A 54912-nucleotide genomic window follows, 5' to 3' on the forward strand; every position below is an offset into this window, starting at 1 on the left:
CGCGGCCCCCTGAAGGACAAGCGCGTCTCCACCATCGACCGCATCGCCATCGCCATCGGCCGCAAGGGCACCAAGCCGGCCGGTCTCGACGCACTGGCGCCGTGCGCCCTGAACGCGGGCGGGGGCGCGGCGGCGGGCGGCGGCCAGGGGCAGGCCACGGCCACCCCGGGCGCCGGGGCGGACCAGCAGGCCGGCGGCGCCGCGGCCGGCGGCAGCGCCGCCGTGGGCACGATCGGCTGCCCGGACGTCGCCTCCAGACTGCCCGCGGTGCCCGCGTCCGCGAAGGCCGAGGTCGACCGCAACCTCGCCCTGCTCCAGACCCAGATCCAGGAAGCCAACACCCGGCTGAAGAACACCGTGGGCCAGGGCGGACCGAACTTCGTCAACAACGCCATCCTCGGCCCCCTGAAGGACAAGCGCGTCTCCACCATCGACCGCATCGCCATCGCCATCGGCCGCAAGGGCACCAAGCCGGCCGGTCTCGACGCACTGGCGGCCTGCACGCTCACCAAGTGAGCTGACAGGAGGCCGCGGCCGCCCCGTGGGAAGCGCCGGCCGGGGCGGCCGCGGTGGTCCGCGAGGCTTCGCAGGACCCGTCAATTCGTCAGACGGTCGAAGGAGTCACGCCGATAATCGTCGGACATGGGAAAGATTTACGAGCGCATAGACGGCAGGCTCCGCACGTTCATCGAGGAGCAGCCCCTCTTCTTCACCGCGACCGCTCCCCTCGCCGGTGACGGCACGGTCAACCTCTCCCCCAAGGGGCTCCGCGGCTCCTTCGCCGTGCTCGACGAACTCACCGTCGCCTACCTCGACTTCGCCGGGTCCAACGCCGAGACCATCGCGCACCTGCGGGAGAACGGCCGGATCACCCTCATGTGGTGCGCCTTCCAGGGCCCGCCGAACATCGTGCGCGTCCACGGCCGGGGCGAGCCGGTCTTCCGCGACGACCCGCGTTTCCCCGGACTGCTCGCCCGCTTCCCCGACATCGACCCGGGCACCCACGGGCTGCGCGCGGTCATCGTCGTCCGCGCCGAACTGGTCCGCGACACCTGCGGCTACGCCGTCCCCTTCATGGCGTACGAGGAGGACCGTGATCTGCACGGCAAGCGCTTCGCCCGCGAGGACGACGCCTCGCTGAGCGCGTACTTCACCAAGAAGGAGCACATCGCGACGAGCCTGGACGGACTACCCGGGCTGCCGCTGCCGCTCCCGCCGTCTAGCGTCTGAGCCATGCGCCCCGCCGCCGTCGCCGCCGTCGTGTCCGTGTCCGCCCTCGCCCTGCTCGGTCTCGCGCCGGGCGCCGGGTCCGAGCCGCTGCCCGCGCGGATGGCGGACACCGGTGGCGGCAGCCAGCTCATCACCGCCGAGGCCCCGGCAGCCGACTCGACATCCGGGACGGTCACCTGGTGGGACCTGCGCGACGGTCGGTGGGTCCGGGCCGGTTCGGCGCCGGCCCGGTTCGGCGCCAAGGGGCTGGTGGAGGGTGACACCCGCAAGCAGGGCACGAACACCACGCCGACGGGGCTGTACGGCCTTCCGTTCGGCTTCGGGATCAAGGCGGCCCCGGTGGGCACCCGCGTCACCTACCGCCCGGTCGGGCAGAGTTCCTGGTGGTGCGAGGACACCGCGTCCACGGCGTACAACCGGTGGGTCGACCCGCTGCCGGCCGACTGCCGGGCCGCCGAGTCCGAGCAGCTCATCACCTACACCACGCAGTACGCCCACGGGCTCGTCGTCGGCTTCAACTACGACCGACCCGTGCGGGGGCGCGGGGCCGGGATCTTCCTGCACGTCAACGGGCGCGCGGCGACCGCCGGGTGCGTGTCCGTGCCGGAGGACGCGATGCGGCAGATCCTGACCTGGGCGGACCCCGCCCGGAAGCCGCACATCGCGATCGGCACCACGGACGGCACCACGGCGATCACCCGCTACTGACGTCGCCCAGGGGCAGCAGCACGGTGAACGTCGTCGCCCCCGGCAGGCTGTCCAGGGCCACCCGGCCGCCGTGCGCCTCCACCACGGCCGCCACGATCGACAGGCCCAGGCCCGCCCCGCCGCCGGAGGCGTCCGGACGGCGGCGGTGCTCGGCCCGGGTGAAGCGCTCGAAGACACCCGGCCGCAGGTCCTCGGGCACGCCCGGGCCGTCGTCGTGGACGGACAGGCGTGCCGTGCCGGTTGCGGCTGCGGTTGCGGTTGCGGTTGCGGTTGCGGCAACCTCCCCGGCCGCCGCGGACCTGTCGCCGTCCGCGGTCCCGCCGGCTCCCCCGGCCGCCCCAGCCGCCTCGGTCTCCAGGGTGACCGTGACCTTCGTGCCCGCGGGCGTGTGCAGCCGTGCGTTGGCCAGCAGGTTGGCCAGCACCTGGTGCAGCCGGTGGGTGTCGCCCGGCACCGTCACCGGTTCCGCCGGGAGGTCCAGGGTCCAGCGGTGGTCGGGGCCCGCCGCCCGGGCGTCCGTCACGGCGTCCAGGACCAGCCGGGTCAGGTCGACCGGCTCGCGCTCCAGCGGGCGGCCTGCGTCGAGGCGGGCCAGGAGCAGCAGATCGTCCACCATCTCGCCCATGCGGGAGGACTCGGCGGCGATGCGCTCCAGGGCCCGGGTCACCTCGGCGGGGACCGGACCCGGGTGCAGCAGGGCCAGTTCCGCGTGGCCGCGCACCGAGGCGACAGGGGTGCGCAGCTCGTGACTGGCGTCGGCGGCGAAGCTGCGCAGCCGCTCCTCACTCGCGTGCCGTTTGGTCAGGGCGTCCTCGACGTGGCCCAGCATGCGGTTGAAGGCGCCGGCCACCCGGCCGACCTCGCCGCGCGGGTCGGTCTCCGGGGCCCGGGCCGGCAGCGCGACCACGCCGCTGGCCAGCGGCAGCTCACTGACCCGGGTGGCGGTGTCCGCGACCCGGCTGAGCGGGCGCAGCGACCAGCGGACCCACAGTGCCCCGGCCACGCCGGTCACCACGAGCGCCAGGCCGAAGACGATCCCGGCCACCAGTTCCAGACGGCGGACGGTGGCCTGGACGGGCTCCAGCGGCAGGCCGGCGATCAGGACGTCCCGGTCCCGGCCGGCCGAGGCGACCACCCGGTAGTCGCCGAGGGCCGACAGGCCCACGGTGTGGGGCCTGCCGTCGGCCGGCACCCCGGCGAGCCGCGCCCGGTCGGCGGCGCTCAGGCCGACGTCCAGGTCGGCGGACGGGTCGCCGGAGCGGATCAGGCCCTTGTGGGTCACCCGGCCGTCCAGCAGCCGGGCGCCGAAGGTGCCGGTGGCCAGGCGGCGGGTGTCGCCGTGCTCGTCGCCGTCGTGGTCGTCCGGCAGCGCGCCCTTGTGCTCCAGGCTCTCCGGGAACCGGGTGCCGACCTGGGCGAGCTGTTCGTCCAGGCGCTGGGTCAGGAAGCCGTTCAGTTCGACGACCGCGGCGAGTCCCACGGCCGCGCAGCTCACGGCGAGCAGGACCACCAGGCCGAAGGTGAGCCGGGCGCGCAGGGTGCGGGGGCGGGGCAGTCGCCGTACCGGCCTCACCGTGCCACCGGCTTCAGGACGTAGCCGGACCCGCGCACCGTGTGGATCATGGGTTCGCGCCCCGCGTCCACCTTCTTGCGCAGGTAGGAGATGTACAGCTCGACCACGTGGGCCCGGCCGCCGAAGTCGTAGGACCAGACCCGGTCGAGGATCTGCGCCTTGCTGAGGACGCGGCGCGGGTTGCGCATGAGGAAGCGCAGCAGCTCGAACTCGGTCGGTGAGAGCTCGATCAGTTCGCCGCCCCGGGTCACCTCGCGGGCCTCCTCGTCCATGACGAGGTCGCCGACGGCAAGCCGGGGGCCCTCCTCCTGCTGCCGGGCCATGCCCGCCCGGCGCAGCAGGCCGCGCAGCCGGGCGACCACCTCCTCCAGGCTGAACGGCTTGGTGACGTAGTCGTCGCCGCCCGCGGTGATCCCGGCTATCCGGTCCTCGACCGCGTCCCGTGCGGTCAGGAACAGGACGCAGACCTCGGGGCTCACCTCGTGCAGCCGGCGCAGCACGGCGAAGCCGTCGGTGTCCGGGAGCATCACGTCGAGGACGACGGCGTCGGGCAGCAGCTCGCGCGCCGCGGTGACCGCCGAGGAGCCGTCACCGGCCGCGCGCACCTCCCAGCCCTCGTAGCGCAGGGCGCCGGTGAGCACCTCGGCGAGGTCGGGGTCGTCGTCGACGACGAGGACGCGCAGGGGCGTGCCGTCGGGGCGGGTGAAGGCGGGGCGGCCGGAGCGGGTCGTGTTCATCGCGCCTCCCAGCATCCCTCGCCGGCCGGGCGGCCGGCCGCCCGGCCTCCTCTGAGTTTCCTCTGAGTGACCGGGCAGCTCTCTGAGATCTGTCTGAGAAAGCCGCCGGGAACCGCCCGTCGGGGACTTTTTCAGAGGTCCCTCAGAACTTCGGCCCGCACAGTGACAGGGCTGACGGACGAAGGGAACGGCACTGATGACCACCGTGGAGACGAGGCGGACGGCACCGCCCCTGCCGGGGACCGCGCGGCGCTCCCCCGCGGGAGCGGTGCCGGCCGTGCTGTGGGCGGGGGCGGCGGCCGTGGTCGCGCTCTGGTGGGCGGACACCGGGTCCGTGGTCGGCACGGCCGGCTGGCTGACCGGGGCCGGGCGGATCGCCGGGCTGCTGTGCGGGTACGCCTGCGCGGTGCTGGTGGGTCTGATGGCCCGGGTACCGCTGCTGGAGAACCGGGTGGGCTCGGACCGGGTGGCGCGCTGGCACGCGATGGCCGGCCGGTACACGATCTGCCTGCTCGTCGCGCACGTCGTCCTGGTCCTCACCGGGTACGCCGCCCAGGACCGGGCCTCGCTGTGGCACGAGACGGTCACCGTGGTGCTGGACTACCCGGACATGCTGAAGGCCACCGCCGGCACGGTGATCCTGTTCGCCGTCGGCGTCACCTCCGCGCGGGCCGCCCGCCGCCGCACCAGCCACGAGTTCTGGTACTACGTCCACCTGCTCACCTACGCGGCCGTGTTCCTGGCGTTCTTCCACCAGCTCGCGCTGGGCGAGCAGTTCAACGGCGCTCCGGTCGCCACCGCCGCCTGGTACGTGCTGTACCTGGGGGTCGCCGCGCTGGTGGTGTGGTTCCGGATCCTCGCCCCCGTCCGGCTCAACCGCCGCCACCGGCTGCGCGTGGAGTCGGTGCGGCAGGAGGCGCCGGGTGTGTACTCGGTCGTCGTGCGCGGCCGGCACCTGGACGAACTGGGCACGCGCCCGGGGCAGTTCTTCCGCTGGCGGTTCCTCGGCGAGGGCATGGGCTGGACGTCGACGCCGTACTCCCTGTCGGCGCCGCCGCGCCCTGACCTGATGCGCATCACGGTGAAGGCGCTCGGCGACCACAGCGCGGCCGTGCCCCTGCTCCGGCCGGGCACCAGGGTGTGGGCGGAGGGCCCGTACGGCTCCCTGACCGCCGACCGGGCCACCTCCCGGCAGTCCCTGCTGATCGCGGCCGGGGTCGGCGTCACCCCGCTGCGGGCGCTGTTCGAGACGCTGCCCGGCGAGGTCACCCTGCTGTACCGGGCGCGCTCCGCCGAGGACCTGGCGCTGGGCGGCGAACTGGAGGCGATCGCCCGCCGGCGCGGCGGCCGGGTGCTGTACGCGCTGAACGGGCCGCGGGGCGAGCGCCCGGACCTGACGGCCGACTCCCTGCGGGCCACCTTCCCCGGGCTGGCCGGCCACGACGTCTACCTGTGCGGGCCGCACGGTTTCGCGCGGGACGTGTACGAGGCGCTGCGGGCCGCCGGGGTCCCGGACCGCCGCATCCACCACGAGTCGTTCGAGCTGTGAGGGCGTGGAAGTGCACGCGTTGAGGAAGAACCGACCGCTCCGCCGGATCGTGCTGGCCAGTGCCGCCACCGTCTCCGGGATGGTGCTGCTGCTGTCGCTGAAGCCGCACACGAGTCCCGGGCTCGCCGTGGGCTCCGCCGCCGCGGCCCCGGGGGCGAGCGCGAGCGCGCCGGCCGCGTCCGGCGGCTCGGCCGGGAGTTCGTCCGGCTCGTCCGGCAACTTGGATGGCGGCTCGGGGAGTACCGGCTCCAGCGTCTCGAAGTCCGTCACCGGGGACACCGTGCAGACCCGCTGGGGGCCGGTCCAGGTGCGGGTGACGATCAAGAGCGGCAGGCTCACCGAGGTGACGGCGGTCCAGTACCCGCAGGACAACCCGCGCGACCAGGAGATCAACGGCTACGCGCTGCCCCGGCTGCGGCGCGAGGCGTTGGCCGCGCAGAGCGCGGACATCGACATGGTCTCGGGCGCCACGTACACCAGCACCGGATACCAGCAGTCACTGCAGTCCGCGCTGGACTCCGCGACCGGCTGAACACTCCGCGCATGCGGCACGTATCTGTGGGCCGACGGTCAAGTCCCCCCGGAGGAACCGTGACCACCACGCTCGCAGGCGGACGTGCCGCCCGCCGCCAGACGATGCGCCGCATCCGCCCGCGCCGCTCCCCGGCCGTACCGCTGCTGCTGGCGGTCTGGGCGGGCGCGGCGGCCGTGCTGTGGCTCTGGTGGCACAACACCCCCTCGATCGCCGACGACAACGGCCGGATCCTGAACGCCGGCCGGATCACCGGTCTGCTGGCCGGCTACCTGATGGCACTGGTCGTGCTGCAGATGGCGCGGGTGCCCGCGCTGGAACGGCGCGTCGGCTCCGACCGGGTGGCCCGCTGGCACGCGATGAGCGGCCGGTACACGCTCTGCCTGGTCGTCGCGCACGTCTTCCTCACCATGTGGGGGTACGCGCTCCAGGCGGGCAAGTCGCTCGGCGACATCGTCCAGCAGACCGTCGACTCCGTCGAGCAGCTGCCGGACATGGGCAAGGCCGCGATCGGCACCGGCCTGTTCCTGCTCATCGGCCTGAGCTCGATCGGCGGTGTACGCCGCCGGCTGCCCTACGACACCTGGTACCACGTGCACCTGCTGACGTACGCGGCGGTGTTCCTGACGTTCTGGCACCAGATCACCACCGGCAACGACTTCGCGGTCGAGCCCACCGCCAAGACCTTCTGGTACGCGCTGTACGGCGTGGTGACCGCGCTGGTGGTCTGGTACCGGATCATCACCCCGGTGCGGCTGAACCTCCGTCACCGGATGCGGGTGGAGGCGGTCATCGAGGAGACGCCGGGCATCGTGTCGGTGCTGATCGGCGGCCGGAAGCTGCACCGGATGGGCGCGGAGGCCGGCCAGTTCTTCCGCTGGCGGTTCCTGGCGCCCGGGATGCGGTTCAGCTCGCACCCGTACTCGCTGTCGGCGGCGCCCCGCCCCGACATGCTGCGGATCACCGTGAAGGCGATCGGCGACCACAGCGCCCGGCTGCGCGAGCTGACGCCCGGCACCCGGGTGTGGGCGGAGGGCCCGTACGGCGCGCTCACCGCGCAGCGGCGCAGCCGGGGCAAGGTGCTGCTGGTCGCGGGCGGGGTCGGCATCACCCCGATGCGGGCGCTGTTCGAGACGCTGCCCGGGGCGGCCGGTGACATCACCCTGCTCTACCGGGCCAACACCACCCAGGACCTGGCACTGTGGGACGAGCTTGCCGCGATCGCCGACGAGCGGGGCGCCCGGCTGATGTACGCGGTGAACAGCCCCGACGGCGAACGGCCGGACATCTCCGCGGAGAACCTGGAACGGAAGATCCCGGACATCGACCGCCACGATGTCTTCATGTGCGGCCCGCCCGGGTTCGCGCAGACGGTGTACGAAGCACTGCGCGGCGCGGGGGTCCCCGCGCGCCGTATCCACCACGAGTCGTTCGAGATGTGAGCGGGAGCTGCTGAGCGATGAGGAAGAGCCACCCCATTCGGCGCGTCGTGCTGGCCACCGCCGCCACCGTGTCCGGTGTCGTGCTGCTGCTGTCGCTGAAGCCCGCCTCGGACCCGGCGGCCGCGTCGGCGGCGGGCACGGCGCCGCAGCAGACCGCGCCGGGGCAGCAGACGCCCCAGGGCGGTCAGCAGGGCGGCGCGCAGGCCGCCGCCGGCTCCGGCACGGTGACCGGTGACGCCGCGCAGACCCAGTACGGGACGGTGCAGGTACGGCTGACCGTCGCCGGCGGGAAGATCACCAAGGCGGAGGCCGTGCAGGCGCCCAAGGGCGGCCTGAGCGACCAGAAGACCCAGCTCGCGGTGCCCAAGCTCAACCAGGAGGCGGTGGCGGCGCAGAGCGCGCGGATCGACGCGGTGTCCGGGGCGACGTACACGAGCACCGGGTACAAGAAGTCCCTGCAGTCCGCGCTGGACAAGGTCAAGGCGTCCTCGGCCGGGTCCGGCGGGTCCTCGGGGACCGCCGGTTCGGCGGGGTCCGGCGGTTCGTCGGGTTCCGGCGGGTCCTCCGGCGCGGCCCAGGCCCGTACGGTCACCGGCAAGGTGTCCCAGACGCAGTACGGGCCGGTGCAGGTGCGGATCACGGTCAGCGGCGGGAAGGTCACCAGGGCGGAGGCGGTGCAGGCGCCCAAGGGCGGCCTGAGCGACCAGAAGACCCAGCTCGCGGTGCCCAAGCTCAACCAGGAGGCGGTGGCCGCCGGGAACGCGGACATCGACGCCGTCTCCGGCGCCACCTACACCAGTACCGGCTACAGGCAGTCGCTCCAGTCGGCCCTCGACCAGGCCGGTGGCTGACGCGGTGCCCGAACCGGCTGAGACGCCCGCCGCGCTGCGGCACGCGGAGGAGGTCATGGGGACCGTCTTCTCCTTCGACGTGCGCGGCGGCGACCCGGACGCGGTGCGGCAGGCGCTGCGGGAGGCGGTCTCCGGCCTGCACCGCGTCGACGCCCTCTTCTCCACCTACCGCGAGGACAGCGAGGTGTCCCGGCTCGCCCGGGGCGAGCTGGGCGTGGCCGAGTGCGCCCCCGAGGTCGCCGAGGTGCTGGAGCTGGCGGCCGAGGCCGAGCGGGTGAGCGAGGGGTGGTTCAGCACCCGCTACCAGGGGGTGCTGGACCCGACCGGGATCGTCAAGGGCTGGTCGGCGGAGCGGGCGGCGCGGCTGCTGGCGGCGGTCGACGGGGTGTGCGGGGTCAGCGTGAACGGCGGTGGGGACGTCCAGATGCTGGGCGCGCCGGAGCCGCATCGGCCCTGGCGGGTCGGGGTGTCCGACCCGCTGCGCCCCGGCGGGCTGGCGGCGGTGATCTCGGCGGCGGGCGTGGCCGAACTCTCCGTGGCGACCTCCGGCACGGCGGAGCGGGGCGCGCACATCGTGGACCCGCGCACGGGCCGCCCGGCGGTGACCGACCTGGTGTCGGTGACCGTGGTGGGCCCCCGGCTGACCTGGGTGGACTGCTGGGCCACGGCCGCGTTCGCGATGGGCTCGCGGGCGGGTCTTGCCTGGCTGGAGTCGCTGCCCGGGGTGGAGGCGCTGCTCATCACGGCCGGCGACGAGGTGCGGTGCACCGGCGGGCTGGCCGCACGACTCGGTTGAGTCCTGGAGTTTTTGTCACTCAATGCGGCAGAACGCCATCCAAGTTCCGTTCTGAGACGTATCCCCTAGGAAGACAAGTTTCGGGAGGAACGACATGGCTATCTTCAGCAGTCTGATGCCCGCCAGGCGCGGCGGCCGCAACGACGACTCGTCGAACAACGACGGCTCCGGGCACGGCCACGGCGACCACGGCGGCCACAACCGCGGCAGCGGACACGGTCACGGCGGCCACGGCGACCATGGGGACCACGGCGGTCACGGCGGCCACGGCGGTCACGGCGGTTACTGAGCACAGCCGGAGGCTGAGCGGACCGGAGGCACACGGACCCGGTCCGCTCGGCTGATGTCCGAGGAACTCCTGTCATGGCGCGTCTGCTGCGGCGCCTGCTGTCGGTGGGTGAGCCCACCGACGCCCTGGTCGCCCCCGCTCCGCCGGTGCCCCCGGGGGCGGTGTTCCGGCGGTTCTGGCCCTACACCCGGGGCTGGCGGCGCTGGCTGCTGCCCATCGTCTTCTTCAGCCTGGTCGGCCCCCTCGTCGACGCCGCCGAGATCTGGCTTTTCAAGATCGTCGTGGACGACGTGCTGGTGCCGCGCGATCTCCGGCCGTTCCTGTGGATCGCACCGGCCTATCTGGGGCTGGTCCTCGTCTCCGGTGTGCTGGGCTTCGCGGACGACGTGACGTCCACCTGGGTGAGCGAGCGGTTCCTGCTGTCCCTGCGCGCCGACGTCTTCCGGCACGTGCAGGGGCTGTCGCTCGGCTTCTTCGAACGCAGACGGCTCGGTGACGTGCTGTCCCGGGTCACCGGCGACGTCGACGCGGTCGAGACGTTCCTGCTCTCGGGCGTGGCGGACGCCCTCTACTACGTGATCCGGCTCGGGGTCTTCCTGGGCCTGCTCCTCTACCTGCGCTGGGACCTCACCCTGCTCGCCCTCTTCATCGTGCCCCTGTTCTGGGGCGCCGGCCGGCACTTCTCCCGGCTGATCAAGGAAGCCTCGCGGGAACGCAGACGGCTGAGCGGCTCGGTCAGCGCGATCGCCGAGGAGTCGCTGGGCAACGTCGCCCTGGTGCAGGCGTACAACCGGCAGGGCTGGGAGGAGCGCCGGTTCGAGCGGGAGAGCGCCGGCCGGTTCCGGGCGGCGATGGCCTCGGCACGCATCCGGGCCGTGTACCGGCCCGTCGTCGAGGTCATCGAGGTGGCCGGCGGCCTGGCCGTCATGGGCCTGGGCACCTGGAAGCTGACCCAGGGACAGCTGACCCTGGGCGGTCTGCTGGTGTTCCTGGCGCTGATCGGCAAGCTCTACAGCCCGGTGCGGGGCCTGTCCCGGCTCGGCACCACCTTCTACACGGCCTCCGCGTCGGCGGAACGGATCATCGAGCTGCTGGACCAGCGGCCGCAGGTGGCCGAGAGCCCCGGCGCCCGGCGGATCGGCCGGGCCCGCGGGGACGTGGAGTTCGACGGTGTCTGCTTCCGCTATCCCGGTACCGCCTCCTGGGCGCTGTCCGACGTGTCCTTCCACGCGGCACCCGGGGAGACTCTGGCGCTGGTCGGGGCGAGCGGGGCGGGCAAGTCGACCGTGGCCAAGCTCCAGCTGCGCTTCTACGACCCCGACCGGGGCGCGGTCCGGCTGGACGGGACGGACCTGCGGGACCTGGACCTGTCCGGGGTGCGGGAGAACGTCGCCGTGGTGCTCCAGGAGACGCTCGTCTTCCACGGGACCGTTCGGGAGAACATCGCCTACGGCCGGCCGGAGGCGACGGAGCCGGAGATCATGGCGGCGGCGCGCGCCGCCGACGCGCACGACTTCATCGAACTGCTCCCCGAGGGCTACGACACGCTGGTCGGCCAGCGCGGCCGGACGCTCTCCGGCGGGCAGTGCCAGCGTCTGGCCATCGCCCGCGCGATGGTCAGGGACGCGCCCGTGCTGCTGCTCGACGAGCCGACCAGCGGCCTGGACGCCGGCTCGGGCCGGCGGATCATGGACCCGCTGCGCCGGCTCATGGCCGGACGGACGACCATCGTCATCTCGCACAACCTGATGACGGTCCGGGAGGCCACCCGGATCGTGGTGCTCGACCACGGCCGGGTCACCGAGGACGGCACCCACGACGAACTGCTCCGGCACCGGGGGACGTACGCCCGGCTCAACCGGCTGAACGGCACGACCGACGTGGGGGCCACGGGAAGGGTGCTGTCGTGAGCGAGCCGGCCGGCGGGGCCGCCCCGCCGCTGCCGCCGGGCACGAAACCGGTCGCCGGCTACGAGGTCCTGGCGCATCTGACGCGCACCGGCTGGCTCGACGTGTACGACGCGTGGAGCGACGAACGGGACTGCCGGTGCGTGCTCAAGACGGTGCGCGCCGACCTGCGCGAGGAGGAGCGGCTGGTCCGGCGGCTGCTGCGGGAGGGCCGGTGGCTGCGGGAGTTCACCCATCCGCACCTGGTGCGCGCCTACGAGACCTTCGAGTCGCCCGAGCCGCTGGTCGTCCTGGAGACGCTGACCGGCGAGATGCTGTCCCACCTGGTCGACCGGCTGCGGCACCGGGCGGCCGCAGCCGACGTGGCGCTGCTCGGGGTCCAGCTCTGCTCGGCCGTCCACTACCTGCACGGGCGCGGGCTGCTGCACCTGGACGTCAAGCCGGCCAACGTGGTCGTGGACCGGGGGCACGCGAAACTGCTCGACCTGAGCCTCGCGCGGCCGCCCGGCCCCGCCCCGGCGGGCCTTGGCACGTACGGCTATCTCGCGCCCGAGCAGGTCAGCGGCGGGGCGCTCACGGCCGCCGCCGACGTGTGGGGCATCGGCGCCACCCTGTTCGACGTAGCCACCGGCGGACCGCCGTTCGACGGGCCCGGGACGCGGCCCCGACCGGTGCGGAGCGCCCCGCCGGTCGGGTCGAGGCGGCGGCTGCCCGCCGCCCTCGCCGCCGCCGTGGACGCCTGTCTGCGCACCGACGCCGCGTCCCGGCCCACGGTCGCCGAGCTGTCCACCGCGCTGGAGGCGACCCTGCCGGTCCCGCAGCGCCAGGCGCCCGGCCCCTGACGGCGCACGCGTTCGGATCCACCCCGGCCGGCGTCGGGGGAAAGGTCAGTCCACGGTCGGGGAAAAGGTGCTGTCCACCGCGCTGGAGGCGACCCTGCCGGTCCCGCAGCGCCAGGCGCCCGGCCCCTGACGGCGCACGCGTTCGGATCCACCCCGGCCGGCGTCCGGGGGGGAAGGCGTCGGGGGGAAAGGAGGTCAGTCCACGGGTGTCACCACGTGGGCCGTCTGCAGGTGTGCCTGGGCCAGGACGGTGCCGTCCGGGGAGGTCACGCGGGCGCCGGAGACCGACGCGGGGTCCACGTGGGCCGAACCACCCCACGCGCCGCGCCCGTCGCGCAGCCAGAAGTCGCCGGCGCGGACGGTGGTGCCGTCCGGGCGCTCCAGGATGCAGCTGACCTTGCCGCTGTAAGGAGTGCCTGACCCGTCGAGCGCGACGGTCATGAAGATCCAGCCGGGGGTGCCGGGATGGGCGTACACCTCGCCGGCCGGCGCTCCGCCCCGCGGGGGCGCGGTCATGTCCCCGACCATGACGGGTTCGGAGGAGACGGGGGCCGGCGGTGAGGCGGTGATCTCCTCGATGGCGCTGCCCACCGCCCAGCTCGCGAACCCGAAGGCGATCGCGAGCGCCGCCGCGATCGACGCGATCCGCAGCCGGGCCCTGCGGGCGCGGACGCGCACGCCTTGCTGGGCGGCGCCGGCCGCGTGGGCGTGCCTGGCCTCGTGCGCCGCCGCGTCGTGGGCGATGCCGCGGGCCACCCGGGACTCGAAGCCCAGCGGCGGCTCGCGGTCCGGCAGCAGACCGATCAGTCTGTCACCGACGACGCACAGTTCCCCGACGTACTCACGGCAGCCCGCGCACCGGTCCAGGTGGGCGAGCGCGGCGGCGCGCTCCCGGCCCGGAAGGACCCCGAGCGCCAGCTCGGCACCCGCCTCCCGCAACTGCTCGCAGGTCACGTCATTCGACATGGTCGCCTCGCTTCGGAGACGTGAGGGCGGTCCGCAGCTTCTGCATGGCCGCTCTGATCCGCGTCTTGGCGGTGCCCAGCGGGATCTTCTCCGCGTCGGCGACCTGCTGGGCCGTCATTCCGTAGACTCCTGCCATCACCAGGGCCCGGGCCTGTTCCCGCGGCAGTCGCGCGACCGCTGCCCGGAGCAGGGACGACGCCTCGTCGGCGAGCGCCCACCGCTCGGGGGTCTCGGTGACGACACCCACCAGCGCGTCGAGGTCCTCGGGTGCCACCGGCTCGGTGCGACGCGCGCGGACGGCGTCGATGGCGAGGTTGTGCGCGATGGTCGTCAGCCAGGTCGTGACCGACCCGCGGCGCGAGTCGTAGATCTGCGCGTGCCGCCACGCACGTTCGAACGTCTGCTGGGCGATGTCCTCGGCGAGCTGTGGGTCCCCGGTGACGGCCATGGCCACCCCGAAGACCCGGTGCTGGAACCTCCGTACGAAGGTGACGGCGAGTTCCGGATCACCGGTGGCCAGCCCGGACAGCAGTGCCTCGTCCGGGAGACGGCCCACGGGGAACCGGAAACCCGACACACCTTGATATACGGCCTGGCGCCGCCAGGGGATTGCCCGGCCGCCGGGAAAGATCACAAATCCATTCTCCGCCGCCGGGCCGGGCCCCGCACGCGGGTCAGTGCCCGTTCGTCGCCAGTCGCAGCAGATGCTCCGCCAGGGCCTGTCCCCCGGTGGGCTCGCGGCTGATCAGCATCAGCGTGTCGTCACCCGCGATGGTGCCGAGGATGTCGTGCAGCTCGGCCTGGTCGATGGCCGAGGCGAGGAACTGGGCGGCCCCCGGCGGGGTGCGCAGGACCACCAGGTTCGCGGAGGCCTCGGCGGAGATGAGCAGCTCCTGGGACAGGCGCCGCATCCGCTCCTCCTTGGCCGACTCCCCCAAGGGGGCACGCGGGGTGCGGAATCCGCCCTCGCTCGGCACCGCGTAGATCAGGTCGCCGTCGTTGTTGCGGATCTTGACGGCGTTCAGCTCGTCGAGGTCCCGGGACAGCGTCGCCTGGGTGACGCTCAGCCCGTCGTCGGCGAGGAGCTTCGCCAACTGGCTCTGGGAGCGCACCGGTTGCCGGTTGAGGATGTCCACGATCCGGCGGTGGCGCGCGGTGCGGGTCTGCGGCACGGCCGGGCCGTTGCCCGTCGGCTGCTCGTGGTCCTGCGCCTGGCTCATCGTCGTCTCATTCTCCGGATCGTCCGTCCCCGCCCACCGGGCTCGCTGCGTCGAGGATGCCGGGCAGCGCCCGCAGGAAGGCGCCTGTCTCGTCGTCGCGCAGGTTCAGCGGCGGCATCAGCCGTACGACGTCGGGAGCGGGCGCGTTCACCAGGAACCCGGCCTCCTGGGCCGCCTGCTGCACCTGTGCTGCGTGCGGCCCGGTGAGCACGATACCCAGCAGGAGGCCCGCGCCCCGGACATAATCGATCACCGGGTGGCCCAGGGCCTCGATTCCGTCCCGCAGCGCCTCGCTCTGCCGCTTGACGTTGTCGAGCAGGCCCTCGTCCGCGATGCTGTCGAGGACGGCGAGCCCCGCGGCGCAGGCGACCGGGTTGCCGCCGAAGGTCGTGCCGTGCTGGCCGGGGCCGAGCAGCTCGGCGGCCCGGCCGAAGGCCACGGTGGCGCCGAGCGGAAGTCCGCCGCCCAGTCCCTTGGCGAGCGTGACCACGTCGGGCAGCACGCCCTCGTGGGCCTGGTACTCGAACCAGCCGCCGGTACGGCCGATGCCGGTCTGCACCTCGTCCAGGACCAGCAGCGCCCCGGTGGCCGCGGTGATCGCGCGGGCCGCCTTGAGGTAGCCGGCCGGGGGCATCACGACGCCGTTCTCGCCCTGGATCGGTTCGATGACGACGAGCGCCGTCTCCTCGGTCACCGCGGCGGCGAGCGCCTGGGCGTCGCCGTAGGGGACGTGGGTGACGTCACCCGGCAGGGGCAGGAAGGGCTCCTGCTTGCCGGGCTGTCCGGTGAGCGCGAGGGCGCCCATGGTGCGGCCGTGGAAGCCGCCCTGGGTGGCGACCATGCGGGTGCGCCCGGTCAGCCGGCCGATCTTGAAGGCGCCCTCGTTGGCCTCGGCGCCCGAGTTGCAGAAGTAGACCCGGCCGTCGCGGCCGAAGAGCTGGAGGAGCCGTTCGGCGAGGGCCACGGGCGGTTCGGCGACGAAGAGGTTGGAGACGTGGCCGAGCGAGGCGATCTGCCGGCTCACCGCCTCCACGACGGCCGGGTGGGCGTGGCCGAGCGCGTTGACCGCGATGCCGCCGACGAAGTCCAGGTACTGCGTGCCGTCGGCGTCCCAGAGCCGGGTGCCCTCGCCGCGCACGAGGGGCAGCCGCGGGGTGCCGTAGTTGTTCATCAGCGCACCCTGCCAGCGCGCGGTCAGCTCCGCGTTGGTGGCGGTCCCGGTCATGACTGCTCCCCCTCGGCTTCGTCGGGCACGACCATGGTGCCGATGCCCTCGTCGGTGAAGATCTCCAGCAGGATGGAGTGCTGCACCCGGCCGTCGATGACGCGGGCGGTGTGCACGCCGTTGCGCACGGCGTGCAGGCAGCCCTCCATCTTCGGCACCATGCCGGAGCTGAGGTCCGGCAGCAGCTTCTCCAGCTGGGACGCGGTGAGGCGGCTGATCACCTCGTCGGAGTGGGGCCAGTCCTCGTAGAGGCCCTCGACGTCCGTGAGGACCATGAGGGTTTCGGCCCCCAGTGCCGCAGCGAGTGCCGCAGCCGCCGTATCAGCATTGACGTTGTAGACATGTCCGTCGTCCTGACTGCGGGCGATCGAGGAGACGACCGGGATGCGGCCGTCGGCCAGCAGGGCCTCGATCGCGCCGGTGTCGATCGCGGTGATCTCGCCGACCCGGCCGATGTCGACCGGTTCGCCGTCGATCTCGGGCCGGTGCCGGGTGGCGGTGATGGTGTGGGCGTCCTCGCCCGTCAGGCCCACGGCGAGCGGGCCGTGCTCGTTGAGCAGCCCGACCAGTTCGCGCTGCACCTGGCCGGCCAGCACCATCCGGACGACGTCCATGGCCTCCTCGGTGGTGACCCGGAGGCCGGCCTTGAACTCGCTGACGATGCCGTGCCGGTCGAGGGCGGCGCTGATCTGGGGGCCGCCGCCGTGGACGACGACCGGCCTGAGGCCGGCGTGGTGCAGGAAGACGACGTCCTGGGCGAAGGCGGCCTTGAGGTCCTCGTCGATCATGGCGTTGCCGCCGAACTTGATGACGACCGTCCGCCCGTTGTGCTTGACCAGCCAGGGCAGCGCCTCGATGAGGATCTGGGCCTTGGGGAGCGCGGTGTGCTTACGCGTGGTGCTCATGAGGAGTAGGCGCTGTTCTCGTGGACGTAGTCGGCGGTGAGGTCGTTGGTCCAGATGGTGGCGGTCTCGGACCCGGCGGCGAGGTCGGCGACGATGTGCACCTCGCGGTAGCGCATGTCCACCTTCTCGCGGTCCTCGCCGACGCCGCCGTCCTTGCACACCCAGACGCCGTTGATCGCGACGTTGAGCCGGTCCGGCTCGAAGGCGGCCCGCGTCGTGCCGATGGCGGAGAGCACACGGCCCCAGTTGGGGTCCTCGCCGTGGATGGCGCACTTGAGGAGGTTGTTGCGAGCGATGGAGCGGCCCACCTCGACGGCGTCGTCCTCGGTCGCGGCGTTGATCACCTCGACCTTGATGTCCTTGCTGGCGCCCTCCGCGTCGCGGATGAGCTGCTGACCGAGGTCGTCGCAGACGGCCCGTACGGCCTCGGCGAACTCCGCGTGGTCCGGCGTGACACCGGAGGAGCCGGAGGCGAGCAGCAGCACGGTGTCGTTGGTGGACATGCAGCCGTCGGAGTCGACCCGGTCGAAGGTGACCTTGGTGGCGGCCCGCAGCGCCCGGTCCAGTTCGTCGCTGCCGACGACCGCGTCCGTGGTGAGGACCACGAGCATGGTGGCGAGGCCGGGGGCGAGCATGCCCGCGCCCTTCGCCATGCCGCCGACGGTCCAGCCGTCCTTGGTCACGACGGACGTCTTGTGGACGGTGTCGGTGGTCTTGATCGCGATGGCGGCCTTCTCGCCGCCGTGCTCGCTCAGCGCGGCGGCCGCCGCCTCGACGCCCGGCAGCAGCTTGTCCATCGGGAGCAGCACACCGATCAGGCCGGTCGAGCAGACGGCGACCTCGATCGCGCCCCGCCCGAGCACCTCGGCCGCCTTCTCGGCGGTGGCGTGCGTGTCCTGGAAGCCCTTGGGGCCGGTGCAGGCGTTGGCGCCGCCGGAGTTGAGGACGACGGCCGAGACCTGGCCGCCCTTGAGGACCTGCTCGGACCACAGGACGGGCGCGGCCTTCACGCGGTTGGAGGTGAAGACACCGGCGGCGGCGCGGCGGGGCCCGTCGTTGACCACGAGGGCCAGGTCCGGGTTGCCGTTCTCCTTGATCCCGGCGGCGATGCCCGCGGCCGTGAATCCCTTTGCTGCCGTCACGCTCACGGCGCAACTCCGATCGTCGTCAGCCCGGTGGACTCCGCGAGCCCGAGGGCGAGGTTCATGCTCTGGACGGCACCGCCCGCGGTGCCCTTGGTCAGGTTGTCGATGGCGCTGATCGCGATGATGCGGTGCGCCGCCTCGTCCAGGGCGACCTGCACCTGAACGGCGTTGGAACCGTGGACGGACGCCGTGGCCGGCCACTGGCCCTCGGGGAGCAGGCGGACGAAGGGCTCGTCGGCGTACGCCTTCTCGTAGGCGGCCCGCAGCGACTCGGCGGTGACGCCGTCCCGCGCCCGGGCGCTGCACGTGGCCAGGATGCCGCGGGGCATCGGCGCCAGGGTCGGGGTGAAGGACACGGAGATCCGCTCGCCGGCCACGCCGCTGAGGTTCTGGATCATCTCGGGGGTGTGCCGGTGGCCGCCGCCCACGCCGTACGGCGACATGGAGCCCATGACCTCGCTGCCCAGCAGGTGCGGCCTGGGCGCCTTGCCCGCGCCGGAGGTGCCGGAGGCGGCGACGATCACCGCCTCGGGCTCGGCGAGGCGGGCCGCGTGGGCCGGGAACAGGGCGAGGGTGACGGCGGTGGGGTAGCAACCGGGCACCGCGATGCGCTTGGACCCCTCCAGCGCGGCGCGGGCACCCGGCAGTTCGGGAAGGCCGTAGGGCCAGGTGCCGGCGTGCGGTGAGCCGTAGAAGCGCTCCCAGTCGGCCGGGTCCTTCAGCCGGAAGTCGGCGCCCATGTCGATCACGAGCACGTCCGGGCCGAGCTGCTCGGCGACGGCGGCGGACTGCCCGTGCGGCAGAGCGAGGAAGACGACGTCGTGCCCGGCGAGGGCCTCGGGGGTGGTCCCGGTCAGCACGCGGTCGGCCAGCGGCAGCAGGTGCGGCTGGAGCGCGCCGAGGCGCTGGCCCGCGTTGGAGCTGCCGGTCAGGGCACCGATCTCGACCTCGGGGTGTGCGAGGAGCAGCCGCAGGACCTCTCCGCCCGCGTATCCGCTCGCCCCGGCCACCGCCGCACGTACCGCCATGTCCATCCTCCTCCTGATGGCATGACTATACGTATCGCTGCACTTTTATGCAATCGACTCCGGGAGCATGACCCGGCGGGAGACGACGAAGGTGACCGGGACCGCGGCCGCCGAGGCGAGCAGCGGGGCGAAGCGGCTGCCGGCGTGCAGGACGTCGACGATCACGTACACCCCGGCGGTCGTGATCAGGAAGTTGGTGACGTTGGTGAGCGGGAACAGCAGGAACTTCCGCCAGGTGGGCCGGGTGCGGTAGGTGAAGCGCGCGTTCAGGAAGAAGGATCCGACCATGCTGAGCAGAAATGCCAGGACGTGTGCCGCGAGATACGGAAGTCCGGTCAGGAACAACAGATAAAGGCAGTAGTAGGTGGCCGTATTCACGACACCCACCACGGCGAAGGTGAGCAGTTGCCTCGACATCAGGGGATGAGATCTTTCGTCCGGTCCACGTTGGTCGCCTTCCCCGGGAAGTGCGGGCGCCCCTTCACCTGGTCCCAGACGCGGCCGGTGTACTCCCCGATGACTCCCAGCATGACCATCTGGACGCCCGCGAGGGCGGTGACGGCGGTGAGGATGGTCACATACCCGGGTGTGCGGACGCCGTGCACGAGCGCGGCGCCCACGATCCACGCGGTGTACAGCCCCGCGCAGGCGAGCAGGGCAAGCAGGGCCGCCTCCTTGCCGAAGTTCCGGCTGGAGGACACGTAGCGCGCTTGACCTGGAGTGCGCTCCAAGTCCTACGGTCCTTGATCGACCCCACGACGCACGGCCGCCGCACACCGGACGGCCGGGAACGGACGAGTGACATGAGCGAGTCGAGCGAGAGCACCACCCGTGACGAGCGTTTCGCGCGCGGCCTGGAGGTGCTGCGGGCCGTCGACGGCGAGGCCGGGCAGCGGGTCATCGACTCGCTCGCCGACGTCAGCCCCGAGCTGGGCCACCAGATCGTCTCCTGGGGGTTCGGCGAGATCTACGCCCGTCCCGGGCTCGCGCCCCGCGACCGCCAGCTGGTGACCCTCGGTATGCTGACCGCGCTCGGCGGCTGCGAGCCCCAGCTCGAGGTGCACGTGAACGCGGCCCTGAACGTGGGCCTGTCCCCCGAGCAGATCGTGGAGGCCCTGCTGCACTCGGCCGGGTACTGCGGCTTCCCCAGGGCGCTGAACGCCACCTTCGTGGCGAAGAAGGTGTTCGCCGAGCGCGGGCTGCTGCCCGTGGAGCAGGGGCCAGGGACGGGCACCGACGGCAAGGAGTGACGATGGGCGGGTTCTGGCCCGTGGCCGACGTACTGGCCCATCTGGCCGGGCGCTGGCGGGTCGAGCGGGACGTGCGGGACCTCGCGGGCGGCGCCGAGGGGCGCTTCGAGGGGACCACCGTGTTCAGCCCGCTCGACGGAGGCGGGCTGCTGCACGAGGAGTCCGGCACCTTCAGCTGGCACGGGGTGGCCCGGCCGGCGACCCGGACCCTGAGGTTCCTGCCCGGCGCCGCGCCGGGCACGGCGGACGTACGGTTCGCGGACGGCCGGCCCTTCCACGCCCTGGACCTGACCTCGGGGCGGTACGTCGCCGACCATCCGTGCGCGGCCGACTTCTACCGCGGCGAGTTCACGGTCGCGGACGCCGACCACTGGCGCACGGTGTGGCGGGTCGGCGGTCCGGCGAAGGACCTCGTGCTCACCACCGATTACGTGCGCGAGGGCTGACCCGACGGGCAGTCGAGCCGCAGGTTCCAGCGGCCCGCCCGGCCGGTCACCGTGGTCGACGACAGCGGACGGACGTCGATGTTCCAGTAGGTCGAGGGCGGTGCCTTCAGGGCGTACACCAGGGCCGCACGGATCACCGAGGGCTCGGCGACGGCGACGATCCGGCCGCCCTCCTCCACCGGGCGGGTGTCCAGCCAGCCGCCCACCCGGGAGATGAAGCCCAGCAGCGACTCGCCGCCGTGCGGGGTGGACCGCGGGTCGGCGAGCCAGGCGTCCACCGCGTCCGGCTCGCGCGCCATCGCCTCGCCCAGGGTGAGCCCGCGCCAGCGGCCCATGTCGCAGTCGCGCAGGGCGAGCTGAACCAGCGGCGCGTACCCGAGCGCGTCACCGGTGGCACGGCTGCGCGGCGTCGGCGAGCAGTAGCGGAGCTCGGACGCCGCCAGCGGCAGCAGGTCCCCGGCGGCGCGCTGCACCTCGTCCCAGCCGGCATGGTCCAGCGGCCGGTCGTCCTCGAAGCGCTCCGCGAGCAGCGGGGAACTGCGCGCGGCGGCGACGAACGTCACCCGAAATGGCATGCCGTGATGGTGAGCCTCGCGTGTGCGCAGGTCAAGGGCTACCTGCTGGGAGTCACTCAGGGTAGGTGAACGGTCACCCGCGTCACTCGAAGGGCAGGACCATGAAGTCGACGGGACGGTCCAGCGCCCGGAAGCCCGCCTTCTCGTAGACACCGTGGGCGTCCCGCGTGGCCAGCAGGACGCGGCGCAGCCCGAACGGCCGCAGGTACTCCCGGATCCCCTCGACGAACGCCGTGCCGACGCCCTTGCCGCGCACCGAGGGGTCCACGTACACGTCGGCGAGCCACGCGAACGTCGCCCGGTCGGTCAGCACCCGCGCGTACGCCACCTGCGCGCCGGACGCCGTGTCGTAGACCCCGAAGTTGAGCGAGGAGGCCATCGCGCGCTCGTGCTTCTCACGGGGGCGGTCCATGGCCCAGTAGGCGTCGCTCGACAGCCAGCGGTGGACGCGGTCGACGTCGACGCGGGAGGTGTCGTCGGAGAACTCGTAGCCTTCGGGGAGGCCGGGCAGGTCACTCATGCGCAGATCCTCACAGCCCCGGTGACCCGGAGTCGACCGGATAATCCGGGGGCCGGGCCGCGCTACAGCGCCTCGTCGCACGCCGTCCGCAGGCGGTGGACGCCCTCGGTGATCTCGCCCGTGCTCGCCACGGCGGCGAAGCTGAGACGGAGGTGGCCCGCGGGGGGTTCGGCGCTGAAGTACGGCCGGCCCGGGGTGAGGGCGACGCCCGCGCGCAGGGCGGCCGCGGTCAGGGCGCGTTCGTCGGCCCCGTCGGGCAGGCGCACCCAGAGGTGGTAGCCGCCGGCCGGGATGTGCGGCAGGGCGAGTTCCGGGAGGTGGCGGGAGAGGGCGCCCGTCATGGTGTCGCGGCGGGTCTTCAGTTCGGCCGAGAGGGACCGCAGGTGGCGGGGCCAGGCCGGGGAGCCGACCAGTTCCAGGGCGGCCTCCTGGAGCGGGCGCGACACGAAGAAGCTGTCGACGACCTGGATGGCGCGCAGGCGCTCCAGGACGGGCCCGCGCGCGGCCAGCGCGGCCACCCGGAAGCTGGGCGAGGTCGCCTTGGTCAGGGAGCCGACGTGGACGACGACGCCGTCCGGGTCGTCGGCGGCGAGCGGGCGGGGCAGCGGTCCCGCGTCGGCGTGCACGAGGCGGCGTACGAAGTCGTCCTCGACGACGAACGCGCCCGCCGCGCGGGCGATGCGCAGCACCTCGGCCCGGCGGCCGGGCGCCAGGACCGCGCCGGTCGGGTTCTGGAAGAGCGGCTGGCAGACGAACACCCGGGCGCCGCTGGCCCGGAACGCGTCGGCGAGCAGGTCGGGGCGCACACCGTCCGCGTCGACGGGCACCGGGACCGGGCGCAGGCCGGCCGCGCGGGCCAGGGCGAGCATGCCCGGGTAGGTGGGCGACTCGACGAGCACCGGCGCGCCGGGCGGGGCCAGCGCGCGCAAGGCGGTGGCCAGGGCGGACTGGCCGCCGGCGGCGACCAGCACCTCGGCGGCGGTGACGGCCCCGCCGATGCCGCGCGCGAACCACTCGCGCAGTTCCGGCAGGCCCTCCAGCGGCGGCCGCCCCCAGGCGCCGGGCCGCCGTCCGGCCCGGGCCAGGGCCGCGGCCATGGCGCGCTCGGGCTGCAGGGAGGGGTGCGGGTAGCCGCCGCTGAACTCGAGCACGCCGGGCGGCGGGGCGGCCAGCGAGACGGTGACGCCGTAGGCGTCCACGGTGCGCGGGACGAGGTCGGTGGTGCCGTCGGCGCTCAGCGCGACCTCCTGCCAGGAGGTGTCGCCGGCGGGCTCGGCCGGCGCGTGCGGGCGCGCCGCCCGGAAGGCGCCGGCGCCGGGCCGGGTGACGACCAGGCCCTCGGCGGCGAGCTGGGCCAAGGCCCGGGAGACGGTCACGGGGCTCACCCGGAACCGCTCGACGAGAGCCCTGCTCGACGGCAGCTTTCCACCCGGCGAGTAGCGGTCGAGCTCCCGCCGTAGCTGTTCCACCAGCTCCCCCACACTGCTACGCTCTTGCATGAGAGCACAGAGTAGCGCTACTGCGCCCACGGCGATAGCGGTCCCCGCGCCCCGCGAAGGCCGGTCCTCCGGCACCGTGCTGGCCGCCCTCGGCGTGATCGCCTTCTCCCTGACCTTCCCGTCCACCGCCTGGGGGCTGGAGAGTTTCGGGCCCTGGTCCCTGGTGGCGGTGCGCGGTGTGCTCGCGGCGCTCGTGGCGGGCGGCTGTCTGCTGGCGCTGCGCGTGCCGCTGCCCGAGCGCCGGCACCTGCCGGGCCTCGCCGTGGTCGCGCTGGGTGTGGTGCTCGGCTTCCCGATGCTGACCACGCTCGCCCTGCAGACCTCGACCACCTCGCACGCCGCGGTCGTGGTCGGCCTGCTGCCGCTGACCACCGCCGTCTGCTCGGCGCTGCGCACGGGCCACCGGCCGTCGCGGCGGTTCTGGGTGGCGGCGCTGGCGGGCGCGGCGGCCGTGCTCGCCTTCACCGTCGGGCAGAGCGGCGGCGCGCTCACCACGGCCGACGGCTACCTCTTCGCCGCGCTGGTGGTGTGCGCGGCCGGCTACACCGAGGGCGGCAGGCTGGCCCGGGTCATGCCGGGCTGGCAGGTCATCGGCTGGGCGCTGGTGCTGTGCCTGCCACTGAGCCTGCCGGCCGCCGCGGTGGCGCTGGCGTACGAGCCGGTGCACCTGACCGCGCACGGTGTGGCGGGTCTGCTGTGGGTGGCGCTGGGCTCGCAGTTCCTCGGTCTGGTCGTCTGGTACCGCGGGATGGCGGCCATCGGGATACCGAGGGCCAGCCAGTTGCAGTTGGCCCAGCCGCTGCTCACACTGGTGTGGTCGGCGCTGCTGCTGGGCGAGCACCTTACTGCGGCCGCTCCGCTGACCGCTGTCGCCGTGCTCGTCTGCATCGCCGTCACCCAACGGTCGTGACCGTGAGGAGGGCCCGATGCGCGCAATCGTGGGCGACCAGCTCGTTCAGCACGGCAGAGTGGTCGGTCAGCACGACCAGGTCTCGGAAGTCGTCGAGGTGATGGGCGCCGAGGGCAACCCGCCCTACCGCGTCCGGTTCCCGGACGGGCACGAGGCGGTCATGTCCCCCGGCCCCGACTGCCAGATCAAGCACAGGGACGAACGACAGCACTAGATCAGCGCGGTGGCGTCGCCGGCTCGCGGTAGTGGTCGGCGACCACCCGCGCCATCGCACCGACCGGATCGGCCGCCACGTCCTTGGCGGCGAAGAAGACGTGCCCGCGCACCTGCGGGTGGCGGGCGGCGAGCGTGAGGTGGCGGGACAGTTCCACCGGGTCCTGCCACGCGGACGGCTGCCCGGCGGCCCCGGCCTTGTACAGCGCCTCGCCGAGGTAGAGACGGGTCCCGGTGCCCTCGGCCACCTCCGCCCACCAGTCGACCAGGGTCGCGTAGTCGGCGGCGGCGAAGCCGATGTGCCAGTAGAGCTGCGGGACGACGTAGTCGATCCAGTGGTTGCGGACCCACGTGCGGGTGTCCGCGTACAGGTCGTCGTACGTCTGCACGCCCGCCCGGGTGTCCGAGCCGCGGGAGTCCGTGGCGGCGTTGCGCCACACGCCGAAGGGGCTGATCCCGAACCGGGTGCCGGGCCGCACCCGTCGGATGCCGGCGGCCATCTCCCGCACCAGGCGGTCGACGTTGTCGCGGCGCCAGTCGGCGCGGCTGCCGAAGTCGCCGCCGTGGCGGTCGTAGGCGGCGTCGTCGTCGAAGGTCTGCCCGGCCACGGGGTAGGGGTAGAAGTAGTCGTCGAAGTGCACGGCGTCGACCGGGTACCGGGCGACCGCGTCGAGCATGGCCCGCTGCACGAAGGCGCGCACCTCGGGCAGCCCCGGGTCGTAGTAGAGCTTGCCGCCGTACGTCACCACCCAGTCCGGGTGCATGCGCGCCGGGTGCGAGGCGGCCAGCCGGGCGGGGTCGGTGTGATCGGCGACGCGGTACGGGTTGAACCAGGCGTGCAGCTCCAGGCCGCGGGCGTGCGCCTCCCGCACGGCGGTGCCCAGCGGGTCCCAGCCCGGGTCCACGCCCTGCGTGCCGGTGAGGTACTCGGACCAGGGCTCGTACGGCGAGGGCCACAGGGCGTCCGCCATGGGCCGCACCTGGAAGACGACCGTGTTGAGCCGGGCGCGCACCGCCCGGTCCAGGTGGGCGATCAGCTCCCCGCGCTGCTCGGCGGCGGTGAGGCCGGTGCGCGAGGGCCAGTCGCGGTGGGACACCGTCGCCAGCCACACGCCCCGCATCTCGGTCGCCGCCCGCGGCTCGCGCCGGCCGGGGACGGGGCCGGCCGCGGCCGCGCCGCCCGCCGTCGCCAGCGCCGAGAGGGCGGCCGTCGCGAACGCGCGCCGTGACAGGAAACCCATCCACACACCCCACACGCTCCGGATCCGCGCCGTCACGGATCGTTCCGCGCCCCAGAATGCCCCCACCCGGACGATCGATCATCGATACTTCGCGGTAACGTGCACGATCGGAGCAGGCGCCGAACCCCGGAGGTCTGCCAGCGAGCCGGAGAACCAGCGAAGGGGACGAAGTGACAGGCTTCCCATCGGGAGATATCACGCGCGTCGGAGTCGTGGGCTGCGGCCAGATGGGCGCGGGCATCGCCGAGGTGTGCGCCCGCGCGGGACTGGACGTGAAGGTCGCCGAGACCACCGGCGAGGCCCTGGAGATCGGCCGTACCCGGCTGCTCAACTCCCTGGCCAAGGCCGCCGAGCGCGGCAAGATCACTGAGGAGGAGCGGGACTCCACCCAGGCCCGGCTGAGCTTCACCACCGACCTCGGCGAGTTCGCCGACCGCGATCTGGTGATCGAGGCCGTCGTGGAGAACGAGCAGGTGAAGACCGAGATCTTCCAGGTGCTCGACCAGGTGGTGACCCGCGCGGACGCGATCCTGGCCTCCAACACCTCCTCGATCCCGCTGGTGAAGCTGGCGGTCGCCACCTCGCGTCCGGACCACGTGGTCGGCATCCACTTCTTCAACCCGGCTCCGGTGCAGGCGCTGGTCGAGCTGATCCCGGCGCTCACCACCTCCGAGGGCACCCTCAGCCGCGCCCAGGTCTTCGCGGAGAAGACGCTCGGCAAGCACGCCATCCGTGCCCAGGACCGCTCCGGCTTCGTCGTGAACGCCCTGCTGGTGCCCTACCTGCTGTCCGCGATCCGCATGTTCGAGTCGGGCATCGCGAGCCGCGAGGACATCGACAACGGCATGGAGATGGGCTGCGCCCACCCGATGGGCCCGCTGAAGCTGTCCGACCTGATCGGTCTGGACACCATCGTCTCCATCGCCAACTCGATGTACGCCGAGTACAAGGAGCCGCTGTACGCCGCTCCCCCGCTGCTCCAGCGCATGGTCGAGGCCGGCCGGCTCGGCCGGAAGACGGGTTCCGGCTTCTACAACTACGGCTGACTACCGTCCGCCACTCCCGTGGGCCCGGCACCGGTTCTGGTGCCGGGCCCACGCGTTTCACACACCGTGTGCGCGCCGGGCCCGCATATGCCCTTCGCACACGCTCCCCTCGCGCCCACCAGGCGAGTTCACTCTTGATGCGCATGCAAGGGATGCGAAGCAAGCGCATTCGACTACGGAAAGGAGTGGACCCGTGACCACCGATCCGGAGCGTCCCGTGGTCCCTGGTGAACTCGCAGAGTTACGGCGCCGACTCGACGTGGCGTACGCCCGCGTCGAGGGCGGTCTCGCTCTGCTCAGTCACCGCACCGAGGAGACCGCCAAGGAAGTGGACGAGCTGCACTCGCGCATGATCTCGCTGGAACACGCGCGCTGGCCGCTGCCCTCGCTCGCCGCGCTCACCGCACTGGGGGCGCTGGTGGTGACGGTCTGGCAGGTGCTGGCGGCCCACTAGTCATCGGCGAGCCTGAGGTGGTGCAGCAGGAGTAACGCGGCCGCCATGTTGGCGGCCGGGACCTCCCCCCGGGCGATCAGGTCGGGGACGACTTTGAGCGGGACCCACTCCCGGCGGTCCGACTCGAAGTCGTCCACGGGGTGTCCGACGTACTCGCCCCGGTCGGACCAGTAGATGTGGTGCCGGGCGTCGGTGAGGCCGTTGGACGGCTCGACGCTCATCAGGTGGTGCAGGGGTCCCGGCCGCCAGCCGGTCTCCTCCTCCAGTTCCCTGGCGGCCGCGGTCGCGATGTCCTCGCCGTCCTCCACCACGCCGGCGGCCAGTTCCCAGCCCCAGCTGTCGGTGATGAACCGGTGCCGCCACAGCAGGAGGACTTCGTTGGCCTCGTTGACCACCGTGGCGACGGCGACCGGCCGCAGCCGGATGAGGAAGTGGTCGAGGTGCCGGCCGTCCGGCAGCTCGACATCAGCGAGGTTGACGCTGAACCAGCGGTTTTCATACACAGTTTGTTCGTTCTGTTTCGTCCACTGCACGGTTCTGCCACCTTCCGACGAGTAAGTGGCAATATCGCAGCAGGGACTGTGTACCTACAGGGCGCCTACAGCGGTACGCGCAGTGCGCCGTCGATGAGCTCGGCGGCTTCCGCGGTTCCGGCCGAGCCGCAGCGCACCAGGTGTTCGCGTACCGCGCGCAACCGGTCGCGCAGCCGCCGCGACTCCATCCCGCGGGCCTGCTCGGCCATCCGCACGGCGGTGGCCACGGCCTTGTCGGCGTTGCCCTGGCGCAGCTCGATCGTGCTCAGCATGGCGAGCCGGTGCACCCGGCCCCGGTCGTGCGCCGGGTTGTCCACCGCGGCCGCCGCGTGCTCCCGGGCCGCGGCGAGTTCCCCGAGGCTGAGCAGCGCCTCGGCCACCTGCACGTTGACCAGGCCCGGCTGGACGTAGCCGGTCTCGTCGGGCTCGTACCCGCGCCGGATACGGTCGGCGGCCGTCTCGGCGCGCCGGATGCAGGACAGCGCGCTGCCGCCGTCGCCGAGGTGGGCGTACGCCTTGGCCTGCATCGCGTACAGGTCGGAGGCGAGCGCCGGGGTGATGTGCTTGCCCGCGGCGCGCAGCGCGGCCTCGGCGAAGGCGACGGCCTGCCGGTACTCCCGCATGAACAGCGCCTGGTTGACCAGCAGCGCGATCACGTAGGCGCCGAGTCCCCGGTCCCCACTGGCCTTCGCCAGCCTGAGTGCCTGGTGGAAGTAGCGCTGGGCGAGCCCGTGCGCGTCGGAGTCGTACGCGCAGATCCCCGCGATGGCCACCAACCCGCCGGTGGCGCGGTGCAGTTGGCGCCCTGTGGCGTCGGTGTAGCTGCCGCGCAGCAACGGCGCGGCCTCGGCGTTGAGGAAGCCGACGATACGGGTGCGGGTCGCGATGCCGCCGGCCTTGCGGTACATCTGCTCGTAGTGGGTGCGGGCGGCGCGCAGCATCTCGATGTCGGCCGGGGTGACCCGGTGCCGGCCGCCGCGGGAGACGTCCGTGTCCTCGGGCGGGTTCTCCCACTCCCAGACCGGCATCACGGCGGGGGTGCCGGTGACCGCGGGCGCGTCGAGCACGTGCGGACGCTGCTGTTCGTCGGAGCGCCACAGCGCGGTGGCGCGCTCGACGAAACCGGAGAGCGAGCCGGTGGGCGGGGTGCTGGGCTCCCCGGGCACGCCGAGGCCGATGTCGTCGAGGGTGACCGGCCGGTGCAGCCGGCCGGCGAGCACCTCGCAGATCAGGTCGGGCACCTGGCCGCGCGGCCGCTGGCCCTTCAGCCACCGCGCCACGGCGGTGTGTTCGTAGCGGAGCGCGAGGCCCCGCCGCCGGCCCGCCTGGTTCACGTGGGCGGCGAGACCGGCGTGGGAGACCCCCGCCTCGTCCAGGATCGCGTCGAGCAGAGTGTTGGGCTGCATGGGTTGCCCCCCGGGTGGCCTGGTGCGGTCAGCGTAGTGCTTCCGGGTTCACACGGGGTGTGAACGGAGTACGCGCATCCGCACGGTGCGCGCACTGTCGCCGAGCGTGTTCCGCCGCTTGACTGAGGTGCCTCGCAAGAGGTCGGCCGGGCCGTCGGCTCCCCCTCGAAAAGCGGCGGCCCGGCCATGGCGGCACCCTTCGTATGTGGCGGCGGCGTACGGAACGTGTCACAGAGCTCGTACCCACGGCCGCCGTCGCTTCCCCCGAGCTCTGCCGGGTGGGATGTTTACCGCCGGAGCGGCCCGCGGCGGGTCGCGGACAGCCATCGGGGGGACACCTTGACGCACCTGCACCACGGAACCGGCAACGGCGGGACCGCCGGAGGGGGACGAAGAACCGTCAGGACGGGCGGAGCCGGCACGACGAGGCGTCGCCGGGCGGCGGTGACCGCCGCCGCGCTCGCCATGACCCTTCCCTTGACGCTCAGCGCGGCAGGAGACGCGGGAGCGGCGACGGACCATCCCATCGTCTTCGCCCGCTACACCGCGGGAGCTCCCGTCGAGGACCTCTACGCCGTCTCGGCCGGCGGCGGCACGCCGGTCAAGCTCACCCACACCCCCACCGTCAGCGACGTGATGCCCAGCTGGTCCCCGGACGGCAAGCGAGTGGCCTTCGTGCGCTACGGATCCGGCGGCGCCATCGACGGCGTCTGGACGATGAAAACCACGGGGGCGGACCTGAAGGCCGTCCCCGGCACCAAGGGCGCGTCCGACCCGGCGTGGTCCCCGGACGGCAAGCGGATCGCCTATGCCAAGCCGGTCGGCACCCAGCGCGAGATCTACGTGGCCGACATCGACGGCACGCCGGCCACCCGGCTCACCCACACCACGGCGGACGACCTCCATCCGACGTGGTCCCCGGACGGCAAGTACCTCGCGTTCAACCGGGCGGACGCCGGCGGACACAGCAGGGTGATGCGGATTCGGCTGTCCACCCTGGCCCAGACGGCGGTCACCGGTTCCGGCTCCCACGACTGGACGCCGGACTGGTCGCACGGCAACCGCATCGTCTTCAGCCGGGTCGACTCCTCCGGCTTCGCACATCTCTACCTCGTCCGCCCCGACGGCACCGGAGTGCACCGCATCACCTCGGCCCGCTTCAACGACAAGTACCCCTCGTGGTCCCCGGACGGCAGCCGGCTGGTCTTCACCCGAGGCGGAGGCGACGACGCGGACCCCGAACACCTGTACCTGGTCCGCGCGGACGGCACCGGAACGACCAAGCTCACCAAGACCGACTCCCACGACCTGGAGGCGGACTGGCGCCCCTGACGTACACCGGACGACGTCCAAGACCTGATAAGGGGTCAGGCCGGCACGGCGGCGTCCGTGCCGGTGTCGCACGGTCCCGGGGAACGCGCCCCGCGCCGGTCGTTGCGCAGGACCAGGACCGCGACGTCGTCCACCGGCCGGCCCGCCGTGTGCCGCAGCAGGGCCGCGAAGACCGTGCGGAGCACCGACTGCGGGGTCACCGGGTGGTGGCCCAGGGCCTCGCGCAGCACCGTCGGCAGGGAGAAGAACCGGCCCCGGGCGTCCCTCGCGTCCTCGGCGCCGTCGGTGAACAGCACCAGCGACTCGCCGGGCAGCAGCCGGCCGCAGGACTCGGCGGCCGGTTCCGCCGGGAGCGGGAAGGCGCCGAGCGGCGGGAGCGGGTCGGCGCGGGTGAGGGGCTCCACCCGGGTGCCGCTGAGCAGGTAGGGCCATGGATGGCCGCAGTTGAGCGCGCGCAGCTGCCCGTCGCGGGCGATCTCCAGCAGCAGGACGGTGACGAACTCCTCGGCGACCGGGGGGCCCGGGTCCCGCCCGCTCGCCGGGTGGTCGGCGCGGCAGCGGTCCCGGAGGTGGCGGGCGTGGGCCCGCTCCAGCCGGCGCAGTACGAGGGCGAGTTCGGGCTCGTCGTGGGCGGCCTCACGGAAGCTGCCCAGCAGCGCGGCGGCGGTGCCGAGGGCGGCGAGTCCGTGGCCGCGCACGTCGCCCATGACCACGCGGACGCCGTGCTCGGTGGCGACGGCCTCGTAGAGGTCGCCGCCGATGGCCGCGCCCCGGTCGGCGGAGAGCTGGCCGGCCGCCAGGTGCAGTCCGTCGAGGCGGGGCGGCGGGGGCCGCAGCAGCACGCTCTGCGCGGCGCCCGCCACCCGCCGGGCCTGCCGGAGTTCGCGCAGCAGGGAGCGGCGGACCTGGACGATGAGGCCGGTGCCGACCGCGAAGAACACGGCGCCGGTGACGATGCGGGCGCCGAGTCCGTTCTGCTGGGCGAGTGGGCAGCCGAACTTGTAGCCGACCGCCAACGCTCCCCAGACCGCGGGGAGTACGCCCTCTCGTGCCGCGGGCGTCCGTGTCTTGATGCGGATCATGCCTCTGGTCCCCCATGTGGGCCCTGACAGAGCGGACGGACCGGCCCCGGAAGGCCGGTCCGATTCTGTCGAGGCATGCGCCGGGCGGCGGGGGATCACCCGGTTTTCCCACCCGAACGAGTGAGAACGCACCCCCTCCGACCCGCATTTATGCGCCGGGGACGCCGGGGACGCGGCGAAACAGCGCGGCCGGCCGGGGAAGACCCCGGCCGGCCGCGTGCGAAGCCCTGCGGCGGCTAGCCCCGCAGCACCGCCCCGGTCCGCTCGCCCGCCAGGGCGACCGCGGCGTCCCGGGCGGCCGACGCCTCGTCCACGGTCAGCGTCCGGTCCGTGGCCCGGAAGCGGAGCGCGTACGCCAGCGACTTCCTGCCGTCGCCGAGCTGGTCCGCGTTCTCGTACACGTCGAACAGCCGGATGGACTCCAGCAGTTCACCCGCGCCCTCGCGCAGCGCCGCCTCGACCTCGATGGCCGGGACCGGCTTGTCGACCACGAGGGCGACGTCCTGCGTGGCGACCGGGAACGCGGAGATGCCCGGCGCCTGAGGGATGCCGTCGCCGGCGGCCTCCAGCGCGTCCAGGTCGAGCTCCATGGCGCAGGTGCGCTCGGGCAGCCCGAGCGCCTTCACGACGCGCGGGTGCAGCTCGCCCGCGTGGCCCACGACCTGCTCCGTGCCGTCCACGACGACGGCCAGTTCGGCGCAGCGGCCGGGGTGCCACGGGCCGTACCTGCCCTTGCGGACGATCAGGTCCGCGCCGGCCTCACCGGCGACCGCGCGCGCCGCCTCGACGGCGTCGGCCCAGTCGGCCGGGCGGCCCTTGCCCCACCAGCCGGCCTGCTCACGGGCGCCCGCGAGGACGGCGGCCACGAGGCGCGGCTGCTCGGGCAGCGCGGCGTTCAGCCGCGCGATCTCCTCGTCGGTGGGACGCCGGTCGACGGTCAGGTGGACGGCGGCGGGCTGCTCCTCGCGCGGCCGGAAGACCAGACCGGTCTCGAACAGGGCGAGGTCGTGCGAACCGCGGCCGTCGTTGCGCCGCAGGGCGCCCAGCAGGCCCGGGAGCAGCGTCGTGCGGAGCGCGGGCTCCTCGTCGTTGAGCGGGTTGACCAGCCTGACGACACGGCGGGCCGGGTCGTCGGCCTCCAGGCCGAGGTGGTCGAAGACCTGCTCGGAGACGAAGGGGTAGTTCGGCGCCTCGACGTAGCCCGCGCCGGCCAGCGCGCGGCCGACCCGGCGGTGCAGCCGCTGCCGGTGCGTCAGGCCGCGGCCCGCGGGGGGCCTCGGCAGCGTGGAGGGCAGGTTCTCGTAGCCCTCCAGCCGGATGACCTCCTCGGCGAGGTCGTTCGGGTCGGTCAGGTCGGGCCGCCAGGACGGGACGGTGACGACCAGCTGGTCCTGCCCGTAGACGTCGCAGCCCACCTCCTGGAGCCGGCGCACCACCGTCTCGCGGCCGTAGGTGACGCCCGCGACCTTGTCGGGGTGGTCGGCCGGGACGGTGATGGTGTGCGGCGCGGACGGCGCGACGACCTCGGTGACGCCCGCCTCGGCGGTGCCGCCGGCGAGCAGCACCAGCAGGTCCACGGTGCGCTGGGCGGCGGCGGCCGCGGCCTGCGGGTCGACACCGCGCTCGAAGCGGCGGGACGCCTCGGACAGCAGCTTGTGGCGGCGGGCCGTGCGCGCGACGGAGACGGCGTCGAAGTGGGCGGCCTCGATCACGACGTCGGTGGTCGGGGCGGCGCCGTTCCCGGCGTCCGTGTGGTCGGCGATCTCCGTGTTGGCACCGCCCATCACGCCGGCGAGGCCGATGGGGCCGCGGTCGTCGGTGATGACCAGGTCCTCGGCGTGCAGCCTGCGCTCGACGCCGTCGAGGGTGACGAGCTTCTCGCCCTCCTCGGCCCGGCGCACGCCGATGGTGCCCTGGACCAGCGTGCGGTCGTAGGCGTGCAGCGGCTGGCCCAGCTCCATCATCACGTAGTTGGTGACGTCGACGGCGAGCGAGATCGGGCGCATGCCGACCTTCTGCAGCCGGCGCTGGAGCCAGATCGGGGAGCGCGCCTCGGGGCTCAGACCGGTGACGGTGCGGGCGGTGAAGCGGTCGCAGCCGTGCGGGTCGGTGACCTGGACCGGGTAGCCGAACGCGTTCGGGCCCGGTACGTCGATGAGTGCCGGGTCGCGCAGCGGCAGGCCGTAGGCGATGGCGGTCTCGCGGGCGACGCCGCGGATGGACAGGCAGTCGCCGCGGTTGGCGGTGACGGCGATGTCCAGGACCTCGTCGACCAGCTCCAGCAGCTCGATGGCGTCCTTGCCGACCTCGGTCTCCGGCGGCAGCACGATGATGCCGTGGGTACCGTCGTCGCCCATGCCCAGCTCGTCGGTGGAGCAGATCATGCCGTGGGACGTCTTGCCGTAGGTCTTGCGCGCGGCGATGGAGAAGCCGCCGGGCAGCGTGGCGCCCGGGAGGACCACGACGACCTTGTCGCCGACCGCGAAGTTGCGGGCGCCGCAGACGATCTCCTGGGGCTCACCGGTGCCGTTGGCCTGGCCGACGTCGACGGTGCAGAAGCGGATCGGCTTCTTGAAGCCCTCCAGCTCCTCGATGGTCAGCACCTGGCCGACGACCAGCGGGCCCTTGAGGTCGGCGCCGAGCTGCTCGACGGTCTCGACCTCGAGACCGGCCGAGATGAGCTTGGCCTGGACGTCGCGGCCGGTCTCGGTGGCCGGCAGGTCGACGTACTCCCGCAGCCAAGAAAGCGGGACCCGCATCAGATCTCCATCCCGAACGGCCGGGTGAACCGGACGTCACCCTCGACCATGTCTCGCATGTCCTCGACGTTGTGGCGGAACATCAGCATCCGCTCGATGCCGAACCCGAAGGCGAAGCCGCTGTACTTCTCCGGGTCGACGCCGCAGGCGGTGAGCACCCGCGGGTTGACCATGCCGCAGCCGCCCAGCTCGATCCAGCCCTCGCTGGAGCAGGTGCGGCAGGGCCGGTCGGGGTTGCCCACGGACTCGCCCTTGCAGACGTAGCAGAGCATGTCCATCTCGGCGCTCGGCTCGGTGAAGGGGAAGAAGTTCGGCCGCAGCCGGGTCTTCATGCCCTCGCCGAACAGCGACTGGACCATGTGGTCCAGGGTGCCCTTGAGGTCGGCCATGGTCAGGCCCTCGTCCACGGCGAGCAGCTCGACCTGGCGGAAGACGGGCGTGTGCGTGGCGTCCAGCTCGTCGGTGCGGTAGACGACGCCGGGGCAGATCACGTAGACCGGCAGCTCGCGCTCCAGCAGGGAGCGGATCTGGACCGGCGAGGTGTGGGTGCGCAGCACGACACCGGACTCGGTGCCGCCGTCCGGGCCCTGCACGAAGAACGTGTCGGCCTCGCCCCGGGCCGGGTGGTCGGGGCCGATGTTGAGCGCGTCGAAGTTGAACCACTCGGCCTCGACCTGGGGGCCCTCGGCGACCTCGTAGCCCATGGCCACGAAGATGTCCTCGATGCGCTCCGAGAGCGTGGTCAGCGGGTGGCGGGCGCCGGCGCTCACGCGGTCGTACGGCAGCGTGACGTCGACGTCCTCCTCGACGAGCACGCGGGCGTCACGCTCGGCCTCCAGCTCGCCCTGACGAGCGGCGAGGCCCTTGTTCACGGCGCCGCGGGCCATGCCGACGCGCTTGCCCGCGTCGGCCTTGGCGTGCGGCGGCAGGGCGCCGATCTCGCGGTTGGCGAGGGCCAGCGGGGAGGCGGGGCCGGTGTGGGCGACCTTGGCCTCGTGGAGCGCGTCGAGGGAGTCCGCGGCGGCGAAGGCGGCGAGCGCCTCGTCCCGCATGCGCTCGATCTCTTCCGGTTTCAACGCCTCGACCTCGACTGGGTCGTACGACTTATTGGGTGCCGACATCTCTTCCCGTGCTTCCGATTAGCTGGCGGATGGTCCCCGTCACCGACTCCGTGCTGCCTGAGGGCCGTGTGCCGTGTGTCGTGTGTAGGACACAAAGGTGCCAAAGGCCGAGTCTAACGGGGTGGAGACAGGCGAAGAGCCCGTGGGCCGCTAGGCGAGATACGCCGGCGTGCTCACGGGCAACGTAAATCGGAACTCGGCGCCGCCGCCGGTGGCGCGGCCGACCGTGATGACACCGCCGTGGGCTTCGACGATGCCCTTGACGATGTAGAGCCCGAGGCCCGTGCCACCGCGCTTGCTGCCCCGCCAGAAGCGGGTGAAGACGCGGTTCATGGACTCCTCCGGGATGCCTGGCCCCTCGTCGCTCACCGTGACCGACGTGCCGGTTTCCTCGCCCTCGCGCGGGGACGCCGAGGGCGTGACGTCAATGGTGACGGTTCCCTCGCCGTGCCGCACGGCATTTTCCAGCAGGTTGCTCAGCACCTGGTCGACCTTGTCGGGGTCGGCCCACAGGGCGGGCAGCGGCTGCTCGATGCGCAGCAGGAACCGGTCGGCGGGCTGGCCCGAGGCGACGTAGGCGTGGATGTGCCGGCCGACGGCCGCGCCGATGTCGACGGGTTGGCGGCGCACCTCGAGCCGGCCGCTGTCGATCCGGGATATGTCGAGCAGCTCGGCGATCAGCCGGGTGACCCGGTCGGCGTCGGCGTCGACGGTCTCCAGCATCAGCCGCTTCTGGTCGTCGGTGAAGCGTTCCCACTTGGCCAGGAGGGTGGCGGTGAAGCCCTTCACGGAGGTCAGCGGGGAGCGCAGCTCGTGGGCGACGGTGGCGATCAGCTCGGCGTGGCTGCGCTCGGTGCGGCGGCGGGCCTCGGTGTCCCGCAGCGAGACGACGACGCACCGGACGGGTCCGAGGGGTTCGGCGCGCACGTAGCGGGCGGAGACCAGGACCTCGCGGCCGCCGGGCAGCAGCAGGTTGCGCTCGGGCTGGCGGACCCGGATGGCGAGGCCGCCGTAGGGGTCGGTGAGCTGCCACCAGCGGCGGCCCTCCAGGTCCTCGAGCGGCAGCGCCTTCTCCAGCGGGCGGCCGAGGGCCTCGGCGGCGCGGACGGCGGTGACGCGTTCGGCGGCGGCGTTGAAGCGGACGACCCGGCCGTTCTCGTCGGCGACGACGAGGCCGTCGGGCAGCTGGTCGGGGTCGACGCCGGTGTCGTCCCCGCACCGGGGCGCGGGCGCCCGCCGCGCGTCCCGTCCCTCCGGCGCGGTGCTCGTGCCGGCCACACTCATCCCCGTACCCCACCTCTCAGACGGCGCAGGGCCCCGAGTGGGTCACCCTACTAGCTCTCGGTGACGGAGCGGCACCCTCCGGAGGCACGCTGTGCCCGCGCCGACGCGTAGAGACATACGGCCGCGGCGGTGGCGAGGTTCAGACTCTCGGCCCGGCCGTGGATGGGGACGCGGACGACGGCGTCGGTGAGGGCGCGGGTCTCCTCGGGGAGTCCCCAGGCCTCGTTGCCGAACAGCCAGGCGGTCGGACCGCCCATGGTGCCCTTGTCGAGTTCCTGGTCCAGGTCGTGGTCGCCGGCCCCGTCGGCGGCGAGGATCCGCACCCCGGCGTCCCGCAGCCCCCGCACGGCCTGTTCGACAGGCACGCCCACGGCGACCGGGAGGTGGAACAGGGAGCCCACGGAGGCGCGGACGGCCTTGGGGTTGTACAGGTCGACGGAGGCGTCGGTGAGCACCACCGCCTCGGCGCCGGCGGCGTCGGCGCAGCGCAGCACGGTCCCGGCGTTGCCGGGGTCACGGACGTTGGCGAGGACGGCCACGAGCCTGGGCCCGGCGGCGAGCACGTCGGCGAAGGGGGTGTCGAGGAACCGGCAGACACCGACGAGCCCCTGGGGGGTGACGGTGGTGGAGATGTCGGCGATGACCTCTTCGGAGGCGAGGTGCAGACGGGCGCCGGCGTCGCGGGCCGCTCCCACGATGTCGGCGTAGCGGTCGGCGGCCTCGACGGTGGCGAACAGCTCGACGAGGACGGGGACGCCGTCGGTCCGATGCGCGGCCGCTTCCCTGACGGCCTGCGGCCCCTCGGCGAGGAACAGCCGGTCCTTGCCCCGGAAGTTGCGCCGGGCGAGCCGGCGGGCGGCGGAGACGCGTGCGGACCGGGGGGAGATCAGCTCGGGGGCGGGCGGCATCCTCTTCTTCACCTTCGGGAAAGTCTTCTTCTGGTGGCGCCGGCGGGGCGGGCCCCGCAACGACAGGACCCGCAAGCCATACAGCCTGCGGGTCCCTCAGTGAGCGTCAGCTCGAAGCCGGTCCGGCGTCACGCGGCCTTGGGGGCGTTGACGTCCGACGGCAGCGCCTTCTGGGCGACCTCGACGAGCGCGGCGAACGCGTTCGCGTCGTTGACGGCCAGCTCGGCCAGGATCTTGCGGTCGACCTCGACGTTCGCGGCCTTCAGACCCTGGATGAAGCGGTTGTAGGTGATGCCGTTGGCGCGGGCAGCGGCGTTGATGCGCTGGATCCACAGCTGACGGAAGTCGCCCTTGCGCTTCTTGCGGTCGTTGTAGTTGTAGACCAGCGAGTGGGTGACCTGCTCCTTGGCCTTGCGGTACAGGCGCGAGCGCTGACCGCGGTAGCCGGAGGCCGCCTCGAGGATCGCCCGGCGCTTCTTGTGGGCGTTGACTGCCCGCTTGACGCGTGCCACTTGTTAACTCCTTGTAGCGGGGCCGTGGGGGTACTCACACGACCCGGAAACGATTGGGTCCCGGTCCAGACGTACGGCGCTCAGGCGGCGCCGTGACGTCACTTGCCGAGAAGCTTCTTGATCTTCGCGGCGTCGCCCGGGGCCATCTCGGCGTTGCCGGTGAGGCGGCGCGTCACGCGGGACGACTTGTGCTCGAGCAGGTGGCGCTTGCCGGCGCGCTCGCGGAGCACCTTGCCGGAGCCGGTGACCTTGAAGCGCTTGCTGGCACCGCTGTGCGACTTGTTCTTCGGCATAGCGCCGTTCTCTCCTCGTCGGTGGCGCTCTGGTGCCCGGTCGCGAAAACCGGGCACGGTCGAGCGTCGCTCTGTGTTTCGGTTACAAACCTGGGGACGTGAGTCCCCCGGGGTCACGCCTCGGCGTGCTCCTCGGACGGGGCCTCCGCCTCGGACGGGGCCTCCGCCTCGGACAGGCCCTCCGCCTCGGCGGGGTTCTGCGACTTGCCGGGGTTCGCCTTCGCGTCGGCCTTGCGGGCCTCCTGCGCCTGACGGGCCTCGGCCATCGCCTCGGTCTTCTTCTTGTGCGGACCGAGGACCATGATCATGTTCCGGCCGTCCTGCTTCGGGTTCGACTCCACGAAACCGAGGTCCTGGACGTCCTCCGCGAGCCGCTGCAGCAGTCGGTAGCCCAGTTCGGGCCGGGACTGCTCGCGACCACGGAACATGATCGTGATCTTGACCTTGTCGCCCTGCTTGAGGAACCGGACGACGTGACCCTTCTTGGTGTCGTAGTCGTGCGGGTCGATCTTCGGCCGGAGCTTCATCTCCTTGATGACCGTGTGCGCCTGGTTCTTGCGCGCCTCACGAGCCTTCATGGCCGACTCGTACTTGAACTTCCCGTAGTCCATGAGCTTGCAGACGGGCGGACGAGCGGTCGCCGCCACCTCGACGAGGTCGAGGTCGTACTCCTGAGCAAGCTCAAGGGCCTTGGCAAGCGGAACAATCCCGACCTGCTCGCCGCTGGGACCGACAAGTCGCACTTCGGGAACGCGAATCCGGTCGTTGATGCGGGGCTCGGCGCTGATGGATCCTCCTCGGTAGCACCACACGACGGTCTGGCGGACCGCCGAGTAACGTCTTTTCGTTAGACCTAACCGCGCCGAAGCACAAAAAATGCCCCGGACGATCACAGGCGGGGCTCCATGGCAACCGGAGCACCGCCGCGATGACCGCGGGGCGCGCTTTCGGACGGCTCCATCGTCCGTACGGAACGATGGTGGCCGTCTGACCGGATGACCCGCCGTCCCGGAGGACGGTCAGGGTGGGAGAGCGGAGCCTCCACTTGTGGGCCGAGCACATAGGTGTCCGGCCGGTCGACAACCAGGCTACCAGGATCGCCCGACCGGGGCTAATCGGGGCGTGGGCGCTGGGACGGGGCTGATGAGGGGGACCGCCGGCCCTCGCCTATCGTGTGGGGCATGAGTGAGACCCCTCCTGAGAACACCGACTTCGACGCGATGACCCGGGACATCGCCGAGGTCCCCGCCGTCGAGGTGATCGTGACGGTCGCCGTCAACCTGATGAGCGCCGCCGCCGTCAAGCTCGGGCTGAGCGAGGAGGGCGACAAGTACAAGGACCTGGACGAGGCCCGCAAGCTGATCACCGGGCTGGCCGGGCTGCTGGACGCGAGCGCGACCGAGATCAGCTCCTTCCACGCGGCCCCCCTGCGCGACGGCCTGAAGTCGTTGCAGCTGGCGTTCCGCGAGGCGTCGATCGTGCCGGACGAGCCGGGCCAGGGTCCCGGCGAGAAGTACACCGGCCCGGTCTACGGCTAGTTCACCCGCGTACGTACAGGGGCTCGCCCGGAGGCGTGGTCCCGGCCGGCAGGAGTGCCAGGTCGAGACCGCGTACCAGGCGGGCCCTCAGCGTCTCGTCGGCCGACAGCCGCTCGGCGACGGCGCGGGCGGCCTCGGCGGGCGGCGCGGCCGGGTCGAGGACCAGGGCGAGGGTGCCGTCGGCCTGGCCGGGACCGAGGTGCGCGCGCAGCACGGCGGGCACGCCGGCCACGGCGGCGCGGACGGCCTCGACCACGGCCGGGTCGGCGAGCGGGTCGGTGCTGGTCCGGCCCTCGGCCAGGGCGAGCAGCGCCGGGCCGGTCAGCTCGAACGGCACCGGGCCGGCCAGGTCCAGCACGACCGTGTCGGCCTTCTCGTGCGCGGCGGCCTGCAGCGCCTGGTGCAGGGGTACGGCGACGGGCCGGGCCGCCGGGTCCCAGCGGGCCAGGGAGTCGGTGGAGGTGAAGGCCGGCAGGGCGGTGCGGGGGCCGGCCTTCAGCGTCGGCACGGCCATGTCGCTGGTCTTCTCGCGGCGCAGCCCGTTCTCGTCCTCCTCGACCTCGCCGAGCACCGCGACGACGGGCACGAGCAGCCGGGCGCCGCGCAGCGCCTCCAGGACGGGGCCGACGGCCGTGCGGTCCTCGGCCCAGGCGGCGAGAGCGGCGCTCAGCCGGGGGTCGGCGGAGCCGTCGTCGTCGGAGAAGCCGGGGTCGGGAATGTTCTTGTTCGCCACGGTCACCGACCCTATAGGGGGAAGCCGCCCCGCTCGTACGGGGCCGGGGCCGGGGCCGGGACGCGGGGTCTCCGGGGCCCGGGGGCCGGGCCGCCCAGCCGGTGCACAGGAATCCCCGATTCGCTGACCTGGCTCTCATCCGCGTCCCATGTGGCGCACAGGCCCCGCCCCGAGCATCGCGGGCATGGAGTCCCCCAGAGCCCGCCGCGACCGGGCCCGCAGCGCCCGTGACGCCCGCCGTGCCCGCCGTAGCCGCCATCGTCCGTTGCCGCTGATCGCGCTGGCCGTGGTCGCGGTCGCCGGGGCGACGGCGGGCGGGACGGTCTACGTCACGGCACGCGCGCACCCCGGTGCCGGGGCCGTATCGTCGGCGGCGACGCCGTCGGCCTCCTCCTCCCCGGCCACGGCGGGCGAGGAGGCATCGGTGGAACCCGCTACCTCGCCTTCCGCCGTCGTGCGGAAGGCGTCGCTGTCGCGGGCCATGGCGTCGGTGACGGTGCCGTCGGGGGCACGGGTGTCGGCCGCCGTGTTCGACCCGGCCTCCGGTGACAGTGCCGTGTACGGCGGGGACGCCTTCGACACGGCGAGCATCGTCAAGGTCGACGTCCTCGCCGCTCTGCTGCTCCAGGCGCAGGACGCCGGACGGCAGCTGACGGATACCGAGAAGGCGTACGCCACGAAGATGATCGAGAACAGCGACAACGCCTCGGCCACCGCGCTGTGGCACACGATCGGGCGGGGCGAGGGGCTCGACGCGGCGAACCGGCGGTTCGGACTCGGCTCGACCTCCGGTGGCGCCGGTGAGCTGTGGGGGCTGACCCGGACCACCGCCGCGGACCAACTGCGCCTGCTGCGACAGGTGTTCACGACGGATTCCCGGCTGAGCGCGGCCTCGCGGGCGTATGTGCGGGGCCTGATGGAGTCGGTGGAGCCGGACCAGCGGTGGGGGGTCTCCGCCGCGGCCCCCGGGTCGTCCCCGGCCCTGAAGAACGGGTGGCTGCCGCGCAGTACGACGGGGCTGTGGGACGTCAACAGCATCGGCCGGGTGCGCGTGGACGGGGCCGGCTACCTGGTGGCGGTGCTGTCGGAGGGGACCGTCAGCAAGGCGAGGGGAATCTCGCTGGTGGAGGCTGCCGCGAAGGCGGCGGTGTCCGGGTTCGCGGCGGCCTCGTAGGCACGCGGGGGCCTGGCTCGGCGTCCTTCGAGGCGTCGTGCCGCGCCCGGCGTCCTCGTACCGTCGGACCGGGCTCAGCGGGTGGTCCGGCGGCCCCGCCACAGGACGACCGACGCCACCAGCAGGACCGCGCCCGCGCCGCCCGCCAGGGGGCCCGCCCAGTCGGCGGCGGAGCCGGCGGGGCCGGCCGTGTCCGGCCCCGGGCCGAAGTACTTCCCGCTGTACGACGCCGGGTGCAGTCGGCGCGGTTCGAGGCGGGCCGCGGCCTTCAGGGCGGCCGCCGGGTCGATCATCCCGAAGCCGCGGGAGTCGTCGCGGCCGCCGACCGGGGCGTCGCGGGCGGTGTCCTCCAGGAGCTTCTTGATCTGGGCGGGGGTGAGTCGGGGGTGGGCCGCCTTGACGAGGGCGGCCGCGCCGGAGACGAACGCGGAGGCCGCGCTGGTGCCCCAGCCCTCGTAGTACTTGTGGTCGGGGTCGGCGATCACGACGTCCACGCCGGGTGCGCTGACCGCCGCGTACCAGCGGCGGGTGGAGAAGGAGGCCCGGGTGCCGAACTTGTCCACGGCGGTGGCGGCGATGACGCCCGGGTAGGCGGCCGGGTAGGAGACGTGGTCGCCCTTGTCGCCCCCGTTGCCCGAGGAGGCCACGACGACGACCCCCTTCTTCAGGGCGTACTGCACGGCCTCGTCCTCGCTGGGCTCCGGGTGGGCGGAGGCGGAGTCGTCGCCGAGGGAGAGGTTGATGACGTCGGCGCCGTGGTCGGCCGCCCAGCGGATGCCGTCGGCGAGGGCGTTGCCCCGGGTGGTGCGGGCCTTGGTGCGGGCGGAGTCGCCGTCCTCCAGGATGACCCGCACGGGCAGGATCTTCGCCTCGGGCGCGACGCCCACGACACCGTCGGTGCGGCCCGGTCCGTGGCCGTGCCCGGCGATGATGCCGGCCATGGCGGTGCCGTGCCGGGCCCAGGCGCGGTCGCCGGGTCCGGCGCCGAAGCCGATCATGTCCTTGGTGGGCAGCACGTTCCCGGCGAGGTCCGGATGGTCGGCCTCGACGCCGGTGTCCAGGACCGCGACGGTGACGCCCCGGCCCCTGGTGGTGCGCCACGCCTCGTCCAGGTGGAGGGCGGAGAGGCCCCACTGCTGGGCGCGGATGCTGTCGGCGTGGGCCGCGGCGGACGGCAGCACGGCGAGCGAACCGGCGAGCAGTGCGATGAAGGCCGAGGCGGTGGCGCGGCGGCGGCCGCGGGTCGGTCGCGTCGTCGTCGGTCTCGTCATGAGGGCTTCTCCGTGGCCCTGCCTGCTGTCTGGCGCAGCCGCCGCTCGACGCGGTCGGCCAGCCCCTGGGCCTCGTTGCCGAGGCCGGCCTGGGCGGGTGCGGTGGTGGCGCCGGAGTGTACGGCGTCCGCGGCGGGCTGGGGCGAGTCGACGGTGCGGCCGTCGGCCCAGCCGGAGACGGCGTAGGCGACGACAGGGATGTCGGTGAGCACGGAGATGGTCCAGCTCGCGCGCTGTCGGTCGCCGAAGTGCGCGGCCGCGGTGCCCTTGGCGGCGTAGGGCCGGGGCATCAGGTCGGCGCGGCGGTCCAGGTGCTCCTTGCGGAAACGGGTGGCGAGCGCGGACATGGCGGCGGGGTCGCCCTTGGTGAACAGCAGGCCGACGGTGGTGACATAGCTCTGCGTGGCGTCGGTGTAGGTGGCGCGCAGCAGCCGACGGCAGCCGACGGGGGCGACCGCCCTGCGCAGCAGGGGGTCGAAGGCGTCGGCGCAGCCGCTGTCCCGGGCCACGGCGATCCGCGTCCAGGTGCGGTCGGCGCCGCCGGGTCCGGCGCCGGTCCCCTTCACCGTGGGCGGGAACAGTTGGTCCACGGGCACGCTGTGCCAGAGCGTCGCGGCCGCGCTGAACTCGGTTCCCGCCGGTCCGTCGCCGCCGTCACCGGTCAGCCAACTCCCGGTCACCGCACCACCGATGAGGCCGAGCCCGAGGACCAGGCAGGCGGCGGCAGCGGCGGTCCCGGGCCGCATCCGCAGCCCCAGCGGCCGGGCCCGCATCCGCTCGTCGTATCCGTCGTACCCCTCGGGCTCCCCGAAGGACACCACGGGCCGCACGGCGGCACCGGCGCTCCAGGACAGGGCGGGGTCCGGGGAGGCGGTCGGGGGGCTCGCTGGCTGGGCGGGCGCGCCCTGGCTCCGCCCCGCGCGCGCACCGGGCACGGAAGCGGGTGCCTGTACCGCCTGTTCACCCCGCGAGGCAGAGGCGTCGGCAGGGGCCGAGGCGGAATGTGGTGATTGAGCTTGCTGCGGCTGCGGCTGCGGCTGCGGCTGCGGCTGCGGGCGGAACGGCCGGAGCCGGGTCGTCGTCTCCGACAGCGACTCCGGCCCGGCGGACGACGTGGCCGGCCGGTGGGCCGGCCGCGGAGGCGCCGCCGGTGGGCCCTCGGCACGGCCGGCCTCCGAGCCGGGGCGGCGGGCCGGACGCGGGGGCGCCACGGGCGCGGCCTCATTCCCGCCCGGCTGCGGACCTGAACGGTGAGCCGGGCTCGGCGGCACCACCGACGCGGTCTGATCACGGCCCGGCTGAGAGAAAGGACGATGAACCGGGTTCGGCGGCACCACCGACAACGCCTCGCCGCGGTCCGACCGGTCACCAGGAAGGTGTCCGGGACGCGGGGGCATCACCGTCCCGGCCTCGCCGCGCGCCTGCTCGGGTCCGGGGCGGTGGGCCGGGCGTGGAGGTGTACCGACGGCGGTGTCGCGGGGCGCGGTCGGCGGGGCGTCGGGGAAGCGTGCCGAGGCGGGGGGCGGCGGCGGGCTCACGGGATCGGCCGCCTCGGGTACGGCGGACGGCCTGGAGCCCGCGAAGCGGGAGCCGGACGCACCGCTCCCCGGTCCGGCCCCGCGAGTCACGGGCCCCCGTCCACTGGTTCCAGGGCCGGAGGAACCCATCCCGGGCACCCGTTCACCGGGCCCCGCTCCGGAGGAGCCCCGGGTGGGTGGGGTGCGGGGGGCGAAGACGGAGGGCTCGTCGTCGAAGTCGATGGCCGCGGGCGGCGTGTGCTCCGGCGGTTCGGCCGGGGCGTGCGCCGGGGTGCCCGGTGCGGGCGCGTCCGGTCCGGCGCCGGGGCGGCCGGGTACCGGGGCGCGGCGCGCTTCCGTGCTCAATGCACCCCCCGTTTCCTCGTGCCCGGGCCGTTTCCTCGTACGCGGGCCGTTCCTGCAGCGGCCGCGCCCGGGGTGAAGAGTCCGTCCGGGCACGCATACCCGTACGGCTGGACCGGCATCCCGGTTCAGGTGATGCGGCCGGAGGCGTTCCGCCGTACGTGCGCGTCACTCTACGGGTTGTCCGAGACGGAACGAGCACCAGTCCGCACGCCGGGGGCATCTGCCCGGAACGTCCCCCTACCCTGCGGTAATCCTGTCTGGCAGGCTTCCGTCATGACTGCGCGCGCCGCCGACCGGGCCCGTTACGACCGGGCCACCGCCCATCTCGACGCCCCTCTCGCGATCGTGGATCTGGACGCCTTCGACGCCAACGCGGACGATCTCGTCCGCCGCGCCGCGGGCAAGCCCGTCCGGGTCGCCAGCAAGTCGGTCCGCTGCCGGGCCCTGCTGGAACGCGTCCTGTCCAGGGACGGGATCCAGGGCATCATGTCGTTCACCCTCGCCGAGTCGCTCTGGCTCGCGCGCTCCGGGTTCGAGGACGTCCTGCTGGCCTACCCGTCCGCCGACCGGTCCGGTTTCGCGGAGCTGGCCGCCGACCCCAAGCTCGCCGCCGCCGTCACCGTGATGGTCGACGACGTCGCGCACCTCGACCTGATCGACGCGGCCCGCGACGGCGGGCGCGAGGAGGTGCGGGTCTGCCTGGAGCTGGACACCTCGCTGAAGCTGCTGGGCGGCCGGGTGCGGGTCGGGGCGCGCCGCTCGCCGCTGCACTCCCCCGCCCAACTCGCCGAGCTGGCCCGGGCCGTGGCCCGGCGGCCGGGGTTCCGGCTGGTGGGGATCATGGCGTACGAGGGGCATGTCGCGGGGGTCGGCGACGCGGTGGCCGGTCGGCCGCTGCGGTCGCGGGCCGTCCGGCTGATGCAGGCCGCCGCCCGGCGCGAGCTGGCCGAGCGGCGGGCCGCCGTGGTGCGGGCGGTCCGTGCGGTGGCGCCGGACCTGGAGTTCGTCAACGGCGGCGGCACGGGCAGTGTGCAGCACACCGCCGCCGAGGACGCGGTCACGGAGATAGCGGCCGGTTCGGGGCTGTACGTGCCTCGGCTCTTCGACAACTACACGTCCTTCACCGGCCGTCCGGCGGCCCTGTTCGCCCAGCCGGTCGTACGGCGGCCGGGCGTGGGGGTGGTGACCGTGCTGGGCGGCGGCTACCCGGCGTCCGGCGCGGCGGGACCCGACCGGCTGCCGGTGCCCTATCTGCCCGAGGGGCTGAAATACGACCCGCAGGAAGGCCCCGGTGAGGTGCAGACGCCGTTGCTCGGCTCCCCCGCCGACGACCTGCTGATCGGCGACAAGGTGTGGTTCCGGCACGCCAAGGCGGGCGAGCTGTGCGAGCGGTTCGACACGCTGCACCTGATCGAGGGGGACGCGGTGACGGCGACCGTGCCCACCTACCGGGGCGAGGGCCTGACCTTCCTCTGAGTCCTGAGCCCTGGGCCCGGGCCGGAGCCCACGCCCGGACCGCCGGGCTCAGTACACGGTGTCCGTCTGGTCCGGCACCACCGAGCCGTCGGGGCGCAGCAGCGGCCCGGCGGTGCCGTCGGGTGCGGTGCGGGCGGTGGTCGCGCACGGGTACGGCCGCGTCCTGCGCGGCAGCGGGGCGATGAACATCGGCTCGATCAGCCAGCGGCCGTCGGCGTCGTCGTACGCCCGGCACATCAGCTCCGGCTTGTTGCGGTTCAGCACGAGGTGGGCACCGGTGGCGTCGGCGACGAAGGTGACGTCCGTGTCGGCGTCCCCGGCCGCGATCGCCGGCCGGTTCGGCAGGGGCTGCCGCAGCCAGGCCGCGGCTCCCCGGAGGCCGTACACCTCCTGGTTGATCCAGCACCGTTTGCCGTCGATGTAGGGGATGACTTCGCCGCGGGACGCCGGGGCGCCGCCGCAGCCCTCGGTGCGGGTGGTGATGCGGCCCCGGGCGTCGAGGACCGGGCGGATGGCGATGGTGTGCGCGGCGTCGACGCCGACGGCACGGGACCAGACCTCGGTGACGGGTTCGGCGCCCGCCGAGACGACGTAGACCCGGAATCCGGCCCGGTGGAGGGTGCGGATCAGGTCGCGCTGCTGGTCGTAGTAGCGGACGTAGGCGGGGACGGTCCGGGTGCCGAGGGTGCGGGTGGCGCCGACGGGCGCGGCGAGGGCCTCGCGGCGGGCTGCGGTGGCGTAGGAGGCGAGTTCGGCGGGGGTGCGGCCGGCGAAGAGCCGCGGGACCCAGGCGTACTGCGGGACGGTGCGCCGGTGGTTCCAGGACCCGGCGAAGGCGGGTGCGCCGCTCGTGGTGGTGCCGTTCTCGCGGACGCTCATGATCTCGTCGGTGCAGCGGGGTGCGGTGGAGGTGCGCAGGGGTGCGCCCGCGCCGGTGCCGCAGGCCGCCGTGAGGGCCCGGTCGGCGGCATCGGTCAGCCAGGCGCTGGTGTCCTTCCAGCGCGCGGGCCGCGGCAGCCGGTCGTGGCGCAGGGCCCAGGAGAGGGTGGCGTCCGTGACGTCGTTCTTGGTGACCGTGTTGTCCCAGTCGAAGACGGCGACCGCGCCCGTGTGCCCCGAGCAGGTGCCGCGGGCGTCGACGACCCGCTGGAGACGGGCGCGGTGGTCGCCGTGCCACCGGCCGCCGAGCCGGGGGCAGTCGGGGGTGGCCGCCGGTGCGGTGGGCGCGGCCGCCAGGACGGCGGCCGCTGCCAGGATCCACGCGAGATGCTGTCGCATATGACGGGGACCGTACACCTTCGTCCCTACAGGGGGGTGACGTACGCGCCCGAGATGCCGCCGTCGACCAGGAAGTCGGTGGCGTTGACGAAGGAGGAGTCGTCGCTGGCCAGGAAGGCCACGGCGGCGGCGATCTCGTCCGCCTCGGCGAACCGGCCGACCGGGATGTGCACGAGCCGGCGGGCGGCCCGCTCCGGGTCCTTGGCGAACAGCTCGCGCAGCAGCGGGGTGTTGACCGGTCCGGGGCACAGGGCGTTGACCCGGATGCCCTCGCGGGCGAACTGCACGCCCAGTTCGCGGGACATGGCGAGGACCCCGCCCTTGGAGGCGGTGTAGGAGATCTGGGAGGTGGCCGCGCCCATCCGGGCGACGAAGGACGCCGTGTTGATGATGGAGCCCTTGCCCTGGCGGCGCATGTAGGGGATGGCGGCCTTGCAGCACAGGTAGACGGAGGTGAGGTTGACCTCCTGGACGCGCTTCCACGCCTCCAGGCCGGTCTCCAGGATGGAGTCGTCGTCGGGCGGCGAGATGCCGGCGTTGTTGAAGGCGATGTCGACGCTGCCGTAGGTGTCGTACGCCGTCCGGAACAGTGCCTCGACCTGTTCCGGGTCGGTGACGTCGACCTGGACGAAGAGTCCGCCGACCGCGTCGGCGGCGGCCTTCCCGGCGGTGGTGTCGACGTCGGCGCAGACCACGTGGGCGCCCTCGGCGGCCAGGCGGCGTGCGGTGGCGAGGCCGATGCCGCTGCCGGCTCCGGTGACGACGGCGGTACGGCCGGTCAGACGGCGGCAGACGTGGGAGTCGGTCACTGTGCGGGGCCCTCCGTGCTGATGAAGACGTTCTTGGTTCCGGTGAAGGCGGTCAGGGCGTCGGGGCCCAGCTCGCGGCCGAGGCCGGACTGCTTGAAGCCGCCGAACGGGGTCCAGTAGCGGACGCTGGAGTGGGAGTTGACGGACAGGTTGCCGGCGCGGACGGCCTGGGAGACGCGCAGGGCGCGGCCGACGTCCCGGGTCCAGACGGAGCCGGACAGGCCGTAGGGGGTGTCGTTGGCGAGACGGACCGCGTCCGCCTCGTCGGTGAACGGGAGCAGCACGGCGACGGGACCGAAGATCTCCTCGAGGGCCGCCCGGCCGTCGTGCCGCTCCCCCGTCAGGACGGTGGGCGGGAACCAGAAGCCGGGGCCGTCGGGGGCGCTGCCGCGCAGGGCGGGCGCGTCCTCGGGGACGTAGGACCGTACCCGGTCGAGCTGCTGACGGGAGATCAGCGGGCCCATCTGCGTCCTGGCGTCGGCCGGGTCGCCCACGACCACGGCGGCGAGCGCCTCGGCGAGGATGTCGCGGGCCTCCTCGTACACCGTCTCCTGGACCAGGACGCGGGTGCGGGCGCAGCAGTCCTGGCCGGCGTTGTCCAGGAAGGAGAAGGGGTCGAGAGCGGCCCCGAGGTCGGCGTCGGCGAAGACGACATTGGGGCTCTTGCCGCCGAGTTCCAGGGTGACCGGCTTGACCAGGCGGGCGCAGCGCTCCATGATCTCGCGGCCGGTGCGGGTGGAGCCGGTGAACACGATCTTGGCGACGCCCGGGTGGTCGGTCAGGGCGCGGCCCGCGGTACGGCCGTGGCCCGGCAGCACCTGGAAGAGGTGCTCGGGCAGGCCCGCCTCCAGGGCGAGTTCGGCCAGCCGCAGCGCGGTGAGCGGGGTGGTCTCGGCGGGCTTGAGGACGACGGCGTTGCCCGCGGCGAGGGCCGGGAAGGAGCCCCAGGCGGCGATGGGCATGGGGAAGTTCCAGGGGGCGATCACGCCGACGACGCCGAGGGGTTCGTGGAAGGTGACGTCCCAGCCGCCGGGGACCGGGATCTGCCGGCCGAGGAGGCGTTCGGCACCGCCGGCCGCGTACAGCAGCAGGTCGCGGGCGTTGCCGGCCTCCCAGCGCGCGTTGCCGATCGTGTGGCCGGCCTCGCGCACCTCGAGGCCCGCCAGTTCGTCGAGGTGGGCGTCGACGACGTCGGCGTAGCGGCGCAGCAGGCGGGCGCGGTCGGCGGGCCCGAGGGCGGCCCAGGCGGGCTGGGCGCGCGCGGCGCGTGCGACGGCGGCGTCCACGTCGGCCGCGTCGGCCGCGGGGACGGTGGCGACGACCTTCTCGGTGGCGGGGTCGAGGACCGTCAGCTCGTGCGGGTCGGACGGGTCGGGCGCTGCGGATGGTTCGGACACGGGGCGGCCTTTCACAGACGTTCGAAGGAGCGGCGCAGCTCCCAGTCGGTGACCGCGGCGTCGAAGGCCTCCACTTCGACGCGCGCCATGTTGCGGTAGTGCGCGACGACCTCCTCGCCGAAGGCCGCCTTGGCGATCGGGCTGGTCTCCCAGAGTTCGGCGGCCTCACGCAGGGTGGTCGGGACGTGGGCCAGGTCGGCGGCGTAGGCGTTGCCGGTGCAGGGCTCGGGCAGTTCGAGTTTCCGCTCGATGCCGTACAGGCCGGCGGCGACGAGTCCGGCGACGGCGAGGTAGGGGTTGACGTCGCCGCCGGGGAGGCGGTTCTCGAAGCGCAGTGAGCGGCCGTGGCCGACGACGCGCAGGGCGCAGGTGCGGTTGTCGGGGCCCCAGGCGACGGCGGTGGGGGCGAAGGAGCCCGGCTGGAACCGCTTGTAGGAGTTGATGTTGGGGGCGTACAGGAGCGAGAAGTCACGCAGGGCGGCCAGTTGCCCGGCGAGGAAGTGACGCATGACGTCGGACATGCCGCCGTCCCCGTCGCCGGCCATGGCGTTGGCGCCGTCCGCGTCGGTGAGCGAGAGGTGGATGTGGCAGGAGTTGCCCTCGCGCTCGTTGAACTTGGCCATGAAGGTCAGGGAGACGCCCTCCTGCGCGGCGATCTCCTTGGCGCCGGTCTTGTAGAGGGCGTGCTGGTCGCAGGTGACGAGGGCCTCGTCGTAGCGGAAGGCGATCTCGTGCTGGCCGGGGTTGCACTCGCCCTTGGCCGACTCGACGGTGAGTCCGGCGCCGGCCATGTCGTTGCGCAGGCGGCGCAGCAGGGGCTCGATGCGGCCGGTGCCGAGGACGGAGTAGTCGATGTTGTACCGGTTGACCGGGGTCAGGTCCCGGTAGCCGGCGTCCCACGCCTGTTCGTAGCTGTCCTTGAAGACGATGAACTCCAGCTCCGTGCCCACCTGCGCGGTGTAGCCGAGCTCGGCGAGGCGGTCGAGCTGGCGGCGCAGGATCTGGCGCGGGGCGGCGACGACCGGGGAGCCGTCGTGCCAGGCGAGGTCGGCGACGAGCAGGGCGGTGCCGGGGTGCCAGGGGACGCGGCGCAGGGTGGAGACGTCCGGGTGCATGGCGAAGTCGCCGTAGCCGCGGTCCCAGGAGGACATCGCGTAGCCGTCGACGGTGTTCATCTCGGTGTCGACGGCGAGAAGGTAGTTGCAGCCCTCGGTGCCGTGCCCGAGCACCTCGTCGAGGAAGAACCGGGCGGCGAACCGCTTGCCCTGGAGCCGTCCCTGCATGTCGGGGAAGGCCAGGACGACGGTGTCGATCTCACCGCCGGCGACGAGGGCCCGCAGCTCCTCGACGCTCAACGGGGGTGTGCGGTCTGCCACGGCAGAGCCTCCTTCGGCTTCTTCGCGTGTTGCGGCGGGGCCGGGAGCCATAAGGTATGGCCACGAACCATTGCCTGGGAAGGGGGCACGGCCGGATGCCGCGGGAGACGGATGCGCAGGGGGCGCGGGCGCCGGGTGCCGTCGAGCGGCTCGCCCCGGTGCTACGGCCGGTGCGGGCGGGCAACGGCTTCGAGGAGGCCCTGGAGCAGATCCTCCAGGTGGTGCGCCTCGGTCTGGTGCCGGGCGGTGAACGGCTGCCGGCCGAGCGGGAGCTGGCCGAGCGGCTCGGGATCAGCCGGGTGACGCTGCGCGAGGTGCTGAAGGTGCTGCAGGACCAGGGCCTGGTGGAGGCGAGACGCGGACGGTACGGCGGAACGTTCGTGCTGCCCCGCGTGGACGCGGGCGGCGAGGACGAGCTGCGGCGCCGGATCGCCGAGGTCGACATCGAGGACGTGCTGCGCTTCCGTGAGGTGCTGGAGGTCGGGGCGGCCGGGCTGTGCGCGGCGCACGGGCTGACGGCGGAGCGGGGCGCGCGGCTGCGGGCGGCCCTGGAGCGCACCCGCGAGGCGCCGCTCGCGGACTACCGGCGGCTGGACACGCTGCTGCACCTGACGCTGGCCGAGCTGTGCGGCTCGCCGTCGCTCGCCGCCCAGTACGCGGCGGTCCGGGCGACCGTCAACGACCTGCTGGACTGCATCCCGCTGCTGGTGCGCAACCTGGAGCACTCGCAGCGCCAGCACACCGCCCTGGTGGAGGCGGTGCTCGCGGGGGACGCGGACGGCGCGCGGGAGACCATGCGGGAGCACTGCGCGGGGACCGCGGCGCTGCTGCGGGGGTTCCTCGCGTGAGCGGCCCGGCCGGGCGGATGGACGGCAGGGGTGGCCAGAGGTGTGTCGTCGGACCATTGGATTGTTCTTGGATTCCTGGGAGGGCAGCGTGAGCGGACGACCGCTGATCGGTGTGAGCACCTATCTGGAGACCGGCGCGCGCTGGGGCGTGTGGGAGCTGGAGGCGGCGCTGCTGCCGGCCGCGTATCCCCGGCTGGTGCAGCGGGCCGGGGCGCTCGCGGCGATGCTGCCGCCGGACGTGCCGGAGCACGCTGCGGCCGCGGTGGCCCGGCTCGACGGGCTCGTGATCGCCGGCGGACCCGACGTCGACCCCGGGCGGTACGGCGCCGAGCGCTTGCCGCGCACGGGGCCGCCCGCCCCTGAGCGGGACGCCTGGGAGCTGGCGCTGATCGACGCCGCCCTGGCCGCGCGTGTGCCGCTGCTCGGGATCTGCCGCGGCATGCAGCTGCTGAACGTGGCGCTCGGGGGGACGCTGGTGCAGCATCTCGACGGGCACGCCGAGTTGGTCGGTGTGTTCGGCGGGCATCCGGTGAAGCCGGTGCCGGGCACGTCGTACGCCGGGATCGTGCCGGAGGAGTTGATGGTGCCGACGTACCACCATCAGGCGGTGGAGCGGCTCGGTGAACGGCTGGTGCCGTCCGCGTACGCGGCCGACGGGACGGTGGAGGCGGTCGAGCTGCCCGCGGCGGAGGGGTGGGTGCTGGGGGTGCAGTGGCATCCGGAGATGGGGGAGGATCTTCGGGTGGTGCGGGCGTTGGTCGCTGCGGCGGGCTGAGCGGGTCTGGCGCCGTTGAGATCGCGGTGCTGGGTCCGGTGCGGTGCGTTGTGGTTTTTCGCACAGTTCACCGCGACCCTGGAGGGGTCGGCTTCGCCGCGTCGCCCCCTGCCACTCCCCCGTGAGGGTCAGGCTCGGGTCAGAGTGAGGAGTTCTCTGGCCGGGCCTGTGGGGCGGTGGCCTGTGGGCCAGACTGCTCGCAGGTCGCGGCGGAGGGAGACGCCCTCGACCGGGATGCTCACCAGGCGGCGCATCGCCAGTTCCTCGCCGACCGCCAGCTCGCTCAGGACCGAGGGGCCGGCGCCGCTGACCGCGGAGGCCTTCACCGCCGTGGTCGAGGACAGTTCGATCAGCGGGCGGGCCAGGCCGCCCAGGGCGGTGTGCAGGACCTGACGGGTGCCGGAACCGCGCTCGCGCAGGATGAGCGGGGTGGCCGCCAGCTCCTCGGGGGTCAGCGGCCGCCGGCGGCGGGCCCAGGGGTGGCCGGGTGCGGTGACCACGATCAGGCGGTCGCGGGCGATCACCGCGGAGTCCAGGCCGGCCGGGACGGTCACGCCCTCCACGAAGCCCAGGTCCGCCTCGTCGGCGAGCAGGAGTTCGGCGACCTTCGCCGAGTTGCCCGCGAGCAGGGACACCGCGGTGTCGGGCCGCTCGGCGTGCAGGGCGAGGAGCCAGCCGGGGAGCAGGTACTCCGCGATGGTCATGCTGGCCGCGACCCGCAGCCGTGAGTCCCGCCGGTCGCGCAGGGCCCGCGCGCCTGCGTCGAAGGCCGCCGCCGCCTCCACCACCCGGCGGGCCCAGTCCGTCACCAGGGCGCCCGCGTCGGTGAGCCGGGAGCCACGCGGCGAGCGGTCCACCAGGGCGACGCCGAGCTGCCGCTCCATCGAGCGGATGCGGCTGCTCGCGGCCGGCTGGGTGATGCCGACTTCCCGCGCCGCCGCCCCGAGGCTGCCGAGCCGCGCCACGGCCAGCAGCAGTTCCAGCGCGCCGAGGTCCGGCACCCGGTGGGCCAGCGAGCCGGCGGGGCCGCCGTCCACGGTCGCGTACTCGTCACTCATAAGACCAGCTTATGCCCTCATAGACGGGTACTCCCTGGTCAGCGCGGCACGGCCGCGGGACGGTGGCGTCATGGTCATCGCAGCAGCACCGTCCCTGCCCCTCCCCTGGTCCGCCCGTGTGCGGCACCTGGGCCCCCACTGGTACGCCGCCGTCATGGGCACCTCCGTCGTCGGCACCGCCGGGGCCGCGCTGCCGGTCCGGGTCGGCGGGCTGCGCGAGGCCGGCACGGCCGTCTGGGCGCTGGCGCTGGTGCTGCTGGTGGTCCTGCTGGCCGGGCGCGCCCTGCACTGGACCCACCACCGCGACCAGGCGCGCGCCGACCTCCTCGACCCGGCGATGGCGCCGTTCTACGGCTGTCTGTCCATGGCGCTGCTGGCGGTGGGCGGCGGTGCCGTCACCGTCGGCCGGGACTGGATCGGCGTCCGCGCGGCCGTCGCCCTGGACGGGGTGTTCTTCCCGGCCGGCACGCTGATCGGGCTGGCGGCCGCCGTGGCGGTGCCGTACCTGATGGCGGTGCACCACCGGGTGCGGGCCGCCGAGGCCACCCCGGCCTGGCTGCTGCCGCTGGTCGCGCCGATGGTCTCGGCCGCGGTCGGCCCGCTGCTGGTGCCGTACCTGCCGCCGGGGCAGTCCCGCGAGACGCTGCTGCTCGCGTGCTTCGCGCTGTTCGGGCTCAGCCTGCTGGCGACGCTGCTGATGCTGCCGCTGGTCTTCGCCCGGGTGATCGGCTCCGGCCCGCTGCCGCTCGCGCTGACCCCGGCGCTGTTCCTGGTGCTCGGTCCGCTCGGGCAGTCCACCACCGCGGTCGCGCTGATCGCCGACCGGGCCGACGGGGTCGTACCGGCGCCGTACGACCACGGTCTCGGTGTCTTCGCCGTGCTGTACGGGGTGCCGGTCATGGGGTTCGCGCTGCTGTGGCTGGCGCTCGCCGCCGCACACGTGGTCCGGGCCCGGCGCCGGGGCATG

The 54912-nt window shown here is 73.5% G+C and carries 55 protein-coding genes and 2 pseudogenes (1 of these 57 only partly in view); 24 read left to right on the plus strand and 33 right to left on the minus strand.

The annotated features are described in order from the left end of the window. The 3 genes and pseudogenes from PV343_RS29305 to PV343_RS29315 all read left to right on the plus strand — a co-directional run. A pseudogene (locus PV343_RS29305) lies at positions 1 to 516 on the plus strand (hypothetical protein); the annotation flags it as partial. A 126-nt stretch (positions 517 to 642) separates the two neighbouring features. Then, complete coding sequence (locus PV343_RS29310; protein WP_319150016.1) at positions 643 to 1230, plus strand: pyridoxamine 5'-phosphate oxidase family protein; 588 nt, start codon at positions 643 to 645, stop codon at positions 1228 to 1230. 3 nt (positions 1231 to 1233) lie between these two features. Further along, positions 1234 to 1938, plus strand: a complete 705-nt coding sequence (locus tag PV343_RS29315; protein WP_319150017.1) for a L,D-transpeptidase family protein — start codon at positions 1234 to 1236, stop codon at positions 1936 to 1938. Here the strand turns inward: PV343_RS29315 and PV343_RS29320 are convergent. Continuing rightward, the gene (locus PV343_RS29320; protein ID WP_319150018.1) at positions 1925 to 3511 is read right to left on the minus strand and encodes a HAMP domain-containing sensor histidine kinase; all 1587 of its coding nucleotides are present in this window, start codon (positions 3509 to 3511) and stop codon (positions 1925 to 1927) included. The two genes, PV343_RS29315 and PV343_RS29320, sit on opposite strands and share 14 nt — an antisense overlap. Beyond that, positions 3508 to 4248: a response regulator transcription factor gene (locus PV343_RS29325; RefSeq protein WP_319150019.1), complete on the minus strand. Its 741-nt coding sequence runs from the start codon at positions 4246 to 4248 to the stop codon at positions 3508 to 3510. Before PV343_RS29325 ends, PV343_RS29320 begins: the two co-directional genes overlap by 4 nt. A 196-nt stretch (positions 4249 to 4444) precedes the next feature. Here PV343_RS29325 and PV343_RS29330 point away from each other — a divergent pair, with 196 nt between their 5' ends. The 8 genes from PV343_RS29330 to PV343_RS29365 all read left to right on the plus strand — a co-directional run bounded on the left by PV343_RS29330 (position 4445) and on the right by PV343_RS29365 (position 12456). Continuing rightward, positions 4445 to 5797 carry a ferredoxin reductase family protein gene (locus PV343_RS29330; protein ID WP_319150021.1) on the plus strand — a complete coding sequence of 451 codons (1353 nt, stop codon included), beginning with the start codon at positions 4445 to 4447 and terminating at the stop codon, positions 5795 to 5797. A 10-nt stretch (positions 5798 to 5807) separates the two neighbouring features. Further along, the gene (locus PV343_RS29335) at positions 5808 to 6329 is read left to right on the plus strand and encodes an FMN-binding protein (protein ID WP_319150022.1); all 522 of its coding nucleotides are present in this window, start codon (positions 5808 to 5810) and stop codon (positions 6327 to 6329) included. Positions 6330 to 6388: 59 nt separating this feature from the next. Then, a complete protein-coding gene (locus tag PV343_RS29340; protein ID WP_319150024.1) occupies positions 6389 to 7771 on the plus strand; it encodes a ferredoxin reductase family protein in 1383 nt (460 codons plus the stop codon). Positions 7772 to 7788: 17 nt separating this feature from the next. Next, positions 7789 to 8622: an FMN-binding protein gene (locus PV343_RS29345; RefSeq protein ID WP_319150026.1), complete on the plus strand. Its 834-nt coding sequence runs from the start codon at positions 7789 to 7791 to the stop codon at positions 8620 to 8622. A gap of 55 nt (positions 8623 to 8677) precedes the next feature. Further along, the gene (locus PV343_RS29350) at positions 8678 to 9418 is read left to right on the plus strand and encodes an FAD:protein FMN transferase (protein WP_387953389.1); all 741 of its coding nucleotides are present in this window, start codon (positions 8678 to 8680) and stop codon (positions 9416 to 9418) included. Positions 9419 to 9512: 94 nt separating this feature from the next. Next, positions 9513 to 9707, plus strand: a complete 195-nt coding sequence (locus PV343_RS29355; RefSeq protein ID WP_319150030.1) for a hypothetical protein — start codon at positions 9513 to 9515, stop codon at positions 9705 to 9707. A 74-nt stretch (positions 9708 to 9781) separates the two neighbouring features. Further along, complete coding sequence (locus PV343_RS29360) at positions 9782 to 11617, plus strand: ABC transporter ATP-binding protein (RefSeq protein ID WP_319150031.1); 1836 nt, start codon at positions 9782 to 9784, stop codon at positions 11615 to 11617. After that, the gene (locus PV343_RS29365; protein WP_319150033.1) at positions 11614 to 12456 is read left to right on the plus strand and encodes a serine/threonine-protein kinase; all 843 of its coding nucleotides are present in this window, start codon (positions 11614 to 11616) and stop codon (positions 12454 to 12456) included. The genes PV343_RS29360 and PV343_RS29365 overlap by 4 nt, the downstream gene beginning before the upstream one ends. A 195-nt stretch (positions 12457 to 12651) precedes the next feature. Here the strand turns inward: PV343_RS29365 and PV343_RS29370 are convergent, their stop codons facing one another. The 9 genes and pseudogenes from PV343_RS29370 to PV343_RS29410 all read right to left on the minus strand — a co-directional run. Beyond that, entirely contained in the window at positions 12652 to 13422 is a 771-nt protein-coding gene (locus tag PV343_RS29370) for a zf-HC2 domain-containing protein (protein ID WP_319150034.1), read from the minus strand. Continuing rightward, positions 13412 to 13999 (minus strand): RNA polymerase sigma factor, encoded by a 588-nt coding sequence (locus PV343_RS29375; RefSeq protein WP_319150114.1) that lies wholly within the window; start codon positions 13997 to 13999, stop codon positions 13412 to 13414. The genes PV343_RS29370 and PV343_RS29375 overlap by 11 nt, the downstream gene beginning before the upstream one ends. A 97-nt stretch (positions 14000 to 14096) precedes the next feature. Next, complete coding sequence (locus PV343_RS29380) at positions 14097 to 14642, minus strand: arginine repressor (protein ID WP_319150035.1); 546 nt, start codon at positions 14640 to 14642, stop codon at positions 14097 to 14099. A gap of 7 nt (positions 14643 to 14649) precedes the next feature. Continuing rightward, the gene (locus tag PV343_RS29385; protein WP_319150036.1) at positions 14650 to 15867 is read right to left on the minus strand and encodes an acetylornithine transaminase; all 1218 of its coding nucleotides are present in this window, start codon (positions 15865 to 15867) and stop codon (positions 14650 to 14652) included. Next, positions 15864 to 16772, minus strand: coding sequence for an acetylglutamate kinase (argB, locus tag PV343_RS29390; RefSeq protein WP_319150037.1), 909 nt, complete (start codon positions 16770 to 16772; stop codon positions 15864 to 15866). The genes PV343_RS29385 and argB overlap by 4 nt, the downstream gene beginning before the upstream one ends. After that, positions 16769 to 17920 carry a bifunctional glutamate N-acetyltransferase/amino-acid acetyltransferase ArgJ gene (gene argJ / locus PV343_RS29395; protein ID WP_319150038.1) on the minus strand — a complete coding sequence of 384 codons (1152 nt, stop codon included), beginning with the start codon at positions 17918 to 17920 and terminating at the stop codon, positions 16769 to 16771. The genes argB and argJ overlap by 4 nt, the downstream gene beginning before the upstream one ends. Further along, entirely contained in the window at positions 17917 to 18945 is a 1029-nt protein-coding gene (gene argC, locus PV343_RS29400) for an N-acetyl-gamma-glutamyl-phosphate reductase (RefSeq protein ID WP_319150040.1), read from the minus strand. Before argC ends, argJ begins: the two co-directional genes overlap by 4 nt. A gap of 45 nt (positions 18946 to 18990) precedes the next feature. Continuing rightward, positions 18991 to 19362 (minus strand): GtrA family protein, encoded by a 372-nt coding sequence (locus PV343_RS29405; protein WP_319150042.1) that lies wholly within the window; start codon positions 19360 to 19362, stop codon positions 18991 to 18993. After that, positions 19362 to 19607, minus strand: a pseudogene (locus tag PV343_RS29410) (glycosyltransferase); the annotation flags it as partial. The gene PV343_RS29405 and the pseudogene PV343_RS29410, both read right to left, overlap by 1 nt. A gap of 141 nt (positions 19608 to 19748) precedes the next feature. Here PV343_RS29410 and PV343_RS29415 point away from each other — a divergent pair. Further along, entirely contained in the window at positions 19749 to 20195 is a 447-nt protein-coding gene (locus PV343_RS29415; RefSeq protein ID WP_319150044.1) for a carboxymuconolactone decarboxylase family protein, read from the plus strand. A 2-nt stretch (positions 20196 to 20197) separates the two neighbouring features. Next, positions 20198 to 20641, plus strand: a complete 444-nt coding sequence (locus PV343_RS29420) for a DUF6314 family protein (RefSeq protein WP_319150045.1) — start codon at positions 20198 to 20200, stop codon at positions 20639 to 20641. Here the strand turns inward: PV343_RS29420 and PV343_RS29425 are convergent. The 3 genes from PV343_RS29425 to PV343_RS29435 form a co-directional block, all read right to left on the minus strand. After that, on the minus strand, positions 20623 to 21216 hold the full coding sequence (locus PV343_RS29425) for a histidine phosphatase family protein (RefSeq protein WP_319150046.1): 594 nt from the start codon (positions 21214 to 21216) through the stop codon (positions 20623 to 20625). The two genes, PV343_RS29420 and PV343_RS29425, sit on opposite strands and share 19 nt — an antisense overlap. An 82-nt stretch (positions 21217 to 21298) precedes the next feature. Next, complete coding sequence (locus tag PV343_RS29430; protein ID WP_319150047.1) at positions 21299 to 21736, minus strand: GNAT family N-acetyltransferase; 438 nt, start codon at positions 21734 to 21736, stop codon at positions 21299 to 21301. A 62-nt stretch (positions 21737 to 21798) separates the two neighbouring features. Further along, positions 21799 to 23361: a PLP-dependent aminotransferase family protein gene (locus PV343_RS29435; RefSeq protein WP_415923520.1), complete on the minus strand. Its 1563-nt coding sequence runs from the start codon at positions 23359 to 23361 to the stop codon at positions 21799 to 21801. Between PV343_RS29435 and PV343_RS29440 the strand changes: the two genes are divergently transcribed. Both PV343_RS29440 and PV343_RS29445 read left to right on the plus strand, forming a co-directional pair. Next, entirely contained in the window at positions 23330 to 24145 is an 816-nt protein-coding gene (locus PV343_RS29440; RefSeq protein WP_388238046.1) for a DMT family transporter, read from the plus strand. The two genes, PV343_RS29435 and PV343_RS29440, sit on opposite strands and share 32 nt — an antisense overlap. Before the next feature lie 16 nt (positions 24146 to 24161). After that, a complete protein-coding gene (locus PV343_RS29445; protein WP_319150050.1) occupies positions 24162 to 24359 on the plus strand; it encodes a DUF1918 domain-containing protein in 198 nt (65 codons plus the stop codon). Position 24360: 1 nt separating this feature from the next. Here PV343_RS29445 and PV343_RS29450 read toward each other — a convergent pair whose 3' ends face one another. Beyond that, positions 24361 to 25599 carry a glycoside hydrolase family 10 protein gene (locus tag PV343_RS29450; protein ID WP_319150051.1) on the minus strand — a complete coding sequence of 413 codons (1239 nt, stop codon included), beginning with the start codon at positions 25597 to 25599 and terminating at the stop codon, positions 24361 to 24363. A 170-nt stretch (positions 25600 to 25769) separates the two neighbouring features. On the opposite strand from PV343_RS29450, the gene PV343_RS29455 reads away from it, so the two are divergent. Further along, the gene (locus PV343_RS29455; protein WP_319150052.1) at positions 25770 to 26645 is read left to right on the plus strand and encodes a 3-hydroxybutyryl-CoA dehydrogenase; all 876 of its coding nucleotides are present in this window, start codon (positions 25770 to 25772) and stop codon (positions 26643 to 26645) included. Between the two features lie 193 nt (positions 26646 to 26838). Beyond that, complete coding sequence (locus tag PV343_RS29460) at positions 26839 to 27099, plus strand: hypothetical protein (protein WP_319150053.1); 261 nt, start codon at positions 26839 to 26841, stop codon at positions 27097 to 27099. On the opposite strand, the gene PV343_RS29465 is transcribed toward PV343_RS29460, so the two are convergent. Then, positions 27096 to 27632, minus strand: coding sequence for an NUDIX hydrolase (locus tag PV343_RS29465; RefSeq protein WP_133922948.1), 537 nt, complete (start codon positions 27630 to 27632; stop codon positions 27096 to 27098). The genes PV343_RS29460 and PV343_RS29465 overlap by 4 nt on opposite strands. Before the next feature lie 65 nt (positions 27633 to 27697). After that, a complete protein-coding gene (locus PV343_RS29470; RefSeq protein WP_319150054.1) occupies positions 27698 to 29038 on the minus strand; it encodes a transcriptional regulator in 1341 nt (446 codons plus the stop codon). A 465-nt stretch (positions 29039 to 29503) separates the two neighbouring features. On the opposite strand from PV343_RS29470, the gene PV343_RS29475 reads away from it, so the two are divergent. Further along, positions 29504 to 30370, plus strand: a complete 867-nt coding sequence (locus tag PV343_RS29475) for a hypothetical protein (RefSeq protein ID WP_319150055.1) — start codon at positions 29504 to 29506, stop codon at positions 30368 to 30370. Positions 30371 to 30405: 35 nt separating this feature from the next. Here PV343_RS29475 and PV343_RS29480 read toward each other — a convergent pair whose 3' ends face one another. The 8 genes from PV343_RS29480 to infC all read right to left on the minus strand — a co-directional run bounded on the left by PV343_RS29480 (position 30406) and on the right by infC (position 39141). Beyond that, entirely contained in the window at positions 30406 to 31452 is a 1047-nt protein-coding gene (locus tag PV343_RS29480) for a PP2C family protein-serine/threonine phosphatase (protein ID WP_319150056.1), read from the minus strand. Positions 31453 to 31688: 236 nt separating this feature from the next. Continuing rightward, the gene (pheT, locus tag PV343_RS29485; RefSeq protein ID WP_319150057.1) at positions 31689 to 34211 is read right to left on the minus strand and encodes a phenylalanine--tRNA ligase subunit beta; all 2523 of its coding nucleotides are present in this window, start codon (positions 34209 to 34211) and stop codon (positions 31689 to 31691) included. Beyond that, a complete protein-coding gene (pheS, locus tag PV343_RS29490; RefSeq protein ID WP_319150058.1) occupies positions 34211 to 35332 on the minus strand; it encodes a phenylalanine--tRNA ligase subunit alpha in 1122 nt (373 codons plus the stop codon). Before pheS ends, pheT begins: the two co-directional genes overlap by 1 nt. A 150-nt stretch (positions 35333 to 35482) precedes the next feature. After that, positions 35483 to 36616 carry an ATP-binding protein gene (locus PV343_RS29495; RefSeq protein WP_319150059.1) on the minus strand — a complete coding sequence of 378 codons (1134 nt, stop codon included), beginning with the start codon at positions 36614 to 36616 and terminating at the stop codon, positions 35483 to 35485. Between the two features lie 50 nt (positions 36617 to 36666). After that, the gene (locus PV343_RS29500) at positions 36667 to 37524 is read right to left on the minus strand and encodes a TrmH family RNA methyltransferase (protein ID WP_319150115.1); all 858 of its coding nucleotides are present in this window, start codon (positions 37522 to 37524) and stop codon (positions 36667 to 36669) included. A gap of 128 nt (positions 37525 to 37652) precedes the next feature. Then, complete coding sequence (gene rplT / locus PV343_RS29505) at positions 37653 to 38036, minus strand: 50S ribosomal protein L20 (RefSeq protein WP_020938960.1); 384 nt, start codon at positions 38034 to 38036, stop codon at positions 37653 to 37655. Positions 38037 to 38134: 98 nt separating this feature from the next. Beyond that, entirely contained in the window at positions 38135 to 38329 is a 195-nt protein-coding gene (gene rpmI, locus PV343_RS29510; RefSeq protein ID WP_004933563.1) for a 50S ribosomal protein L35, read from the minus strand. 113 nt (positions 38330 to 38442) lie between these two features. Continuing rightward, positions 38443 to 39141 (minus strand): translation initiation factor IF-3, encoded by a 699-nt coding sequence (gene infC / locus PV343_RS29515; protein WP_319150060.1) that lies wholly within the window; start codon positions 39139 to 39141, stop codon positions 38443 to 38445. Between the two features lie 369 nt (positions 39142 to 39510). Between infC and PV343_RS29520 the strand changes: the two genes are divergently transcribed. Beyond that, positions 39511 to 39867, plus strand: a complete 357-nt coding sequence (locus PV343_RS29520; protein WP_145881329.1) for a DUF1844 domain-containing protein — start codon at positions 39511 to 39513, stop codon at positions 39865 to 39867. 1 nt (position 39868) lies between these two features. Here the strand turns inward: PV343_RS29520 and PV343_RS29525 are convergent, their stop codons facing one another. Further along, a complete protein-coding gene (locus PV343_RS29525) occupies positions 39869 to 40600 on the minus strand; it encodes an SseB family protein (protein ID WP_319150062.1) in 732 nt (243 codons plus the stop codon). A gap of 184 nt (positions 40601 to 40784) precedes the next feature. Between PV343_RS29525 and PV343_RS29530 the strand changes: the two genes are divergently transcribed. Next, positions 40785 to 41774, plus strand: coding sequence for a serine hydrolase (locus tag PV343_RS29530; protein ID WP_319150063.1), 990 nt, complete (start codon positions 40785 to 40787; stop codon positions 41772 to 41774). Between the two features lie 74 nt (positions 41775 to 41848). Here PV343_RS29530 and mycP read toward each other — a convergent pair whose 3' ends face one another. Beyond that, positions 41849 to 43045: a type VII secretion-associated serine protease mycosin gene (gene mycP / locus PV343_RS29535; protein WP_319150065.1), complete on the minus strand. Its 1197-nt coding sequence runs from the start codon at positions 43043 to 43045 to the stop codon at positions 41849 to 41851. Next, positions 43042 to 43863 (minus strand): hypothetical protein, encoded by an 822-nt coding sequence (locus tag PV343_RS29540; RefSeq protein WP_415923522.1) that lies wholly within the window; start codon positions 43861 to 43863, stop codon positions 43042 to 43044. The genes mycP and PV343_RS29540 overlap by 4 nt, the downstream gene beginning before the upstream one ends. Before the next feature lie 1338 nt (positions 43864 to 45201). Between PV343_RS29540 and PV343_RS29545 the strand changes: the two genes are divergently transcribed. Beyond that, positions 45202 to 46404, plus strand: a complete 1203-nt coding sequence (locus PV343_RS29545; RefSeq protein ID WP_319150068.1) for an amino acid deaminase/aldolase — start codon at positions 45202 to 45204, stop codon at positions 46402 to 46404. A gap of 48 nt (positions 46405 to 46452) precedes the next feature. Here PV343_RS29545 and PV343_RS29550 read toward each other — a convergent pair whose 3' ends face one another. The 4 genes from PV343_RS29550 to PV343_RS29565 are packed head-to-tail and all read right to left on the minus strand — an operon-like array spanning position 46453 to position 51264. After that, positions 46453 to 47682, minus strand: coding sequence for a haloacid dehalogenase-like hydrolase (locus PV343_RS29550; protein ID WP_319150070.1), 1230 nt, complete (start codon positions 47680 to 47682; stop codon positions 46453 to 46455). A gap of 26 nt (positions 47683 to 47708) precedes the next feature. Continuing rightward, positions 47709 to 48491: a 3-oxoacyl-ACP reductase gene (locus tag PV343_RS29555; RefSeq protein ID WP_319150072.1), complete on the minus strand. Its 783-nt coding sequence runs from the start codon at positions 48489 to 48491 to the stop codon at positions 47709 to 47711. Next, positions 48488 to 49888, minus strand: a complete 1401-nt coding sequence (locus tag PV343_RS29560) for an aldehyde dehydrogenase family protein (RefSeq protein ID WP_319150073.1) — start codon at positions 49886 to 49888, stop codon at positions 48488 to 48490. Before PV343_RS29560 ends, PV343_RS29555 begins: the two co-directional genes overlap by 4 nt. 11 nt (positions 49889 to 49899) lie before the next feature. Beyond that, positions 49900 to 51264 carry a glutamine synthetase family protein gene (locus PV343_RS29565; RefSeq protein ID WP_319150074.1) on the minus strand — a complete coding sequence of 455 codons (1365 nt, stop codon included), beginning with the start codon at positions 51262 to 51264 and terminating at the stop codon, positions 49900 to 49902. Positions 51265 to 51359: 95 nt separating this feature from the next. Here PV343_RS29565 and PV343_RS29570 point away from each other — a divergent pair, with 95 nt between their 5' ends. Both PV343_RS29570 and PV343_RS29575 read left to right on the plus strand, forming a co-directional pair. Beyond that, entirely contained in the window at positions 51360 to 52112 is a 753-nt protein-coding gene (locus PV343_RS29570; protein ID WP_319150075.1) for a FadR/GntR family transcriptional regulator, read from the plus strand. Between the two features lie 88 nt (positions 52113 to 52200). Continuing rightward, positions 52201 to 52887, plus strand: a complete 687-nt coding sequence (locus tag PV343_RS29575; RefSeq protein WP_319150077.1) for a gamma-glutamyl-gamma-aminobutyrate hydrolase family protein — start codon at positions 52201 to 52203, stop codon at positions 52885 to 52887. A 128-nt stretch (positions 52888 to 53015) separates the two neighbouring features. Here PV343_RS29575 and PV343_RS29580 read toward each other — a convergent pair whose 3' ends face one another. Further along, positions 53016 to 53945 carry a LysR family transcriptional regulator gene (locus tag PV343_RS29580; protein ID WP_319150078.1) on the minus strand — a complete coding sequence of 310 codons (930 nt, stop codon included), beginning with the start codon at positions 53943 to 53945 and terminating at the stop codon, positions 53016 to 53018. A 70-nt stretch (positions 53946 to 54015) separates the two neighbouring features. On the opposite strand from PV343_RS29580, the gene PV343_RS29585 reads away from it, so the two are divergent. After that, a protein-coding gene (locus PV343_RS29585) for a TDT family transporter (protein WP_319150079.1) crosses the window boundary here: on the plus strand, positions 54016 to 54912 show its 5' portion. The gene runs 264 nt beyond the window's last position; only the first 897 of its 1161 coding nucleotides appear in the window; its start codon is at positions 54016 to 54018; the stop codon falls past the right edge of the window.

Origin of the sequence: Streptomyces sp. WI03-4A (genome assembly GCF_033792105.1) — a bacterium.
GTDB classification, from domain to species: domain Bacteria; phylum Actinomycetota; class Actinomycetes; order Streptomycetales; family Streptomycetaceae; genus Streptomyces; species Streptomyces collinus_A.

What these genes read in the sequence shown, in the direction of transcription:
- PV343_RS29530 (WP_319150063.1), top strand. Translation starts at nt 40,785, where the DNA reads ATGGAGTCCCCCAGAGCCCGCCGCGACCGGGCCCGCAGCGCCCGTGAC.
- PV343_RS29345 (WP_319150026.1), top strand. Translation starts at nt 7,789, where the DNA reads ATGAGGAAGAGCCACCCCATTCGGCGCGTCGTGCTGGCCACCGCCGCC.
- PV343_RS29360 (WP_319150031.1), top strand. Translation starts at nt 9,782, where the DNA reads ATGGCGCGTCTGCTGCGGCGCCTGCTGTCGGTGGGTGAGCCCACCGAC.
- PV343_RS29420 (WP_319150045.1), top strand. Translation starts at nt 20,198, where the DNA reads ATGGGCGGGTTCTGGCCCGTGGCCGACGTACTGGCCCATCTGGCCGGG.
- PV343_RS29325 (WP_319150019.1), bottom strand. Translation starts at nt 4,248, where the DNA reads ATGAACACGACCCGCTCCGGCCGCCCCGCCTTCACCCGCCCCGACGGC.
- PV343_RS29380 (WP_319150035.1), bottom strand. Translation starts at nt 14,642, where the DNA reads ATGAGCCAGGCGCAGGACCACGAGCAGCCGACGGGCAACGGCCCGGCC.
- PV343_RS29445 (WP_319150050.1), top strand. Translation starts at nt 24,162, where the DNA reads ATGCGCGCAATCGTGGGCGACCAGCTCGTTCAGCACGGCAGAGTGGTC.
- PV343_RS29450 (WP_319150051.1), bottom strand. Translation starts at nt 25,599, where the DNA reads ATGGGTTTCCTGTCACGGCGCGCGTTCGCGACGGCCGCCCTCTCGGCG.
- PV343_RS29545 (WP_319150068.1), top strand. Translation starts at nt 45,202, where the DNA reads ATGACTGCGCGCGCCGCCGACCGGGCCCGTTACGACCGGGCCACCGCC.
- PV343_RS29580 (WP_319150078.1), bottom strand. Translation starts at nt 53,945, where the DNA reads ATGAGTGACGAGTACGCGACCGTGGACGGCGGCCCCGCCGGCTCGCTG.
- PV343_RS29405 (WP_319150042.1), bottom strand. Translation starts at nt 19,362, where the DNA reads ATGTCGAGGCAACTGCTCACCTTCGCCGTGGTGGGTGTCGTGAATACG.
- PV343_RS29500 (WP_319150115.1), bottom strand. Translation starts at nt 37,524, where the DNA reads ATGCCGCCCGCCCCCGAGCTGATCTCCCCCCGGTCCGCACGCGTCTCC.
- PV343_RS29470 (WP_319150054.1), bottom strand. Translation starts at nt 29,038, where the DNA reads ATGCAGCCCAACACTCTGCTCGACGCGATCCTGGACGAGGCGGGGGTC.
- PV343_RS29425 (WP_319150046.1), bottom strand. Translation starts at nt 21,216, where the DNA reads ATGCCATTTCGGGTGACGTTCGTCGCCGCCGCGCGCAGTTCCCCGCTG.
- PV343_RS29385 (WP_319150036.1), bottom strand. Translation starts at nt 15,867, where the DNA reads ATGACCGGGACCGCCACCAACGCGGAGCTGACCGCGCGCTGGCAGGGT.
- PV343_RS29415 (WP_319150044.1), top strand. Translation starts at nt 19,749, where the DNA reads ATGAGCGAGTCGAGCGAGAGCACCACCCGTGACGAGCGTTTCGCGCGC.
- PV343_RS29475 (WP_319150055.1), top strand. Translation starts at nt 29,504, where the DNA reads ATGACCCTTCCCTTGACGCTCAGCGCGGCAGGAGACGCGGGAGCGGCG.
- PV343_RS29430 (WP_319150047.1), bottom strand. Translation starts at nt 21,736, where the DNA reads ATGAGTGACCTGCCCGGCCTCCCCGAAGGCTACGAGTTCTCCGACGAC.
- PV343_RS29315 (WP_319150017.1), top strand. Translation starts at nt 1,234, where the DNA reads ATGCGCCCCGCCGCCGTCGCCGCCGTCGTGTCCGTGTCCGCCCTCGCC.
- PV343_RS29480 (WP_319150056.1), bottom strand. Translation starts at nt 31,452, where the DNA reads ATGATCCGCATCAAGACACGGACGCCCGCGGCACGAGAGGGCGTACTC.
- pheS (WP_319150058.1), bottom strand. Translation starts at nt 35,332, where the DNA reads ATGTCGGCACCCAATAAGTCGTACGACCCAGTCGAGGTCGAGGCGTTG.
- PV343_RS29495 (WP_319150059.1), bottom strand. Translation starts at nt 36,616, where the DNA reads ATGAGTGTGGCCGGCACGAGCACCGCGCCGGAGGGACGGGACGCGCGG.
- PV343_RS29310 (WP_319150016.1), top strand. Translation starts at nt 643, where the DNA reads ATGGGAAAGATTTACGAGCGCATAGACGGCAGGCTCCGCACGTTCATC.
- PV343_RS29550 (WP_319150070.1), bottom strand. Translation starts at nt 47,682, where the DNA reads ATGCGACAGCATCTCGCGTGGATCCTGGCAGCGGCCGCCGTCCTGGCG.
- PV343_RS29370 (WP_319150034.1), bottom strand. Translation starts at nt 13,422, where the DNA reads ATGTCGAATGACGTGACCTGCGAGCAGTTGCGGGAGGCGGGTGCCGAG.
- rpmI (WP_004933563.1), bottom strand. Translation starts at nt 38,329, where the DNA reads ATGCCGAAGAACAAGTCGCACAGCGGTGCCAGCAAGCGCTTCAAGGTC.
- PV343_RS29350 (WP_387953389.1), top strand. Translation starts at nt 8,678, where the DNA reads ATGGGGACCGTCTTCTCCTTCGACGTGCGCGGCGGCGACCCGGACGCG.
- pheT (WP_319150057.1), bottom strand. Translation starts at nt 34,211, where the DNA reads ATGCGGGTCCCGCTTTCTTGGCTGCGGGAGTACGTCGACCTGCCGGCC.
- mycP (WP_319150065.1), bottom strand. Translation starts at nt 43,045, where the DNA reads ATGACGAGACCGACGACGACGCGACCGACCCGCGGCCGCCGCCGCGCC.
- argC (WP_319150040.1), bottom strand. Translation starts at nt 18,945, where the DNA reads ATGGCGGTACGTGCGGCGGTGGCCGGGGCGAGCGGATACGCGGGCGGA.
- argB (WP_319150037.1), bottom strand. Translation starts at nt 16,772, where the DNA reads ATGAGCACCACGCGTAAGCACACCGCGCTCCCCAAGGCCCAGATCCTC.
- PV343_RS29570 (WP_319150075.1), top strand. Translation starts at nt 51,360, where the DNA reads ATGCCGCGGGAGACGGATGCGCAGGGGGCGCGGGCGCCGGGTGCCGTC.
- PV343_RS29520 (WP_145881329.1), top strand. Translation starts at nt 39,511, where the DNA reads ATGAGTGAGACCCCTCCTGAGAACACCGACTTCGACGCGATGACCCGG.
- PV343_RS29355 (WP_319150030.1), top strand. Translation starts at nt 9,513, where the DNA reads ATGGCTATCTTCAGCAGTCTGATGCCCGCCAGGCGCGGCGGCCGCAAC.
- PV343_RS29330 (WP_319150021.1), top strand. Translation starts at nt 4,445, where the DNA reads ATGACCACCGTGGAGACGAGGCGGACGGCACCGCCCCTGCCGGGGACC.